Raw genomic sequence first — 53564 nt, forward strand, 5'->3', positions numbered from 1 at the left:
ACCGGGCGCGGCGGCATGGCTGACGACCTGGAAGGCCTCATTCAGGACCACGACGCTGCCATTGAGGAGCTGGGCGATCGTTTCGGATAGCGTATCGAGCGAAGCGCCTTTCGCCAGCGACGAGGTCAATTGCTCATGCGCTTCGGCGGCATTCTGGATCTCACGCACATGGTGCTCGAGCTCGGCGCGTGCCTGGTCCGCGCGCTGGAACGCCTCGTTGGCCTGCTTGAATGCCCGCGCATTATTGATTGCCACCGCCGCATGCGTGGCGAGCGTGCTGAGGATGGCAATGTTCTGGGCCGTGTAGGTGCGGTTGTAGCGGTCCGCGATAAACAGCAGGCCGAGGACTTTTTCATCAAACAGGAGCGGCACGCCGGCCAGCCCCGCAATCCCTTCGTCGCGAAAGGTGTCGTCGATCACAGGATCGTGCGGGAAGCGTTTGTCGAGCAAATAGTTGGGCGTATAAAAAGGCAGACGTGTCGTCATCACCACGCTGGCTATGCCCAGCCGCCGGCTGACCTTCATTGTCGTCGTATTGAACGAGATCGCGCCGTCCGACGCCAATACCTGAAACTCGTCCTTGTCGGCGTCATACACCGTCAGCCAGGCGACATGCGAACCGAGCAGGTTCCTTGCGCGAATAACGATGGCGCCGAGCAGGCTGCCCACGTCGAGGCGGCTGTTCAGGTCCTTGGCCGATTCGAACATCGCCAGCATGCCTTGTTCGCTCAACTGATGCAGGTCGAGCCGGTTCTTGACCGCCACCGCCATCCTGGCAACTTCAATCGATCCGGCATGCCCTTTGTCTTCCTTGCCCAGGGCTTCCACGCGCGCGAGGTGTGCCGAGAATTCCTCGATCGGCGCATTGCGGTGCAGCAACGTGATCAGTTCGGTCGCGAGGTCCGGGGACATTTTCATATGCAAGAGAAACCTTATGGAAGCGTAATCCGAATGGTGCACTCCAACCGCCGGCACCGACGTCGCGTGGACTTTAGTTTATACCACTGCAGCCAGCCATGTCATTACCGCATATTTCCAACCCGTTGAATATGTCCAGTTGTACATAGTTTTTCAAAGGTTATTTGGGGACACTAGTATCCAACAAGAACGCGGCAACAGTTGACGTCATTAAACATGACAGCGCCGAACGATGAATGACAGCGCAGCACTGGTCATCACGCGGCAGCAGTAAAGGAGACATCATGGAAAACCAGCGGAAACCCAAATGGTCCCGGGATCACATGGCCAGGGCAATTCGCCGCAATGAATTCATCCCCTTCTTCCAGCCAAAGATTGACCTTGCTACCGGCACTACGTCCTGCGTGGAGATCCTGGCGCGATGGATCCATCCTGACCTGGGCATTCTGCCACCCAGACAATTCATCAGCCTGATTGAACAGGTCGGTTTAATCGACGAATTTACCGATAGCGTCTTTCGGCAATCGCTGCTCAGTGCCCGCAACAACAAGCTCATGGATGGGGTGGGAATGGCCATGAACTTTTCGTCGGCAACCCTGCAAAATCCCCGTTTCGCGAGTCGCATTTGTTCAGTAGTTAACGAACACGGAATACCGTTTGATCAAATCACCATTGAAGTTACCGAGACCACCTTTCCAGAACGTTTTTCTTCAGTTATGGCGTCTCTCAGCATCTTGCGCGATAGGGGCTTTCGCATTTCGATCGACGATTTCGGCACTGGCTACTCCTCGCTGAAATTGCTAAGCAAGCTGCCTTTTACCGAGTTGAAGATCGATCGCATCTTCATCGCAGGGATTTCCGAAGACAGAAAACTCACTGGAATTCTGGAGCCCATTGTGCAGTTAGCCAGAAAAATGCACTTGAACACTGTCGCTGAAGGGATTGAAAAGAAGGCGCAACTGGATTTTGTTCAGAGCCTCGGTTGTAACGTCGGCCAGGGATTTTATTTTAGCGCCGCAATGAGAAATATCGATGCTGCCATGAGAAACGTCGAGCGCAGGAAGGTTCGCAACGAGGCACTGCTTGCCGCAGCCTGAAGATCTTTTTGCTGCCACCCTTTAATCCCATTCACACGCTTTTTATTTTACCAGGCACCTCAAGTGCCTGATTGCACTCTCATTTTCTTTCGGAGGCTTGCGCGTTCAATAGTCGTGGAAATCGCGAATCCACAAAGCCAGGATGCAGATAATTAGACAAACATATAATCTTTGGAGACAATAATGAAAAAGCAATTCATGGGGATGGCCTTGTTCGGTTTGTGCGTCGCGCCCGCATTTGCGGAACCGTCGACCACGTTTTTCGGCGCAGTCGATGTCGCGATTCGACACATTCAATATTCCGGGAGCGGCTCGGCCACTTCGCTGGGTACGTTCGGCAATTCTCCATCACTGTTCGGCGTCCGCGGCACGGAAGACCTGGGCGGCGGCATGAACGCAATCTTCCTCCTCGAAGGCGCATTTGCGCCGGACACCGGGCAATCCGCGACCGGCGCATTTGGTGTGCCATTCTTTAACCGTAGTGCCTGGGTCGGACTGAATGGCAGCTTCGGCGAAGTGCATCTCGGTCGCGACTGGTCGCCGAACTACGTGAACATGTACTCGTTCGATCCGACTTACAACCTTGGCGTGGGCAATGTTTCGCACTATTCCAATCTGCTCAACCAAGGGCTGGTGCCGAACTACTACTGGACTACAAATGCGATCACCTATTCGACGCCGGGTGGACTTGGAGGCATGTATGGATCCTTCCAAGTGTCCGCAGGCGAAGGTGGAAATGGCTGCAATGGCAATACAGTGTGCGGCACCACGATCGGCCGCTCCGTGAGCAGCCGGCTGGGGTATGCAGGAGGTCCGTTCGAGATCGCCGGCGCGCTCGCGCAAACCGATATCACTTCGAACACCCGCGCTACATCGTCAACGGGAAAGTGGACCCAGGCTAATGCAGGTATGAGCTACGACTTCAAGGTGGCGAAGATCATGTTGTGGGCCAATACGGACAAATTTGTCAATCTGCGCGAATCGCGGGCAAGTATTGCCGCGGTAATTCCGGTCCAGAACGACCATGCCTGGATTTCCACTGTAGCATCGCGTTCCGACGATGCCGCAAAGTCTGCAGGCGTGTACGGAGCACATGGTTTTGCGGCAGGCTATGTACACAACCTTTCCAAACGCACGGCGCTTTACGCGGCAGTCGCACGGTTGAGCAACCACGGACAAGGGCGATTGAATATCGAAGATATCGGATCTTTTTCGTCAAATACCGTCGCGGGCGGAAGAAGCACTGGCGGGGAAGTCGGCATCCGTCATAACTTTTAATTGAGATTGGCTGCCCATTCAAAATGCTGGGCCGAGGCGAGGATATCGCCTCCAATCAGTGTACCCGGGCGCTTCCAGGGTATTCCGGTCGAACGTGACCAGTGATTCCTGCGACGTACAGCACAGCAATGGCGTTACGCATTTTGCAACCGAACGGGTACGCTTCCCGATTTTTACTGGAGACCGCGTGCCCGCACCAAGGATCAATATGCGTAAGATTAAGGACGTATTACGGCTCAGGCTCGATGTCAAACTGTCGCACCAGCAGATCGCCGACGCGCTGGGGCTGTCGAAGGGTGTCGTGACCAAGTACGCGGGCCTGGCCGCCGCCGCAGCGCTGGACTGGGGTGCTGTGCAAGGCATGGACGGGGGGGCGCTGGAGCGACGCCTGATGACCGGCTCCCAGAAGGCGCGCGATTATGTCCAACCCGACTACGGGCGCTTGCACCAGGAACTACGCCGCAAAGGCATGACGCTGATGCCGCTGTGGGAGGAGCACCGCGCCAACTACGCGGACTGCCAGACCTATTCCTACTCGCAGTTCTGCGACAACTACCACCGCTTCGCCAAACAACTCAAGCTCGGTGGTGCAGATCGTCGAGCGCTGGATCATGACACGCCTGCGCCACCAGCAGTTCGGCTGCGTGCACGAGGTGAACGCAGCGATGGCGCCGCTGCTGACCAGATTGAACGACAAGCCGTTGCAGAAGCTGCCGGGCAGCCGCGCCAGCACCTTCGCCGAGATTGATGCGCCGGCCCTGCAGGCACTGCCGTTGCAGCGTTATGAGATGGCCCGCTTCAGGACGGTCAAGGTGCACATCGATTACCACGTCGAGGTCGAGCGCCACCGCTACAGCGTGCCACAAACCCTGGTTGGTCAGGTGCTCGAGGCGCGCATCACGACTGCGGCGGTGGAACGGCTGCATCGCGGCCAGCGCGTCGCCAGCCACGTCCGCAGAAGCCGCGTCGGCGGCTTCCACATCCAGATTTTGTTCTCGACTATATTTTTTCATTTTCGACTATAAGTAATTGTTTGCGACTTTTTTTGGACGGAACAGCTGTGAGCGCGGCGGCACGGCTGGCCGAAAAATCCGATAAAAATCGCTTGCTATTCAATAGCGCACGATTTATAGTGTGTTCATGGGCGATGCGATACGGCTGCCACAGGCAAGCATTCCCCGGCCAGCCAGGTACTTTGGCTTGCTTGGGACCATGCGCAGCGCTTTGTTTTTGGAAGTAAGTAGTTCACGATTTAATAGCAAACACTTTAACTCTCACTCAAAGGAAACATCATGTCGATCAAACAAGTTCTGTACCGTGCCAACGCCAAAGCCACCGGTGGCCGTGAAGGCCGCGCCGTCTCCTCCGACGGCGTGCTGGACGTCAAGCTGACCACGCCCAAGGAACTGGGCGGCGCCGGCGCCGTGGGCACCAATCCGGAGCAGCTGTTCGCGGCCGGCTATTCGGCCTGCTTCATCGGCGCCCTGAAATTCGTCGGCGGGCGCGACAAGATCGCCGTGCCGGCCGACGTGTCGGTGGAAGGCACGGTCGGCATCGGCGCGATCGAGACGGGCTTCGGCATCGAAGTGGAACTGAAGATTTCGCTGCCTGGCCTGGAGCGCGCGGAAGCGGAAAAACTGGTGGCCGCCGCCCATATCGTCTGCCCGTATTCGAACGCCACCCGCGGCAACATCGACGTGACGCTGACCCTGGTATAAGCCACGCCGCAGCACCGTATCACTCCGCATCATCCCGCACGGCCATGCCGGCCGTGCGGCTCCCCATCCTGCCTGAATCGCGGCCCTGCCGTACAATCGTCGTCTATCCCCATCAACGAGGCACACATGATCGACTGGCAATGGCTTGCATTCAACGATATCCCCGGCGCTGACCTGTATGCGGTGCTGTACCAGCGCCAGCAAGTGTTCGTGCTGGAGCAGCAATGCCTGTATCCCGATATCGACGGCTACGACCTCGAAGCCCACCACCTGCTGGGCTGGCGCACGGTGGACGGCAAGCGCGAGCTGGCGGCCTATCTGCGCTGCCTGGCGCCCGGTGCCAAGTATCAGGAAATGTCGCTGGGCCGCGTGCTCACGACGGAAGCGGCGCGCGGCCTGGGCATCGGCCGCCTGCTGGTGGAACGGGGGATACAGTTGGCGGAACAGCTGCACCCGGGCCATCGCTTCCGCATCGGCGCCCAGGCCCGGCTGGAAAAATTTTACGCCAGCCTGGGGTTTGAAACCGTCACCGCGCCGTATGACGAGGATGGCATCATGCATATCGACATGGTGCGCTGAGCGTTAGCGCATCACCGCCTCGCGCGGCCGGCCATGGCGGAAAACAAAAGGGGCGGCCCGCAGGCCGCCCCTTTTGCCGTTACCGCGCCGCGCGCGGCATCAGTCTTACTGCACGGCCACCAGTTCGATATCGAAAATCAGCGTCGAGTTGGCAGGAATAGCGGCCGTGGCGGTCGCGCCATACGCCAGGCCAGGCGGAATGGTCAGCGTGCGCTTGCCGCCCACTTTCATGCCGGGTACGCCCTGGTTCCAGCCGGTGATCACATTGCCGCCCAGCACGAAATTGAACGATGTGCTGCTGTCAAATACCACGCCGCGAAAATCGCCGATGCGGGTGCCGTCATACAGGTAACCGGTGTACTTGACCGTCAGGGTCTTGCCCGTGACGGCTTCGGCGCCCGTGCCCACCACCGTATCCACGCTCACCAGCGTCGTCGGCGGCGCTACCGGTTGGGGAGTGGTCGCCTTGGTCACGCTCACCAGCTCCACGTCATATACCAGCGCGGCATTGGCTGGAATGGCGGTGTACGTGATGCTGCCCACGGCCGGCGCAGCGTCCCTGGCGGTGGCGCCGTATGCCAGCGAAGCGGGCAGTATCAGGGTACGTTTGCCGCCCGCCTTCATGCCCACGATGCCCAGGTCCCAGCCCGCCAGTACCTTGCCGGTGGCCAGCGCGAACGCGAGCGGGGCATTGCGGTCGACCGAGCTGTCGACCTTGGCGCCCTTGAAATCGGACTTGGAGGCGTCGTACAGCCAACCCGTGTAATTGATCACCACCAGGTCGGTATTGGCCGCTACCAAGCCGGTGCCGGCCACGAGTTCGATCGTCTTGAAGTCAGGCTGCACCACCGCCGGCGTGGTGGCGGCCGTCGTGCCGGAACCGCCGCCGCATGCCGTCAGCGTCAGCGCGCAGGCAACGGCAGCAATAATTTGGAACATCGATTTCATGATTACCTTTGTCTTGTGGGGTCGAATGGTTGCGCGCTGCCGCGCGCCGATCGGAGCAGAAGTTTAGCAGACTGCGTACCTTCCGCCCCGGGCCCTACATTCAGTTACATTTTTATTTACTCAGATCTCGACCTGGGTGCCCAGCTCGATCACCCGGTTGCTTGGAATCTGGTAGTAGTCGGCCGCGCCGCGGGCATTGCGCGACATGGCCACGAACAGGTGCTCGCGCCATGGCGCCATGCCGGCGCCGGGGGTGGAGATCACGGTCTGGCGGGCGATGAAGAACGAGGTCTCCATCATCTCGAACGGCAGGCCGTGGCTGGCGCACAGCGACAGCACGCGCGGGATGTCCGGCTCGTCCTTGAAGCCGTAGTGCACATTGAGCTGGAAGCAGTTGTGGCCCAGGTCGATGATCTTGATCTGCTCCGCTTCCGGCACATACGGTTCTTCGATGATGTGGATGGTGAAGAACACCACGCGCTCGTGCAGCACCTTGTTGTGCGACAGGTTGTGCAGCATGGCGTGCGGCACGCCGTCGCTTTCGCCGCGCAGGAAGATGGCGGTGCCCGGCACGCGCGTGGGCGGCGCCACGAACAGCGAGGACAGGAAGTCTTCCAGCGGAATGGCGTGCTTCTGCAGGTTCTGGAACACGAGGCCGCGGCCGGCGCGCCAGGTCAGCATCACGACGAACAGCACGGAGCCCAGCAGCAGCGGGAACCAGCCGCCGTGGAACAGCTTGAGCGCGTTGGCCGAGAAGAACAGCACGTCGATCAGCAGGAAGAAGCCGGTGGCGGCCCAGCACAGCATCAGGTTGATCTGCCAGCGGTAGCGGATTACGAAGAAGGTCAGCACCGTGGTGGCCAGCATGGTGGCCGTGACGGCGATACCGTAGGCGGCGGCCAGGTTGTCGGACGAGCCGAAACCGATCACAGCCAGCAGCACCACCACCAGTTGCAGCCAGTTCACCATCGGCATGTAGATCTGGCCGATTTCGCTGGCCGAGGTGTGCAGGATGCGCATGCGCGGCAAGAAGCCCAGCGCGATGGCCTGCTTGGTCATCGAGAAGGTGCCGGAAATGGTGGCCTGCGACGCGATCACGGTGGCCAGGGTCGACATGGCGACCAGCGGGTAGACGCTCCAGGCGCCCAGCTGCTGATAAAACGGATTGGAAATGGCTTCCGGATGGGCCAGCAGCAGGCCGCCCTGGCCCAGGTAGTTCAGCGCCAGCGACGGGAACACGATCAGGAACCAGGCCATGCGGATCGGCTTCTTGCCGAAGTGGCCCATGTCGGCATACAGCGCCTCGGCGCCCGTGAACGCCAGCACCACCGCGCCCAGCGCCACGAAGGCGATGAAGCGGTTGGCCAGCACGAACTTGAGGGCGTACCAGGGATTGAGCGCGGACAGGATCTGCGGCGCGGCCACGATGTTGACCAGGCCCATGATGGCCAGGGCGGCGAACCAGATGATCATCACAGGGCCGAACCAGCGTCCGATGCCGGCCGTGCCGTGCTGCTGCAGCGCGTACAGCGCCACCAGCACGGCGATGGTGAGCGGCACCACGTAGGGCTTCAGGGCCGGCGTGGCCACTTCCAGACCTTCGATCGCCGACAGCACGGAAATGGCGGGCGTAATCACGCTGTCGCCGTAGAACAGGGCGGCGCCGAACACGCCGCACAGCATCAGCCTGTAATGCAGCTTGGGCGACTTGCTGACCGAATTGAGGGCCAGCGCCATCAGCGCCATGATGCCGCCCTCGCCGCGGTTATCGGCCCGCAGTACCAAGGTGACGTATTTGAGCGAGACGATGATGGTCAGGCCCCAGAAGATCAGCGAGATAACGCCGAGCAGGTTGTCCGGGGTCAGTCTCAGGCCGTGTTCGGGGGAAAAGATGGTCTTGAGCGTGTACAGCGGGCTGGTACCGATATCGCCATAGACGATGCCGATGGCGGCCAGGGTCAGGGCGACGAGATTGCTTTTCTTGTGTTGCGCGGTCAAGATTGCACCTGTTGTTGTTTTGGTGCATTGCACAATAGGATAGGTATTAGCAAAAGGCAAGAAAATTTTGACATGCTGTGGCGTCCGGAGGCGGTGCGAATCCAGCAGTGTACGCTGGCAATGACAAAGTGAAAACTGCCGGAGGCGAATGTGTCGCCAGCGGGCAAGGTCCGATTCGGAGATAATGGCAGACCGTGCCTATGCGCCCTCCTCCTCACACCATGAATACCGGAATTGTCTACGCTGCCCTGGCCTTTCTTTGCTGGGGCCTGTTTCCCCTCTATTTCCACGCGATCGGCGAAGTGACGCCGCTGGAAATCCTGGCCCACCGCATGTTGTGGTCGCTGCTGTTCCTGGCCATCGTGCTGGCCGTGCGCCGCCAGTGGGGCTGGCTGCCCCAGCTGTTGAAGCGGCCCCGCGTGCTGGCCAGCTTCATGGCCAGCGCCATTTTCCTCAGCAGCAACTGGTTCATTTATATCTGGGCCGTCAACAATGGCCACGTGATCGACGCCAGCCTGGGCTACTTCATCAATCCGCTGGTCAACGTGGTGCTGGGCTTGCTGGTGTTGAAAGAGAAGCTGCGGCGCGGCCAGTGGCTGGCCATAGTCCTGGCCGGTTGCGGCGTGGCCTGGCTCACGTGGCAGGGCGGGCAGCTGCCGTGGATCGCGCTGCTGCTGGCCGGCACCTTCGGCGTGTACGGGCTGCTGCGCAAGACGGCCGCGCTGGCCGCGCTGGAAGGCCTGTCGCTGGAAACCATGCTGCTGTTCCCGCTGGCCGTGGCCTACCTGGGCTGGCTCAGCTGGCATGGCCAGAACACCTTCCTCACCACCGAGCATGACGGCACGCGCTGGCTGCTGGTGGCGGCCGGGCCCATCACGGCCATCCCCTTGCTGCTGTTCGCGGCCGGCGCGCGCCGCATTCCGCTGTCCGTGCTGGGCCTGTTGCAATACATCGGCCCCACGATCCAGATGCTGCTGGGCGTATGGTTCTTCCATGAAGCGTTCACCGCGGCCCGGCTGGCCGGCTTTGCCGTCATCTGGGGCGCGCTGGTGCTGTACGTGGCCGAAGGCCTGTGGCTGCTGCGCCGCCCCGCCCCGCAACCGGCCTGACCGAAAAAATGGGGACGTACCCCATTATTGAAAAAATGGGGACGTAACACAATTTCCGCCTTGCGGCGCCGGGAAACGCGGGAAATGGGGTACGTCCCCATTTATTTTGTCCCCGTTTTTTGGGTGGCGGCGCTGGGCGGGGCCGGTTTTTGGCGCTGGGCGGCCGTTTTTGTGTATGCTGTCACCCTTCCGCGCTTTTCTATCCGTTTTACTCTTTTTTCACCGAGATTCTCAATGGCAAATTACGTCTATACCATGAACCGCGTGGGCAAAATCGTCCCGCCCAAGCGCCAGATTCTGAAAGATATTTCGCTGTCCTTCTTCCCAGGCGCAAAGATCGGCGTGCTGGGTCTGAACGGCTCCGGTAAGTCGACCTTGCTCAAGATTATGGCCGGCATCGATACCGATATCCAGGGCGAAGCGCGCCCCATGCCGGGCCTGAACATCGGCTACCTGCCGCAGGAACCGCAGCTGGATCCGGAACAGACCGTGCGCCAGGCCGTCGAAGGCGGCCTGGGCGAAGCGTTCGAGGCGCAAGCCAAGCTCGACGCCGTGTACGCGGCCTACGCCGAGGAAGACGCGGACTTCGACGCGCTGGCCGCCGAGCAGGCGCGCCTGGAAGCGATCATTTCTTCGTCCGATGGCGGCAACCTGAACCTGCAACTGGAAATGGCGGCCGACGCCCTGCGCCTGCCGCCATGGGATGCCAAGATCGGCGTGCTGTCGGGCGGTGAAAAGCGCCGCGTGGCCCTGTGCCGCCTGCTGCTGTCCAAGCCCGACATGCTGCTGCTCGATGAGCCGACCAACCACCTGGATGCGGAATCGGTCGAGTGGCTCGAGCAATTCCTGCTGCGCTTCCCCGGCACCGTGGTGGGCATCACCCACGACCGCTACTTCCTCGACAACGCCGCCGAGTGGATCCTGGAACTGGACCGCGGCAGCGGCATTCCATGGAAGGGCAACTACAGCTCGTGGCTGGACCAGAAGCAAGCCCGCCTGAAGCAGGAAGAGGCGACGGAATCGGCCCGCCAGAAGGCGCTGCAGAAGGAATTGGAATGGTCGCGCCAGAATCCCAAGGCGCGCCAGGCCAAGTCCAAGGCCCGCCTGGCCCGCTTCAACGAGCTGAGCGAGCACGAATACCAGAAGCGCAACGAGACCCAGGAGATCTTCATTCCCGTGGCCGAGCGCCTGGGCAATGAAGTGATCGAGTTCAAGAACGTGTCGAAATCGTTCGGCGACCGCATGCTGATCGACAACCTGTCGTTCACCATCCCGGCCGGCGCCATCGTCGGCATCATCGGCCCCAACGGCGCCGGTAAGTCGACCCTGTTCAAGATGATCACCGGCAAGGAAACGCCGGACAGCGGTGAAGTGGTGATCGGCAAGACGGCCAAGGTGTCCATCGTCGACCAGCACCGCGATGCCCTGTCCGACGGCAAGACCGTGTTCGAGGACGTGACGGGCGGCGCCGATATGCTGAGCGTGGGCCGCTTCGAAATGCCGTCGCGCGCCTACCTGGGCCGCTTCAACTTCAAGGGCGGCGACCAGCAGAAGATGGTCGGCAACCTGTCCGGCGGTGAGCGCGGCCGTCTGCACCTGGCCAAGACGCTGCTGATGGGTGGCAACGTGCTGCTGCTGGACGAACCGTCCAACGACCTGGACGTGGAAACCCTGCGCGCGCTGGAAGATGCGCTGCTGGAATTTGCCGGCAGCGTGATGGTGATTTCGCACGATCGCTGGTTCCTGGACCGCATCGCCACCCACATCCTGGCCTTCGAAGGCAACTCGCAAGTGAGTTTTTTCGACGGTAACTACCAGGAATACGAAGCGGACAAGAAGAAGCGTCTGGGCGAGGAAGGCGCCAAGCCCAAGCGTATCCGCTACAAGCCGCTGACGGTGTAAGTCCCCCTGGTCAGGGCAAAGAAAAAGGCACGGTGCGCAAACACCGTGCCTTTTTTTGTTACCCGGAAGCCAGGCCGGCGCTCCCGTTTCCAAGTTGCAGCTGCGTGAGGCGCGGTGCGTGGCTTAGAAGTTGTAGCGCAGACCGCCCGTGATGGCGCCCGTCTTGCGGCCCAGATCGTTGTCGTTCTTGCCGTAGTGTTCATATTCGAGCGACAGCGACACGTTCTTGTTCAGCGCATATTCGCCGCCCACGGACGCATACAGGGCGTTCTTGTTGCCGCTGCTGCCGTAAGGTGCTGCCACGCCCGTCGCTTCCACGCTGTTGTGGTTGCGCGAAACGCCCAGCTTGCCGAACACGTTGAACTGCTCGTTGACAGGCATTGTGGCCTTGCCGGCCACGTAGAACGAATGGGAATCGCTTTCCAGATGGCCGTTGGCGCCGTTCAGCGTGTAGTTGTAGCTCTGGCTGCCGAAGTCGGTGTAGCCACCCTCCACTGCGAAGGTCTTGTCGATGTTGTAGCCGGCGAAGATCTTGCCGCTGGCCTTGTTGCCGCTGTGGTCATCCGTGGCGGACGTCACCGGCACGTCGAAGTTGTAGCGGCTGCCGACGATGCCGGCGCCTACATAGCCCGTGCCGGCATCGGCAGCGTGGGCGGTCACACCGGTCAGGGCGGTGGCGGATGCAATCAATGCGAACAGAATCTTATTCATATGTTGGATCTTTCAGCAAAAAGTTGAGGGACTTGCTTGGGATCGCAGTTCTCTGAATTGCGATGTGATCAAGATAGCAGGTGGACAGCTTGACGGGCGTGCCGATTTCGTAAGAAATGTGTCCAGTTGTAAGCCCGGCGGCAGCCGTCGCCGCGGGCCTGCCATGATGGCAGATACATGCAATAGCATGCAATTAGGCTCAGTTTGATGAAGATTAAAGTATGCTGCGGAAAGTCAGGTTAATCCGCGGCCCGCACGGCGCACGTTCCTTGTTGATGCCGTGGCGCCAATGGCGCTGCAGGGTGCCGGCCATCAGCAGCAGGCTGCCGTTGCCCAGCGCCAGCTTGACGGTGCGCGGCAGGCGCTTGTGCTTGAGGATGAAGGTACGGGGTGCGCCGAAGCTGACGGAGGCGATGGCCGGTTCCGGCCCCAGCTCCGGCTCGTCGTCGCTGTGAAAGCCCATGCTGTCGCGCTCATCGCGATAGTAGTTGAGCAGCACACTGTTGAAGTGCCGTCCCGTGGCCTGCTCGACGGCCGCCTTAATCTCCAGCTGCAAGGCCGTGAACGGCTGCGGCTCCAGCGTCATGCCGGAATAGCGGTAGCGCGCTGCGCCGTGCCAGGCCGTCAGGCGCGGCTGGGGATGGGTCTTGCCCCACAACGTGATCGCTTCGGCGCGCCAGTCCGTTTCCGCCATCAGCCGCGCCAGCACCTGCTCCGGCGACAGGGGCAAGGCCAGCAGCTGCTGGAAGGCCAGTTCGCCATCCTCGATGGGGATGGGCGTCAGGCCGGTGGTGGCGTCAAACAGGTCCATGCGCGCTATGATAGCGGCACATCCATCAACCGAGGACGCCACCGATGAAAAAACGCCAGTTCCTGACCGCCGCCGGCAGCGCCGCGCTGGCCCTGCCTGCCCTGCGCGCCAGCGCCGCCGCGCCTGCATTGCGGGGACCGGCCCTGCTGACGGTGACGGGCGCCATCGGCCAGCCCAACCGCGGCCCGTTCGATCCCGTGACGGACCAGATGATGCACAAGCAAAAGCTCAGTTTCGACAAGGCCCACGCCTTCGACTTCAACGCCTTGCTGGCCCTGCCCGCGTTCACCATCCATCCCACGCTCGAATACGATGGCAAACCACACCTGCTGCGGGGACCAGCCCTGGTCGACGTGCTGAAAGCGGCCGGCGCCAGCCGGACCGACAGCGGCAAGCTGGTGCTGCGGGCCGTGGACGGCTATGCGGCCACGCTGACGCTGGCGCAGGCACGGGCGCAGCGCTACATCGTGGCCACCCATCTGGATGGCGCACCCATGGCGTTGGGAGGATTGGGCCCGCTGTGGGCCATGTATGATGCGGACCAGGTGCCGGAGATGGCGGCCAAACCGCTGCCGGAGCGGTTTGGCGCCTGCCCGTGGGCCCTGTACCACATTGAAGTCCAGGCCTGAGGCCGGGACGGTATCAGGCGTAGGCTTCGGCCAGCGACATCACGCGCGGCGCGATCTGGATGCCGATGCCGTTGAACAGGCTGGTGATGGCGGCCAGGTTGGCCTCGCATTCCTCGGCCTTCCAGCCCTTGAACAGGTCGGTGCCATCCTTCTGGAAATGCAGGTCCAGCACCTTGCCGCGGTCCTTGTGGGTGTAGCCGCCGCTGTAGGTGTTGTGGAAACCCATGGCGGCCAGCGCCGTCAGCAGTTCCGTCGGCTGGTTGTCGGGATCGGTGGCCAGGAAGACGCCATAGGTCTTGCCCGGCGGCTTGGCGGCGATGTCCACTTCGTAGATGCCGGGCGCCTTGGTCACCGTTGTACTCTTCAGAAATAACATGTTCTTACCCCTATCCTATAAACGCAGGCCTGGCCTGCGCGCGTGCTGACTTGTTTTTCTGATTGCTTGCTACGTCAAGAAAAGATTCCAGAGGACAAGCTTATTGCTAATTGCGGGGTTTGTCGACTAATCCCGCCAACAATTTGTAATTTCGTATCTCTGCTGCGGCAGTGGCGCACGGCGCTGCGGCTGCCCCTTGTTTAAAATATAGTTGTGAACTAGTAATTTGCAAGGACGTGGCACGGCGGCCACCAACGCCGGTGCACCGAGCCGCCTACTGTCCCTTGCGCCGGGCCACGTCGGCCGTGGGCGCCACCAGCGCCTCGTACAGCGCGCCGCTGGCCGCATCCCACGCAGTCACGGCGCGCTGCTGGCGCGCCACCGTGGCATAGTCGCCGCGCGCCACCGGGCCGCTGAGGGCGGCGGGAGCGCCCAGCCGGAACACATTGGCCAGCGATTCCGTCGCCAGCGGCCGGGCCAGTTCGCGCGCCACCGCTTCCGGGATGCCGGCTGCCTGGTAGGCCCGCAAGGCCGCGTCCAGCACCGTCACCAGGTAGTTGCTGGCGAACACGGCCGCCGCGTGGTACACGGTCTTGGCCGACGCGTCGATGGCCACCGGCTGCGCCCCTATCGCTTGCAGCGCCGGGTTGAGGATGGCCAGCGCGCCCGCGTCGCCTTCCACGCCGCACCAGGTGCCGGCAAAAGCGGCCGCCACGGCGTCCACGTCGGCAAAGCTGCGGATGGGGTGGACGCTGGCCACCAGCGCCCCGGCCGCGCGCGCGGCCTGCAGCTGGTCCGACGCCAGCGCACCGCTGCAATGGAACACGACGGCGCCGGCCAGCGGCACGGCGGCCGCCAGCGCCGCGCAGGCCGGCACGATCTGGTCGTCGCCCACGGCCAGCAGGTAGACGTCGGCCGGGCGCAAGTCAGCCCAACCATCCAGCGCGCGGCCGGCGCCGATGAACTGCACGGCCGCCCGGGCCGAAGCGGGCGAGCGGGTCAGCACGTCCGCGATGTCGAAGCAGCCGGCCCGGGCCAGCAGGCGGCCGAAGACGCGGCCCACATGGCCGGCGCCGATCAGGGTCAGGGTCGGGCGCGCCATCAGAAGCCCGATCCCGGCTGCCGCAGGAACGCCAGCTCCTCCGGCGTCGATGGCCGGTCCAGGATGGCGTTACGGTGCGGGAAGCGGCCGAAGCGCTGGATCACGTCGCGGTGGCGCAGGGCGTAATCGAGCATGCTCTCGAAGCCGGTGCCGGCCGCCGCCAGCCGCGTGAACAGGGCCACCGACTGGCGCTGCATGTCCATGTCCTCCGCGTGCTCGAACGGCAGATAGACAAAGGCGCGCTGCAGCGGCGGCAGGGCCAGGTCTTCGTCGTCGTCCACCATGTCCTGCGCCGCCTGCAGCGCCAGCTTGTCGCCGGCGAAGGCGCGCGGCGTGCCGCGGTAGACGTTGCGGGTGAACTGGTCCAGCAGCAGGATGCGTGCCAGCGCCGGCTGCGGGCCGCCCGCGTCCCAATGGCGCAGGCCGCCGGCCAGCGCCTGCTCGATCAGCGCGCCGAATTCCTGCTCGATGCGGCGGTCGAAGGCGTCGTCCTTGCGGAACCATTCCGGGCGCGCGCTGCCGGCGCCGGGACTGCCGGCCGGCAGGAACCAGAAATCGAAGATCGCCTTTGCCTGTGCGTTCATCATGTCTGCCCCCATGGGTATCACTGCCTCAGTTGCGGGCATGGGACAGCTGGAAGCTGTCGATGCCGTCGAACACCGCCAGCTCGGCCGCCACCTGGGGCAGGGTCGAGCCGCTGCGCTTGCTCAGCGCGATGGCGACGAAGCGCCATTCCTGGGCGCCGCCGTCGCTGCCTATCATCAGCGTGCCGCTGGCGATCTCATAGCCGCGCGCCAGCGCCATCTGGCGCAGCGCCGGTTCCTGCGGCATGTAGCCGGGCCGGAAGCGCATGGTGATGGCCACCGCGTGGCGCGACGGCAGCCACGCCTCCAGCTTGGACAGGAAGATCATGGACATGGCGCTCAGGATGGCCAGGCCCATGGCCGACATGTAGAAGCCCACGCCCACCATTACGCCGATCACGGACGAAGCCCAGATCGAGGCCGCCGTCGTCAGGCCGCTGATGTTGAAGCCTTCGCGCATGATCACGCCCGCGCCCAAAAAGCCGATGCCCGTCACGATGCCCTGGATGATGCGGGTGGGATCGGTGCCCATGGCCGACGGCACCACGTGGCCGCCGAACCAGAAATGGGGATAGCCGGCGATGACGGTCAGCGCGGCCGAGGCCATGCACACAAGGCCGTAGGTGCGCATGCCGGCCGCCCGGCCGTGGTAGGAACGCTCGTAGCCCACCAGCAGGCCCAGCAGCAAGGCGCCGAGCAGGTTGAGCAGGATGACGCCGTTGGTGGCGAGTTCGCCCGTGGACCAGTAGGAGATCAGGAAATCGAAGGTGGGCATGGCTGGCCTCTTGTCTGTTTTTTCTGTGTTCGTGTCATGGCGCGCGCCGGCGGGCGCGCGCCGGCGTTCAAGGCGCCTTCTTGTTCAGCTGTTTTTCGAACGCCACATCGAGCTTGCTGACGCGCCTGGGCGTCTGCGGCCCCAGGCCGTTGACGAAGGCGACAAACTCGTCCAGTTCCAGCGGCGCGCACAACGGCGGCAGGCCCGGTCCCTCGGTCAGGAAGAACAGGCCGCCGCCGGTGCGCGACATCGTGTATTTCGTGTTGCCGCTGCGGACCTTGAGACGGTCGATGGCCGACGTGGCACGGGTCGAACGGGCGCTCACATGGCCTCCGTGCGGTGGTCCAGCCAGGCCAGCGCGGCCCCGGCCAGATAGGGGCGCAGACGCCGGCGCACCGTGGCGTGGTAGTCGTTGAGCCAGGTGCGTTCGTCCTCGCGCAGCAGCGATGGTTCGATGCAGCGGGTGTCGATCGGGCACAGGGTCAGCGTTTCGAAGCGCAGGAAGCTGCCGAATTCCGTGCTGCCCGCGTCGCAGTTGAGCACCAGGTTCTCGATCCGTATGCCCCATTGGCCGGGCCGGTACAGGCCCGGTTCAACCGAGGTGATCATGCCCGGCTCCATGGCCGTCTGCGGCTCCGGCATGGCCGTGGGCGAAATCGACTGCGGCCCTTCGTGCACGTTGAGGAAGTAGCCCACGCCGTGGCCGGTGCCGTGGCCGAAGTCCATGCCGGCCGCCCACAGCGGGGCACGGGCCAGCGCGTCGAGCATGGGCGAGCGCGTACCGCGCGGGAATTGGGCCGACGACAGCGCGATCACACCCTTCAGCACCAGCGTGAAGTCGCGCCGCTGGGCGGCCGTGGGCTGGCCCACCGGCACCACGCGCGTGATGTCGGTGGTGCCGCCCAGGTACTGGCCGCCCGAATCGATCAGCAGCAGGCCGTCGCCCTCGATCACCGCGTGGGCCGCCGCCGTGGCGCGGTAATGCATGATGGCGCCGTTGGCGCGGAAGCCGGCGATGGTGCCGAAACTGGGGCTGACGAAGCCGGGACGGCGGGCGCGGGCGGCCGTCAGTTCACGGTCGATGTCCAGTTCCGTCAGCGCCGTGCGGCGCGGGTCGGCCAGGGTCTGCTCCAGCCAGGCGAAAAATTCACACAGGGCGGCGCCGTCCTGCTCCATGGTGTGGCGCACGTGGGCCGCCTCGGCTTCCGTCTTTTTCGACTTGGCGAAGGTGGTGGGGTTGATCGCCTCCACCACGGTCACGTTGGCCGGCACGGCCTGGCGCGTGCCGTAGGTGACGCGGCGCGGGTCCAGCAGCAGCACGGCGCCGGCCGGCAGCGCGGCCAGCGCGGCGGCGGCATCGGCGTACGGCGCCAGCGTCACGCCGTCGTGCGCCAGGGCCGCGCGCAGCGGCGCGTCAACTTTGCCATCGGCCACGAACAGGGTGGCGCCGGCGGCGTCGATCAGGGCGTGCGACAGGAACACAGGGTTGAAGTTGACGTCGGCCCCGCGCAGGTTGAACAGGTAGGCGATATCGTCCAGCGTGGACAGCACGTGGTGGCTGGCGCCCTGCTCGCCCATGGCCTGCCGCAGCGCGGCCAGCTTGGCGGCGCGGCTGGCGTCGGCGTGCGGCGGCAGGTGCTCGAACACGGGCGCGGACGGCAGCGCCGGACGGTCTTGCCACACCTGCTCCAGCAGGTCGATATCGGTGCGCAGCAGCGCGCCTTTGGCCTGCAGCGCCTGGGCCAGCAGGCGGGCCGTGGCCAGGCCCAGCACGGCGCCGTCGACGGCCAGGGTCTGGCCTGCCTGCAGGCGCTCGGCCAGCCAGTCGATGTAGAGCACGCTGGCGCCGGATGGGATCTTCATCAGCTGCACGCCGCTGCCGGCCAGTTCCGTCTCGGCCTGGGTCCAGTAGCGGGCGTCGGTCCACACGCCGGCAAAGTCGGCCGTGAGGATGAAGGTGCCGACCGAACCGGTGAAGCCGCTCAGCCACTCGCGGCCCTGCCAGCGGGCCGGCAGGTATTCGGACAGGTGGGGATCGGACGACGGCACCAGCAGGGCGTCGATCCGGTGTTCGCGCATCGCCTGGCGCAGCAGCGCGAGGCGGCCGGCGATGTCCTTGTGTTCTGGTGTGTGCATGAATTTCGTCGAGTCGGTGTGCGGCCATGCCACGTGCGGCATAGCTTGTTCCTATGATACCGCGATTGCCTGTGGTGCAGCAGGGTCAATTGGGCAGGGCGTCATCCGGGGCTTGAGCAAGTTCAGTAGCAGCCGGTTCCGATCCAGGTATGGTCAAGCTTTGATCCAGCCAACAGCTTGGGCCTGTACGTCGCGCAATGAACGCAGGCCGTTTCAAATACGGTGTGCTAGGCTATGAATAGAGTCCGGTTTGAGTGGGATAGCATGAAGGACAGCGCGAATCAGCTGAAACATGGTGTGTCATTTTCGCTCGCACAACAAGCGTTCATGGATACGCGACGGGTCATAGCAGAAGATATTGCCCACAGTAAGTCAGAAGTCCGGTATTTCTGTTATGGCATGGTGCATGGTGCGATACTTTCCGTGCGCTTTACTTACCGGGGAGACGTCATACGCATCTATGGCGCTGGCTACTGGCGCAAGGGGAAGGAAATCTATGAGCGCGAGAACAAAATACAGTGACGAACCGATGGAGGCCAAGGTTGTTCCGGATTTCCTGCCGCCTCCCGATCAGCTGAAGCTGCAGGAAGAAACCGTTGAAGTCACTCTTACGCTCAGCAAGCAGAGCGTCGAGTTCTTCAAGTCCGAAGCGGCACACAAGCATACGCAATACCAGCGCCTGATGCGCCAGTTGATCGAGCAGTCGGTCGCTGCCGGCATGCATGCCCGGACGGATACCAAGGGTGACTAAACCTCAAACCGCCGCAAGCCCTCCAGGTCCAGGATGCGGATGCCGCCATAGTCCAGCCGCAGCAAGCCTTCCTTCTCCAGCAACTGCAAGGCCTGGTTGGCGCGCTGACGCGAGGCGCCCGACAGGAAGCCCAGCTCTTCCTGCGAAATCTGCACCAGCGGCTCCAGCCCCGGATACAGGTGGGAATTGAACATCGACGCCAGGCAACGCGCCACCCGCGTGTCGACGTTGAGCAGGCGGTCGTTCTCCACCATGCCGATGAACTGCCCCAACCGCTCGTTCAGCTGGATCAGCAGGAAGCGCGTGAACGGCAGGCTCGTCTCGAGCAGCCAGTGGAAGGTGGCCGACGGCATGCGCGCGATGCGGCTGTCGCGCAGCGCCATGGCGTCGTACTTGAGGTGTTCCTGCTTGAGCAGCGAACCTTCGCCGAACCAGCCGCCCGGCGGCACGCCCGTAAACGTCACGCTCTTGCCCGAGGCCGAGAAATTGTTCATCTTGACCATGCCGCCAATGATGCCCAGCCAGTGCTCCACCATGTCGCCCTTGCGGCACACATAGCCGCCCTTGGGCACAAAAGTCTCGAAGGTGTCGGCCTCCACGCGCGCCATCTGCTCCGGCGTCAGGCACTGGGCCCAGGTGGCCGAGCGCAGCGCCTCCTTCAGGCTAGGTTGTTCTGTTTGCATTGTTGCGTTGCACCATAAAAAAGTCGGGCAATTGTCGTCGAAAAGACAACCTCGCCCCTTCCATCAGGCTACTATCATCACACAAAAAGGATGACGGGCCGTAATCAGGATGGCAATCCGCGAGCGAGCACGGCACCATAACAACGAACCGCAACAGGAGACACTGGTGCAAACAGAATTGGATACGTTCCCGCGCCGGCTATTACAGCACGGCAAGGACCGGCCCCAGCGGCCGGCCTTCCGCGAAAAATATCTGGGCATCTGGCAAAGCTGGGACTGGGCGCAGGTGAACGCGGAAGTGCGGGCGCTGGCCTGCGGCCTGGCGGCGCTGGGCTTCGAGCGCGGCGATCACCTGGCCATCATCGGCGACAACCGCCCCCGCCTGTACTGGGCCATGCTGGCCGCCCAGGCCCTGGGCGGCGTGCCCGTGCCGCTGTACCAGGATGCGCCGGCGGCCGACATGGCCTACGTGCTGGAGAACGCGGAAATCCATTTCGCCGTGGTGGAAGACCAGGAACAGGTCGACAAGCTGCTCGAACTGCGGGCCGCCTATCCCGGCATCACCCACATCGTCTACGAGGACGAACGCGGCATGCGCCACTACCGCCAGCCCGAGCTGTCCGCCTACGCCGCCGTGCAGGAACTGGGCCGGGCCTGGGACCGCGACCATCCGGGCGCCTATGAAGCGGCCATCGCGGCCGGCCAGGGCAGCGACCACGCCATCATGCTCTACACCTCAGGCACCACCGGCAAGCCCAAGGGTGTGTGCCAGACCCACGCCTCGCTGCTGGCCGCCGGCAGCGGCGGCGTCGGCTTCGACCAGCTGAGCGAGCGCGAAGATATCCTGTCCTACCTGCCCATGGCCTGGGTGGGCGACTGCCTGTTCTCGCTGGCGCAAGCCATGGTGGCCGGCTTTACCGTCAACTGCCCGGAATCGAGCGACACGGTACTGACCGACATGCGCGAGATCGGCCCCACCTATTACTTCGCCCCGCCGCGCGTGTTCGAGAACATGCTGACCACGGTGATGATACGGATGGAGGATGCAAGCCCCATCAAACGCCGCATGTTCCACCACTTCATGGAGGTGGCGCGCCGCTGCGGCGCCGACATCCTGGACGGCAAGCCGGTGCCGCTGGCCGAGCGCGCCGCCTATGCGCTGGGCCAATTGCTGGTGTACGGTCCACTGAAGAACGTGCTGGGCCTGTCTCGGGTGCGGGTGGCCTACACGGCCGGCGCCGCCATCGGGCCGGACCTGTTCCGCTTCTACCGCTCGATCGGCGTCAACCTCAAGCAGCTGTACGGTTCCACGGAGACCTGCGCCTACGTCTGCCTGCAACCGGACGGCCACATCAAGTTCGACAGCGTGGGCCTGCCCGCGCCGGGCGTGGAAGTGCGCCTGGCCGACAACGGCGAAGTGCTGGTACGCTCGCCCGCCACCATGGCCGGCTACTACAAGCGGCCCGACGCGACGGCCGAAGTGATCGACGCCGACGGCTACTTCCACACCGGCGACGCCGGCCTGTTCGACAGCGAAGGCCACCTCAAGATCATCGACCGCGCGGCCGACGTGGGACGCATGAACGAGGGCGCCATCTTTGCGCCCAACTACATCGAGAACAAGCTCAAGTTCTTCCCCTTCATCAAGGAGGCGGTGGCGTTCGGCCATGCGCGCGACCAGGTGTGCGCCTTCATCAACATCGACATGGAGGCGGTGGGCAACTGGGCCGAGCGGCGCGGCATCGCCTATGCCGGCTACACCGACCTGGCGGCCCATCCGCAGACCTATGAACTGGTGCGCGACTGCGTGGAAAAGGTCAACGCCGGCCTGGCCGCCGAAGCCCTGATGGCCGGCACCCAGATCCACCGCTTCCTGGTGCTGCACAAGGAGCTGGACCCGGACGACGACGAGCTGACCCGCACCCGCAAGGTACGCCGCAAGTTCATCGCCGAGAAGTACGCGGTGCTGATCGAGGCCCTGTACGGCGGCAAGAGCTCACAGTACATCACCACCCAGGTCAAGTTCGAGGACGGCCGCACGGGCGCCGTATCGGCCGACCTCAAGATATGCGACTGCAAGACCTACCCCGCAGTCCAGGCAGCGGCATGACGGAGGACGCCACCATGCAAATGAACGAACCCGAAGCACATTTCGGCGCCGGCACCGGCCGTCGTACCGGCCCCGTGATCCTGGACCTGAAGAACATCTCCCTGTCGTTCGGCGGCGTGCGCGCGCTGACCGACATTTCCTTCGACGTCAGGCAGCACGAGATCCGCGCCATCATCGGCCCCAACGGCGCCGGCAAGAGCTCCATGCTCAACGTGATCAACGGCGTGTATCGTCCGCAGCAGGGCGAGATCATCTACCGCGGCCAGCACCGCAAGGGCATGGACTGCTACGCGGCCGCCAAGTCCGGCATCGCGCGCACCTTCCAGAACATCGCGCTGTTCAAGGGCATGACGGTGCTCGACAACATCATGACCGGCCGTAACCTGAAGATGAAATCGAACTTCCTGCTGCAGGCCCTGTACTGGGGCCCGGCGCGGCGCGAGGAAATCGCGCACCGCATCAAGGCCGAGGAGATCATCGACTTCCTGGAAATCCAGGCCATCCGCAAGACGCCCGTGGGCCGCCTGCCGTACGGCCTGCAAAAGCGCGTGGAGCTGGGCCGGGCCCTGGCCGCCGAACCGGAAATCCTGCTGCTGGACGAACCGATGGCCGGCATGAACGTGGAAGAGAAGCAGGACATGTGCCGCTTTATCCTGGACGTGAACGACCAGTTCGGCACCACCATCGTGCTGATCGAGCATGACATGGGCGTGGTGATGGACATCTCGGACCGGGTGGTGGTGCTCGACTACGGCAAGAAGATCGGCGACGGCACGCCCGACGAGGTGCGCACCAACCAGGACGTGATCAACGCATATTTGGGAGTGGCCCACTAGATGAACGTGAATTTCTTCTTCGAGGTGCTGATCGGCGGCCTGCTGTCGGGCGTGATGTACGCGCTGGTGGCAATCGGCTTCGTGCTGATCTACAAGGCCTCCGGCGTGTTCAACTTCGCGCAGGGTGCGATGGTGTTCTTCGCCGCCCTCACCTGCGTGGGCATGATCGACAAGTTCGGCCTGTCCGTCTGGCTCGCCATCCCGCTCACGATCGTCGTGATGGTCGTGCTGGGCCTGGCCATCGAACGGGTGGTGCTGCGGCCCCTCGTCAACCAGCCCGAGATCACGCTGTTCATGGCCACCATCGGCCTGGCCTTCTTCATCGAGGGCCTGGCGCAGCTGATGTGGGGCTCGCAGGTGCACAAGCTGGAACTGCCGATCGAGGACGTACCGCTGCAATTCCTGCTCGATAAGTTCAACATCATCGTCTCCCAGTTCGACGTGGCAGCGGCCGGCATCTGCGCCCTGCTGGTGACGGCGCTGGCCCTGCTGTTCTCGCGCACCAAGGTGGGCCGCGCGCTGCGCGCCGTGGCCGACGACCACCAGGCCGCGCTGGCCGTGGGCATCCCGCTGCAGCGCATCTGGGCCGTGCTGTGGGCGGTGGCCGGCATGGTGGCGCTGGTGGCGGGCCTGCTGTGGGGCGCCCGCAACGGCGTGCAGTTCGCCCTGACCTTCATCGCGCTCAAGGCGCTGCCGGTGCTGATCCTGGGCGGCTTCACGTCCATGCCGGGCGCCATCGTGGGTGGCCTGATCATCGGCGCCTCGGAAAAACTGGCCGAGGTCTACATCGGCCCCATGGTCGGCGGCGGCATCGAGGGCTGGTTCCCTTACGTGCTGGCCCTGCTGTTCCTGCTGGTGCGGCCCGAAGGGCTGTTCGGCGAAAAAATCATCCGCAGAATCTGAGAGGAACGTCCATGTTCTACCGCGAAGCCGGACAATTCAAGACCAGCTACCAGGCTGACAACCAGATCTTCCCGATCCGCCAGGACCGCGTCGCGCTGGCGGCCCTGCTGGCGGTGGCGCTGCTGCTGGCGCCGTGGCTGGCCTCACCCTACGCGCTGTCGGCCATCCTGATCCCGTTCCTGATCTTCTCGCTGGCAGCGCTGGGGCTCAACATCCTCACCGGCTACGCCGGCCAGCTGTCGCTGGGCACGGCCGCCTTCATGGCCGTGGGCGCGTTCGGCGCCTACAACTTCGTGCTGCGCGTGCCGGGCATGCCGATCCTGCTGGCCTTCGTGCTGGGCGGGCTGTCGGCGGCCGTGGTGGGCATCGCCTTCGGCCTGCCGTCGCTGCGCATCCGCGGCTTCTACCTAGCCGCCTCCACGCTGGCCACCCAGTTCTTCGTGCTGTGGTGCCTGACCAAGATCCCCTACCTGACCAACAACAGCAGCTCGGGCGTGATCACGGCGCAGAAGATCAGCATCCTGGGCTACGACTTCGACTCCCCGGCCAGCAAATACCTGCTGGTGCTGGCGGTGGTGGCCTTCATGGCGCTGCTGGCCAAGAACATGATCCGCTCCAACGTGGGCCGCTCGTGGATGGCGGTGCGCGACATGGACGTGGCGGCCGAGGTGATCGGCTTTCGCCTGATGCGCACCAAGCTGCTGGCTTTTGCCGTCAGCTCCTTCTACTGCGGCGTGGCCGGCGCGCTGTACGCCTTTGCCTACCTGGGCACGGTGGAGCCGGAAGCGTACAACCTGGACCTGTCGTTCCGCATCCTGTTCATGATCATCATCGGCGGCGTCGGTTCCGTGCTCGGTTCCTTCCTGGGCGCCGCCTTCATCGTGCTGCTGCCCGTGTTCCTCAACGTGCTGGCGCACGGCCTGGCCCTTCCGACCAGCGTGGCGTCCAACCTGGAGCTGATGACATTCGGCGCCCTGATCATCTTTTTCCTGATCGTCGAGCCGCATGGCCTGGCGCGTCTGTGGCAAATCGGTAAAGAGAAGCTGCGTCTGTGGCCGTTCCCGCACTGAACGCGGTCCCTGGCATCACCACACCAGTACCACCTGAGGTCTGTAACTTCGAGGAGACGAGTATGAAATGCATCAAAGCCTTCGTGCTGGGCGCCGCACTGACGGCCAGCGCCATTGTTCCGGCCTGGGCCGACCAGTTCATCGCCCTGCCGTCGTATCGCGTGGGGCCGTATGCGGCCGGCGGTTCCGGCTTCTACGGCGGCGTGATCGACTACTTCAACCTGGTCAACATGAACGGCGGCGTGAACGGCGTCAAGATCAGCTGGGAAGAATGCGAGACCGAATACAACCCCTCGCGCGGCGTGGAATGCTACGAGCGCCTGAAGACCAAGAATGGCGGCGCCACCATGGTCGAGCCGCTGTCGACCGGCATCGCCTACGGCATCCTGGACCGGCTGGCGCAGGACAAGATCCCCATGACGATGCTGGGCTACGGCCGCTCCGACGCGGCCAACGGCAAGGTCTTCCCCTACGTCTTCCCGCTCATCACCAGCTACTGGAACCAGGCCGCCGGCATGATCAAGTACCTGGGCGACAAGAGCGGCGGCATGGACAAGCTCAAGGGCAAGAAGATCGTGCACCTGTACCACGACTCGGCCTTCGGCAAGGAACCGTTGCCGGTGCTGGAAGCGCTGTCCAAGCAGTACGGCTTTGAGCTGATCAAGATCGCCGTGCCGCCGCCGGGCAGCGAGCAGCAATCGCAGTGGCTGCAGATCCGCCAGGCCAATCCCGACTACGTGATCCTGTGGGGCTGGGGCGTGATGAACTCGGTCGCCATCAAGACCGCGCAGCGCAACGGCTTCCCGCGCGAGAAGATGCTGGGCGTATGGTGGGCCGGCTCCGAAGAGGACACCGTACCGGCCGGCGACGCCGCCAAGGGCTACAGCGCGATGACCTTCAACACCCCCGGCAACTACCCGGTGATGGAAGAGATCCACAAGAAGCTGTACGACGCCGGCAAGGGCAACCTGGCCGACCGCAACCGCGTCGGCTCGGTCTACCACATGCGCGGCGTGACGGCCGCCATCCTGTGGGTGGAAGCGATACGCGCCGCGCAGGACAAGTTCGGCAAGGGCAAGGCCGTGACCGGCGAACAGCTGCGCTGGGGCCTGGAGCACCTGAACGTGGACGAGGCGCGCCAGAAGGCCATCGGCGCCTACGGCATGCTGCCGGTGGTGAAGACCAGCTGCGACGACCATGAAGGCTCGGGCGCCGTCAAGGTCCAGCAGTGGGACGGCAAGAAATGGAACGCCATCACGCCGAACTGGGTGGTGGGCGACAAGGCGCTGACCCGCAAGCTGCTGGAGGATTCGTCCAACGCCTACGCCACCGAGAAAAAAATAACGCCAGCCTGCGCGAAGTAGCCATTGCCATAGCGATCACGCGCCCTGGTGCGGGGAGTCCCCTCCTCCTCCCCGCACCTTTTTTTAACCTGTGAAGAACGATCATGCACACAGCCGCCGCAGCCGCACCCGTACCTGTAACGAGCCAGCCCTACCTGTCGGTCAACAACATCGAGGTCATCTACGACCACGTGATCCTGGTGCTCAAGGGCGTATCGCTGCAAGTCCCGCAAGGGAAGATCGTGGCCCTGCTGGGCGCCAACGGCGCCGGCAAGTCGACCACACTGAAAACCATTTCCACGCTGCTGCGCGGTGAGCGCGGCGACGTCACCAAGGGCGAAGTCCAGTTCAAGGGCGAGCGGGTGGACCAGCTCACACCCAATGAACTGGTCAAGCGCGGCCTGTCGCAGGTGATGGAGGGCCGCCACTGCTTCGGCCACCTGACCATCGAGGAGAACCTGCTGACGGGCGCCTACACCCGCCGCATTTCGCGCGCCCAGCTCAAGGAAGCGCTGGAGAAGGTCTACCACTACTTCCCGCGCCTGAAGGAGCGGCGCACCAGCCAGGCCGGCTACACCTCCGGCGGCGAGCAGCAGATGTGCGCCATCGGCCGCGCGCTGATGGCCAAGCCGTCCATGATCCTGCTGGACGAACCGTCGATGGGCATCGCGCCGCAGATCGTCGACGAGATCTTCGGCATCGTCAAGGACCTGAACCAGAAGGAGAACGTGTCCTTCCTGCTGGCCGAGCAGAACACCAGCGTGGCGCTGCGCTACGCCGATTTCGGCTACATCCTGGAAAACGGCCGGGTGGTGATGGAAGGCGCGGCCGCCGACCTGGCCAGCAACGAGGACGTCAAGGAGTTCTACCTGGGCGTATCCGGCACCGGGCGCAAGAGCTTCCGCGACATGAAATTCTACCGCCGCCGCAAGCGCTGGCTGGCCTGACGCCCTTCCCGTCCAACCGATACAACACAAGGATCACACCATGGCCGATACGCTCGACAGCCTGGAAACGCGCGACCCCGCCCTGCGCGAACGCGACCTGATGCAGCGCCTGCCACGCCTGGTGGCGCGGGCCCAGGGCACGCCCGGCTGGGCGCGCATCCTGCACGGAGTGCAGGCCGGCGACGTCGCCAGCCGCGCCGCGCTGGCCCAGCTGCCCGTCACGCGCAAGTCCGGCCTGAAGGAACTGCAGCGCCAGATCGCGCCGTTCGGCGGCCTCAATGCCACCCCGGCCGGCCAGCTGGCGCGCGTCTACATGTCGCCCGGCCCCATCTTCGACCCCGAAGGCCGGGGCCAGGACTGGTGGCGCTTCTCGCGCCCCATGTACGCGGCCGGCGTGCGGCCGGGCGGGCTGATACAGAACTGCTTCTCCTACCATTTCACGCCGGCCGCCTTCATGGTCGAAGGCGGCGCGGCCCGCATCGGCTGCGCCGTGATCCCGGCCGGCGCCGGGCAGACGGAAATGCAGGTGCAGGCGATGGCCGAACTGCGGCCCGACACCTACATCGGCACCCCGTCGTTCCTGAAGATCATCATCGAAAAGGCACGCGAAATGGGGGCCGACATCTCCAGCGTGCACCAGGCCATGATGGGCGCCGAAGCGCTGCCCGAATCGCTGCGCAGCTGGTTCGCCCAGAATGGCGTGCCGCACGTGTTCCAGACCTACGCTTCGGCCGACATCGGCAGCATCGCGTATGAAACGGCCAGCGCCGGCGTGCTCGATCCGGGCATGGTGCTGGACGAGGAAGTGATACTGGAGATCGTCCGTCCCGGCAGCGGCGAGCCGGTGGCGCCGGGCGAGATCGGCGAAGTGCTGGTCACCCTGTTCAACCACGACTATCCGCTGATCCGCTTCGCCACGGGCGACCTGTCGGCCGAACTGGCGTACGCGCCGGCCGTGGGCGCGCGCACCAACACCCGCATCCGCGGCTGGCTGGGGCGGGCCGACCAGGCCACCAAGGTGCGCGCCATGTTCGTCCATCCCTCGCAGGTGCACGACATTGCGCGCCGCCATCCGCAGATCCTCAAGGCGCGGCTGGTGGTGTCGGGCCACATGGCGCAGGACGTGATGACGCTGCACTGCGAAGTGGACGATCCGCAGGGCGCCAGCGCCAGCCTGGGCGCCGCCGTCGTCGACTCGATCCGCGACCTGACCAAGCTGCGGGGCGAAGTGTGTTTTGCCGCGCGCGGCAGCCTGCCCAGCGACGGCAAGGTGATCGACGACATACGCGATTACCGATAGGGCCAATTGCTGTGGTGTAAATCCAACTGCCCCCGGGGCGGCGGGATATGGCGGATAATAGCGGGATTGTTCACCCGTTTTTAGAAAAACCAGAAGATCATGCAAGACTTCCACCACAACCGCGCGCGCGCCCTGCTGGAAACGGCAGAAGAACTGTTCAACAAAGAGACCGTCGATGCCGCCGTCACGCGCATGGCCGACACCCTCAACGCGCGTTTCAACGCGCCCGGCTGCGAGGAATTCCCGCTGGTGCTGGGCGTGATGGGCGGCGCCGTCGTCTTCACCGGCAACCTGCTGCCGCAGCTGACGTTCCCGCTCGAATTCGACTACATCCACGTCAGCCGCTATGGCGACGAGGACCAGGGCGGCCAGGTGGTGTGGAAAGTGGTGCCGCGCTCGAACGTGACGGGCCGCACCGTCATCGTACTGGACGACATTCTCGACGAAGGTGAAACGCTGGCCCACGTCAAGCAGCGCCTGCTGGACATGGGCGCGGCCGAAGTGATCCTGGCCGTCTTCGCCGACAAGGCAATCGGCAAGGCCAAGCCATGCAAGGCCGACATCGTCGGCATCACCATCCCGAACCGTTTCGTGGTGGGTTTCGGCATGGACGCCTACGGCTACTGGCGCAACCTGCCCGGCCTGTGGGCCATCAAGACCGACAGCGAAGCCTGAGGCCACCCCGCCAGACAACGCAGCTACGCCCCTGGAAAAAGGGGACGGAAAAAATGGGGACGTACCCCTTTTTAAAAATGGGGACGTACCCCTTTATTGTTACAGCCCCTTTCCGAATCTAATATTGGGGTACGTCCCCATTTTTTGCGTCCCCATTTTTCGGACGGCCTCAGCTCCTCAGATGAACAACGAGGCGGCGATGGCCCACATCACCACCGCGATCACGCCGTCCAGCACTTGCCAGGCGCGCGGCCGGGCGAACATGGGGGCCAGGTAGCGCGCGCCGAATCCCAATCCACTGAACCAGGCCAGCGAGGCCGCCATTGCGCCAGCCGCGAAATACAGCCGGCCATTGCCCGCCTGCTGGCCACCGATGGAGCCGAGCAGTATCACCGTGTCGAGGTAGACGTGGGGATTGAGCAGGCTGAAGGCCAGCATGGCCGCCACCACCGCGCCATGGCTGGACACTGTGGCCGCGTCGCCCGCCACCAGCGCGGCCGGCCGCAGCGCGGAGCGGGCCGCACGCCAGCCATAGGCCAGCAGGAAGGCGGCGCCACCTATCTTCAGCCATAGCAGCAGGGCCGGCGTGCCGCTGATCAACTGCCCCATGCCCGCTACCCCGGCCGCGATCAGCACCATGTCGCACAGGACGCAAATCGCGATGCAGCTGAGCACGAACTCGCGCTTGAGGGCCTGCCGCAACAAATAGGCGTTCTGCGATCCAATCGCCACGATCAGGCCGCCGCCCAGTCCCAATCCCTTCAAAAATGCCGCCGCTTCCATGCTGGTTCCTTATTCATTGCTTGAACAGGCTGCCAGCTTACGGCCGGGCTCCAGATAAGTATAATTAATAATATTGGATAAACATTAGAGAAACTAATGAGCGCAGTGGACTATCGCGGCCTGGCCGCCCTCGATGCCGTGATCGAGCATGGCAGTTTCGACAAGGCGGCCGTGGCTCTGTCGATCACCCAGTCGGCCGTGTCGCAGCGCCTGCGCTTGCTGGAGAACGATGCGGGCGAACTGCTGGTGGTGCGCACCCAGCCCCCGCAAGCGACGGAGGCCGGCCAGCGCCTGATCGCCCACTACCGCCAGGTGCGGCTGCTGGAAGCGGCCCTCAAGCAGCGCCCCGGCCAGCCGGACGAGCGGCCCGAGATCGCCATCGCCGTCAACGCCGACAGCGCCGCCACCTGGCTGCAGGAGGCGGTGGCGCCGCTGCTGCTGTCCGATGCCTGCCTGCTGCGCATCCGCATCGACGACCAGGACCACACGCTGAGCCAGTTGCGGGAAGGCCGCGTGTTCGCCTGCGTCACCAGCGAGGCCACGCGGGTGGCCGGCACCACAGTCACACCGCTGGGCGCGATGCGCTACCTGTGCGTGGCCGCGCCCGCGTTCGCGCAGCGCTGGTTCCCCGATGGTTTTACGCTGGAAGCGGTGCGCCAGGCGCCGGCGCTGGTGTTCGACCGCAAGGATACGCTGCTGGACCAGTTCTTTGGCCGCCAGTTCGGCCAGCCGGTACGCTACCCGCACCATGCGCTATCGAGTTCGGAAGGATTCGTGCGCTTCCTGGAGGCCGGCTACGCCTACGGCATGCTGCCCACGCTGCAATGCGAGGCCGCCCTGCGGGCGGGCACGCTGGTCGAACTGGCGCCCGGCGCCAGCCTGGACGTGCCGCTGCTGTGGCACGCCTGGGATATCCAGACCCCGCTCACGCGCCGCCTGTCCGAACAGGTCATCGCCACGGCGCGCAAGTGGCTGGAGCAGCCGTGAGCGGAAATCCTGTTTGCCAAATAGTCCATCTTGCCATATCGTCTGCACCAGATCGATTTCTGAACGACGTGCCATTCCAACCAGCCGATTCCTGGACCTTACCGATGCGGATTTCCTCCACCCTCCTGTTTTTCACACTGCTGGCAACCGGAGGCGTGCGCGCTGCCGAAGCACCGCGCCCCCCCGACAACCGCCCCGCCCTGCTGCAAGCCCTGGACGGCAACTGGGTCATGACGGGCGACGTCATGGGCAAGCCCGTGCAGTACAACATGGCCGCCACGCCGACCCTGAACGGCACGTTCACGGAAATGCACATGAAGGATGTGCAGCTGCCGGCCAGATACGAGGCGCGCGTCTTCATCGGTTACGACCAGAAGAGCCAGTCCGTCATCGCGCACTGGATGGACATTTTCGGCGCCCGAGCTTCGGTCCCTCACGCAACGGGCAGCATCAAGGACAACACCATCGAGTTCACCTTCCCGTACGCCAGCGCCCCGTTCCACGACACGCTGAGCTACCACGCGGACACGGCATCCTGGACTCTCGTGATCGAAGCGGCCAAGCCGGACGGCACGTGGCAGCACTTTGCGCGCTACGATATCCGTCATCCGCAGTAAAGCCCGGATCAACCTTATCGACGGAAGCTGACCATGGTATCGCCTGACTTTCTCGCCTATCTGGCCGACGTGCTGGCGCCGCTGGGCACGGTGCGCAGCAAGCGCATGTTCGGTGGCGTGGGGATTTACATCGACGAGCTGTTTTGCGCCATCATCGACGACGACTGCCTGTACTTCAAGGGCGACGACGAGAACGAAGCCCAGTTCCACGCCGCGCACTGCCCGCCGTTCACCTACCAGAAGCAGGGCGAAGCCTGTGCGCTGCGCTACTACCGGGTGCCCGATGAGGCCATGGACGATGCCGGCGCCATGCTGCGCTGGGCCAGGCTGGGCATGGCGGCCGCCCTGCGCAAGCAGGCGCAACCCAAGGCCAGGCCGAAAAAAGCAGCAGCAGCCAGCGGCAAGGCGCGGCCAACGCGCCTGGGCAGCTGACGGGCGGAAGAACACGGCCGCCGGCCGCTCACGTCCCCGCCGGTCGCGCTACCGGGGCCGCGCACTGTGCGGCAAGCGCCGCCCCGACGACACCAATCAGAGACTCAGGCGCGCCCGCGCCGCGTCATATTCGCGCTTCAGGCGCGCCACCATCTCGGCCGTGGTGGGCACGTCGTGCATCAGCCCCACGCCCTGGCCGGCGCCCCAGATATCGCGCCACGCCTTGGCACTGCCGGAACCGAAGTTCATCGCGCTCTTGTCGGCCTGCGGCAGCGCTTCCGGGTCCAGCCCGGCGGCGACGATGGATTTCTTCAGGTAGTTGCCGTGTACACCCGTGAACAGATTGGTATAAACGATATCCGCGGCCGACGACTCCACGATGGCGTCGCGGTAGCCGTCGCCCACATTGGACTCCTTGGTGGCCAGCCAGCGCGAGCCGATGTAGGCGAAATCGGCGCCCATGGCCTGCGCGGCCAGGATGGCGTCGCCGGTGGCGATGGAGCCCGACAGCGCGATGGGCCCGGAGAAGAACTTGCGCACCTCGCCCACCAGCGCGAACGGCGACAGCGTGCCGGCATGGCCGCCGGCCCCGCTGGCCACCAGGATCAGGCCATCGACGCCCGCCTCCAGCGCCTTTTGCGCGTGGCGGATCGAGATCACGTCATGCAGCACGATGCCGCCGTAGCTGTGGATGGCATCCAGCATTTCCTTGGGCGGCGCCCGCAGCGACGAAATGATGATGGGGATCTGGTGCTTGACGCACACCTCCACGTCATGCGCCAGCCGGTCGTTGGACTGGTGCACGATCTGGTTGACGGCGATCGGGCCCACCCGCTGCTCCGGGTGGGCGCGCTGGAATTCGGCCAGCTCGGCCTGCAGCTCCGTCAGCCAGGTGTCGAGCAGCTCGGCCGGACGGGCGTTGAGGGCGGGGAAGGAGCCGACGATGCCGGCCTTGCACTGGGCCGCCACCAGGGCCGGGCCGCTGGCGATGAACATGGGGGAGGCAATGACGGGGAGGGTGAGGTTCTGCAACACTGCTGGCAAGGCCATATCGAGCTCGCTGACGGAAGTGGATGGGAACTGCTATCGGACGATTATAGACCGCAAAACGAACGACCGTGCGAAGAATGGACGGGATGCGCCAACGCTCCCGGCGCCTATTCGTTGAGCAAGTACTCACTCTCGATGTGCGCCGCACCAGCCTTGACCAGCTGGCCCACGGCCCATTGCGCCAGCGCTTCCGGCGTCTGGCCCAGGTAGCGCGAGTTGGCGGTGGCGAAGACGGGCATGGCCAGCAGCATGCGGGGCACGTCGGCCAGGGCGATGCGCTGCCGCTCCAGCAACAGGAACTTGAGCAGCACCTTGATCGCGTTCTGCGCGTTGCGCACCGGATCGGCCTCCAGGTAATCGAGCCGCGACCTGGCCCGCGCCAGCGCGCCTTGCACGTCCGTGAACGGCGCGCCGTGGCCGGGGATGACCAGCCGCACGTCCAGCCCCGCGATCAGGTCCAGCGTGGCGCGCTCCTCGGCGAAACCGGATGCGCCCTCCAGCTCCGGGAAGATGACGCCGAAGCCGTTCTCCCACAGCGCATCGGCCGACGCCAGCACGCGGTGCTCGGGGCAGTAGAAGATCAGCGAGTGGGGATCGTGGCCGGGCGCGCCCAGGGCCTGCCACTCCATGTCGGCCAGCGTGAGCACGTCGCCGCAGGCCACGGTGCTGTCGAAACTGAAGCGTTCGCACTGCTGGCCCGTGGCCTTGAAGCTGAGCGCCTCCACGTCCCAGTGCCGCACCTTGTCCGCTTCCGCCGCCGGGATGGCCGTGCTGCAGCCGTAATGGGCCTGCAGGATGGCGTTGCCGCCGCAATGGTCGGAATGCAGGTGGGTGTTGATCAGCTTGTCGAGCCGCCGCCCGTGCAGGGCATGGCGCACCAGCGCCAGCGTCTGCGGCGCATGGATCAGGTACCCGCTGTCAATCAGGGCCGTGTCATGGCGCCCCAGCAGCAGGATGTTGTTGGACGAGAGCCAACCGCGCTCGAACACCTGTATTGAATCGGGCAATCCATGCATGCCTGCCGCCTTCCCTTAAAAGTCGATCAGCGCTTCGCGGCGCCGGATTTCCGCCCACACGCCGCGCTTGTACGTGTCGTCCGACTTGGACCAGGCGATGATTTCTTCGATGGTGCGCATGCAGCCGAGGCAATAGCCGGTCTCGGGGCTCATCTTGCACAGGCTGACGCAGGGCGAAGGCACCGGCGTGGCCAGTTCGGGCAAGAGTTGGTCGGCGGATGGCGTTGCTGGATTCATGGTGCAATATCGGAGTCGAAGAATGCGCCCATTATGCCGTGAAACCGGCGCGCCCTCAGCGCAGCCGCTCGATCAGTTCGATGCGGTTGCCGAACGGGTCGGCGATGGTGGAGCGGCGGGCGTCCTCCAGCGGCTCGTCGTAATCGGCCGCCAGTCCCCGTGCCTGCAGCTGGGCCAGATAGGCCGCCAGGTCATCCACCAGCAGCGCCGGATGGGCCTTGCGCGCGGGTTGGAAGCCGGCTTCCGCGCCCAGGTGCAGCTGCAGCGCGCCGCAGGCGAACCACACGCCGCCGCGCACGGCCAGCTTGGCCGGCTTGGGTAGCTCGTCCAGTCCCAGCACGGCGCCGTAGAAGGCGCGCGCCTGGTCCTCGGCCCCGGCCGGCATGGCCAGCTGCACGTGGTCGATCCCGATAATCTTGCCCATGACGTTGATCCTCGCATTGTGTGAACGGCATTAACCATAGCGCAAAGCAGCAAATCGCGCTTGACCTGCCACGTCATGAGCCTATACTACCATCCATGTAGATGGTATTTGGATGGCTACCAGATGCCACCAAGATACTGAATGTGCCTGACGGAGACTTATGGCCAAGCAAGAACTCAAGCTGAAAACCAGCGAATCGGAAAAAATCACCATCAATCTGGGACCGATAGACCTGGGACAAATCGATTTGCTGGTGCAGGAAGGGTTCTACTCGAACCGCACGGACCTGATACGCACGGCGATCCGCAACCAGCTCAATGCGCACGCGGACGTGGTCAAGCAGACGGTGGCGCGCAAAAGCCTGGTACTGGGCATGCAGCATTATTCGCGCGCCGACCTGGAAGCGATCCAGGCCGCCGGCCAGCGCCTGCAGATCCAGGTACTGGGGCTGGCCAGCATCGCCAGCGACGTGTCGGTGGAGCTGGCGCTGGCGACGATCGAATCGATTTTTGTGCTCGGTGCGCTGCACGCGAGCACCATGGTCAAGACCGCCCTTGCCGGGCGAATTCACTAACGCGCCAGTCGGGCAAGCTGTCCGGCACGGCGCAGCTTCGTTGAAGGACGGCTTATGAAATTCGATTCCTCACTGCTGGCGCACATGCGCGCGGCAACCCATAAACTGGTGACCAAGGGTCCGGCCGCCGCCACAGCGATAATCCAGCAGGCGCTGGGCAGCCTGCGCGGCGCACCGCGCCCCGCCCCGCTGCACGACATCAACCCGCCGCCCGCGAAAACGGCGGACGCTCCCGCCGCGCACCGTCAACATGTGGAGGTGGAAGACGCTGTCTGCGTCGATACCCATGACGCGCAGGAAGCCGCCGCCAGGGCGGCCCCGCAACAGCCGCAAGACCGGCCCACCCGCCCCGCCGGCGCCGGGCCCGATCCGGCCACCCAGCCTATCGAATACGCGCAGGACCTGCTCAACCGCATGGGCATCGCGGTCGAGATCCAGGCCGGCATGGACGGCGTCCTGCCGGCAGGGCTGAAGAACTTCGAGATGCCGAAGTTCGACCTCGCCAACCTCAACCTGCCCCATCTGGACCTGTCTGCCCTCGACCTGCCCGGCTACGACGCGCCCCGCGCGGAGCCGGCCGAACTGCCGGCAGGCGCCCAGTTCATCACGGGCAGCTACGCCAACCACGCGGGCGAGCGCAAATACAAGCTGTACATCCCGTCCAGCTACTGCGGCCAGCCCATGCCGCTGCTGGTGATGCTGCACGGCTGCACCCAGAACCCCGACGATTTCGCGGCCGGCACCCGCATGAACCAGGTGGCCGAGGAACGCCACTGCCTGGTGGTCTATCCAGAACAGACCAAGCAGGCCAACAACGCCAAGTGCTGGAACTGGTTCAATGCCATCGACCAGCAGCGCGGCCAGGGCGAACCGTCGCTGATCGCCGGCATCGCCGAGCAAATCAAGCGCGACTATCGCGTGCCGGAAAAGGAAGTGTATGTGGCCGGCCTGTCGGCCGGCGGCGCCATGGCCATCATCGTCGGCACGTTGTACCCGGACGTATTCGCGGCGGTCGGCGTGCATTCCGGCCTGCCCTATGCGTCGGCGCAAGACCTGCCGTCGGCGCTGAGCGCCATGAAGCGCGGCGCCGGCGCGCACAAGGCGCCCGCCGGCGGCAGCCTGCCCATCATCGTCTTCCACGGCGACCGCGACACCACCGTCCATCCGCGCAACGGCGAGGCGGTGACGGCGCAGCGCCTGAACGGCCACGCATCGGCCAGCGTGCCATCCGTGCAGTCGGGCAGCGTGCCGAACGGCCACCGCTACACGCAGACCACGCACCACGGCCAGGACGGCAAACCCGTGGTCGAGCATTGGGTGGTGCACGGTGCAGGCCACGCCTGGTCGGGCGGCAGCGCGCAAGGCAGCTACACGGACGGCAAGGGACCGGACGCGAGCCGGGAAATGATGCGATTCTTTAAGACGGTGAGCTGACGGCACGCGCGGGCGCGTGCGGGTGCGCGGATGCGGGTGCGGGTGCGGCAACCATGGCGCCACGTGGTCAACGCGGCGGCGCCAGAGGTTGGTGCTCAGGCGCTCCCGCCCTGCGGAGTGGAACGCTCGAAATACCACTTCATGGCCAGTACGCTGAGCGCCAGCGTCAAGGTCACGGCATTGGCAATAATCACGGGCAGCGCATCCGTGGCCACGCCATAGAACAGCCACAGCAGCACGCCCAGGCTGAAGATCAGGTACATGCCGGTGGAAACGCCGGTGGCGGCGCGCTCGCGCCACACCAGCATGACCTGTGGGACGAAGGAAAAGGTGGTGCAGCTGGCCGCCGCAAAACCCAGCGTGTCTGCATCAAGTTGCATCTGCGGCTTTCGTAAACAATTCCAATTTTTCGCGCTTGTGCGCCATGTCCTGGTCGCTGTCGGCATAGCGCCTGGCGATGGCGATGAATTCGTCCTGCAGCGCCAGGAAGGCATCCACCATGTCCGGGTCGAAGTGCTGGCCGCGGCCGGCCGTGATAATGGCGACGGCCTGCTCGTGGCTCATGCCTTCCTTGTAGACGCGGCGGCTGATCAGCGCATCATACACGTCGGCCACCGCCATCAGCCGCGCCGAGATGGGGATGGCGTCGCCGGCCAGCCCCTGCGGATAGCCGCTGCCGTCCCATTTTTCCTGGTGGCCGTAGGCGATCTCCTTGGCGTACTTGAGGAACCCGACCTCCACGCCCAGCTCGCGCTCGGCCGCCATGATGGCGTCGCGCCCCAGCGTGGTGTGGGTCTTCATGATCTCCATCTCGTACGGCTCGAAACGGCCCGGCTTGAGCAGGATGCGGTCGGGGATGCCGACCTTGCCGATATCATGCAGCGGCGCCGACTTGAACAGCATTTCTATCGTTTCGTCGGTCAGGAAGGCGGCAAAGCGGGGATGGGTACGCAGCTTTTCGGCCAGTGTCTTGACGTAGTGCGCCGTGCGGCGGATATGGTTGCCCGTCTCGCTGTCGCGCGTTTCGGCCAGCGACGCCATGGTGTGGATGGTCACGTCCTGCAGCGCCACGATCTCGCGCGTGCGCAGCTCCACTTCCGTTATCAGGAACTGGTTCTGGTCGCGCAGGAAGTCTTGGACCCGCTTCATCGACAGCTGGGTCTTGATGCGGGCCAGCACGATGGGGGCCGAGACGGGCTTGGTGATGTAGTCCACCGCGCCCAGGCTCAGGCCCAGCTGCTCGTCGGCCACCTCGCTCATGGCGGTGACGAAGATGACGGGAATGTCGCGCGTGGCCGGATCGGCCTTGAGTTCCTTGCAGACGTCGTAGCCGCTCATGCCCGGCATCATGATGTCGAGCAGGATCAGGTCCGGCTTGGCCTCGCCCCGGGCGATCTTGAGCGCGCGCTCGCCGTTGACGGCGATCTTGGTGCGGTAATCGTGTTCCAGCACGGCGCACAGCAGGTCGATGTTGTCCGGGGTGTCGTCCACCACCAGGATGGTCGGCTTGGCTTGCAATGGGGTCATCATCTTCCTCGGCGAATACCGTATTTTATAGCGTTATGTGCAATGCCGTCGCCGCCTCGCGCAACTCGTCCAGCGCCCCCTCGAAATCGTACTGCGCCAGCAGGCGGCGTAGCTGGCGCGCCGGCTCGCCCTGCCCGGCCGCCGCCAGCATGGGGCAAATCTGGTCGAGCAGCTTGACGGCAGCCGCATCGTCCTGCGCCAGCAGGCGCGCCATGTCGCGCACCCCGCCGGCCAGCGCGGCCGGATCGGCCGGCGCCGCGGAGGATGGCGCCGCCGGCTGCGACGGGGCCGCCGTGCTGCGCAACGCCATCGACACCCGTGCCACCAGCTCGCCCAGTTCCTGCCCCATGGCGGCTATGGCTTCGTCACGCCCTTGCGCCGCGCCCTGGGCCAGTATCTGCTCCACCCGGGCCGCCGCATCGGCCAGCGCCACGGCGCCGATGTTGCCGGCCAGGCCCTTGACGGTGTGCGCTTCGCGCGTGGCCGCCGCGAGGTCGTTGTTGTCCATCGCCTCAGCGATGCGCTGCATGGCGTCGATCTGGGTTTCGACGAAACGGCTCAACAGCTTGCGCATCAGGGCCGCGTTGCCGCCCACACGCTGCAGCGCCGCTTCCATTTTCAGGCCGGCGATGGCGGGCAATGGCCGCTCCTGCCCGGCCTCCTGGCCCGCCTCCTGCGCGACCTGCTGCGGCGGTTGCGGCGCGGCCGGCGCCGGGTGGCGCGGCTTGACCCAGCGCGCCAGCGTCGTGAACAGCTGGGCCACATCGATCGGCTTGGCGATGAAATCGTTCATCCCGGCGGCCAGGCATTTTTCCTTGTCGCCCACCATGGCGTTGGCCGTCATGGCGATCACAGGCAGCGCCGCGTGGCGCGCGTCCTCGCGCAGCTTGCGGGTGGCGTCGTAGCCGTCCATCACCGGCATCTGGCAGTCCATCAGCACGCCGTCGTAATCGTTGACGGCGACCTTGGCCAGCGCCATGGCGCCGTTGGCGGCGATATCGACCCGCACGCCGGCATCGCTGAGGATCTGCTGCGCCACTTCCTGGTTCACCTCATTGTCCTCGACCAGCAGCAGCCAGGCCCCGCGCACGGCCTGCTCGGCCTGGCGGTAGCTCTCGTCGCGGCGCGCCTTGCGACAGCGCCGCAGGTCCTGGCCGAACACGGTGGAAATCGAATCGAGCAGGGTCGAGGCGCTGACCGGCTTGCTCAGCGTTGCCTCCACCGTCAGATCGCGCAGCTCGTCGAGCAGCGCGTCGCGGCTGTAGGCGCTGACCATCACCATGGCCGGCGGCGCCGCGCCGGCCGCCTCGGCCTCGGCGCGGATCGCCTTGACGGCGGCGATGCCGTTCATGCCCGGCATCTGCCAGTCCATCAGCACCACGCGGAACGGGCGGCCCTGCTCGCGCGCCTGCGCCACCGCCTGCACCGCGCGCGCGCCGCTGTCGGCGGCCGCGGCGTCGAACTTCATGGAGCCCAGCATGCCGAGGAAGATTTCGCGCGCGCTGGCGTTGTCGTCCACCACCAGCACCCGCAGGCCGCTGATGTCGGGCAGCGGCGCCTGTTCGGCCTCGACACCCACGCCAAAACGGGCCGTGAAGTGGAAATTGCTGCCCACGCCGGGCTGGCTTTCGAGCCCGATCTGGCCGTCCATCATTTCCACCAGCCGCTTGCTGATGGTCAGGCCCAGCCCCGTGCCGCCATGGTGGCGCGTGGTGGAGGTATCGGCCTGGGTGAAGGCCTGGAACAGGCGCGCCTGCTGGTCCGGCGTCAGACCAGGTCCCGTGTCGCGCACGTCCACCCGCAGCATGACCTGTTCATCGCTGCGCTCCTGCACGCGGATCGTCACCACGATCTCGCCCTGCTCGGTGAACTTGATGGCGTTGTTGGTCAGGTTGATCAGCACCTGGCCGAAGCGCAGCGGGTCGCCCACCAGCGCGTGCGGCACGTCCGGCGCCACGTCGAACAGCAGCTCCAGGCCCTTTTCCTGCGCCCGCATCATGGACAGGTCGGCAATGTTGCCCATCACGTCTTCCAGGAAGAAGTCGACCCGCTCGAAGGCCAGCTTGCCCGCTTCGATCTTGGAAAAATCGAGGATGTCGTTGATGATGCCCAGCAGGTTCCTGGACGCCGACTCCACCTTTTCCAGGTAGTTGCGCTGCTTGGGCGTGAGGTCGGTCTGCAGCGCCAGGTGAGTCATGCCGATGATGCCGTTCATCGGCGTGCGGATCTCGTGCGACATGTTGGCCAGGAAGTCGGACTTCATCTTGGTCGCATCCTCGGCCGCCGTCACGGCGCGCCGCAGCTCCTGCTCGGCGGCCAGGCTGGCCGTCATGTGCTTGAGCGCCTGCAGCAGTTCGCCCGTCTCGTCGCGCGAGGTGATTTCGATCACGGAACTGAGGTCGCCTTGCCCGACCCGGGTGGCGATGGCGATCGCCTCGTCCAGCGGGCGGGTGATGGAACGGGCCGAAATGGCGAAGCCTATCCCCACCAGCACGGCCGCCACGCCCATCAGCGACATGATGGTGAGCGAGCGGTTGATGTCGGCCCGCGCGCGGTCGGCGCTGGCCATCACCTGGCCTTGCTGCAACCGGTCCAGCACCTTGATCTCGTCCAGCAGTGCATTCAGGGCCGGCAGCGCCATGCTGTTCATCTTGTCTTCGGCCGCATCGTGCCGACCGCCCTCCACCAGGTCGGCCACGGCAATGAAGGATTGATAATAGGCGGCGCGCGCCTGTTTGACGCGCTCGATCTGGCGCCGCTCCTCCGCGGTGGCGTCGAGCACGGCCAGCCGCTCCAGCTGGCCGTCGATCTCGCGCTTGATCTGGTCGATGCGGGCATAGCTGTCGACGCGCTGTAGCCTGTTGGTCTGGATGATCAGGGTGACAACGCGGGTGGCGGCCTCGCGCGACTGGGAGTCGATAATGCCGATAGCCGAGGCGGCGGCCCAGTCCTGGCTGAGGATATGGTCGCTCTCGGCGCGGATGGCGTAGATGCGGCTCACGCCGACCAGGATCACGCCTATCATCAGCAGGATCAGGATCGCGTAACCGATGCTGACCCGCGCCCGGATACGGATATCGCTGAAACGCATGCTGCTTCCCTTCGCTGCGGTGGTGGTACGGTGGATTATTCGGGTAGTGTGGCGCCGGCGATGTGGCGCCGCAGGCAATCGGGGCACCAGCAGGACACGTCCGCGGCGGGCGCCGGCGCAATGCCGGCCGCCGTAGTGGCCGTAGTGGCCATAGTGGCCGTCGCCGCTGCCGCCGCTACCGCCGACGCCCCGTCCTGCGCCGCCCGCCCCGGCACGGGCACCACGGGCGGCAGGCTGGCGCACCAGCAAGGCTGGCTGCCGTCGCCGTCGGCCATGGCGCAGGTAAAGGTGGCGCCGCAGCGCGCGCACACGCTCATGGCTGGCCGTCCGTATCGGTAGGCGCCGACGGGCCGGGCGGCGCATCGGCATCGAGCGGGAAGCTGCGCATGGCCTTGCGCAGCAGCGACATCTGGCCGTTGAAGCGGGTGCAGGCGTCGCACACCATCAGGTGCAGCCGCATGCGGGTGCGCTCGACCAGCGACAGGTCGCGGTCCAACCCTTCCGACACCAGGCGGTGCACTTCGCGGCAGGTAGGCTTGAGGCGTTTTTTGTGTGATTCCATCGTCGCGGTCAGTCCAGGGCGCGGTCAGCCGGTCTGGCGGTTGCCAAACCAGTTCAAATCCAGGCATTCACGCAGGCGCATGCGGGCCCGATACAGGAGTACCCATGCATTAGACGTGGTGATCGCCAGTTCCTTACAAATTTCGTCCGTTTCCAGCTCCAGCCACTCGCGCATCATGAAAATGCGGGCCGTCTTGGCGGGCAGCTTCTCCAGGCACACCTCCAGCACCTTGAAGAAATCCTTCTGCTCGAGCGTGCGGTCCGGGTCGCCCCAGGCCAGCGGCTGCTCGCGGGTGTGGCCGTCGGCCAGGAACAGGGCGTCGATGGCGTCGTCCTCGGACTGGTCGTCGCAGCTGTCGATCTGGCGCTCGCGCGTGCTGGCGCGCAGGTTGTCGATGATCTTGAACTTGAGGATGCCCGTCACATAGGTGCGCAGCGACGATTGGCCGGCAAAACGCTCGGGTTTTTCCAGCACGGCGATCAGCGCATCCTGCACGGCATCCTCGGCCAGCGCCTCGTTACGCAGCTGCAGATGGGCGAAACGGACCAGCAAAGGGCGCATCGCTTCCAGTTCACGGTGTAGAGTGGGAGAGGGGGTCATAAGGGCCCAGCCTAGCGGATGATCTCGGAAAATACAACACGTTGGCCCTATAATGCGTACTTGACTGCAGCTGCAGGCTGTAAAATCGCAAAAATCTTAATCCCGGACCCGCCATGACACACCTGACCAACCTGAACCTAGGCATGAATGACGACCTGACTGCGGTGGCGCCGCAGATCAAGGCGCAGATTCTGGCCGAGGCGCTGCCGTACATCCGCAATTTCCACGGCAAGACCATCGTCATCAAATACGGCGGCAACGCGATGACCGACGAGCGCCTGAAGCACGGCTTCGCGCGCGACGTCATCCTGCTCAAGCTGGTGGGCATGAATCCGGTGGTGGTGCACGGCGGCGGGCCGCAGATCGACAACGCCCTGAAGAAGATCGGCAAACAGGGCACGTTCGTGCAGGGCATGCGCATCACCGACGAGGAAACCATGGAAGTGGTGGAGTGGGTGCTGGGCGGCGAAGTGCAGCAGGACATCGTGATGTTGATTAATCACTACGGCGGCCAGGCCGTGGGCCTGACCGGCAAGGACGGCGGCTTGATCCGCGCCCGCAAGATGGCCATGCCGGACAAGGAAAATCCGGGCCAGTTCCTCGACATCGGCTTCGTGGGCGAGATCGACGCCATCAACCCGGCCGTGGTCAAGGCCCTGCAGGACGACGCCTTCATCCCCATCATTTCGCCGATCGGCTTCGGCCAGGATGGCCAGGCTTACAACATTAACGCGGACGTGGTGGCCGGCAAGATCGCCGAGATCCTGAAGGCCGAGAAGCTGATCATGATGACCAACATCGCCGGCGTCCAGGATAAGCAGGGCAACCTGGTGACCGACCTGTCGGCCCGCGAGATCGACGAGATGTTCGAAGACGGGACGATTTCGGGCGGCATGCTGCCTAAAATCTCATCGGCGCTGGACGCGGCCAAGTCCGGCGTGAACACGGTGCACATCATCGACGGCCGGATTGAGCACTCTTTATTGCTCGAAGTATTGACCGAACAGGCTTTTGGCACTATGATCCGTTCGCACTGAAAAAACGGCGACGCACCGCGCACCGTCTTGGCAGCGCGTCGCCACAGTAAGATGCCCTTGTAGCTCAGTGGTAGAGCACTCCCTTGGTAAGGGAGAGGCCACGTGTTCAATCCACGTCAAGGGCACCATCCGCACTATCCTCTGCAGTAAATCCCCCGCACTCAGTAAATCCGTTCCACCGCCAGGCCGCGCTTGCGCAGCAGTTCCGGCACGCTGTTCGTTCCCACCAGATGCAACACGCCGATCGCCGCCAGGCTGTCCGTTTCGCGCGCCAGCAGCGCCGCGATGCCGTCGGCCAAGTGCGGATTGCGCCCGTCCAGCAACTGGCGCTGCACGAAGCGGCCGGAGAAAGTGTCGTCCTCGGCCGCCTTGCGCGCCAGCGCGTCGAGCGCGGCCGCGTCGGCGCCGCGCCAGGCCTGGGCGATCTCGCGCGCCTGGGTGGCCTGCTGGCGATCCTCGATGGCGTCTATGCCCTCCTGCAGGAAGCGCGACTGCTCCTCGGCCGACATCTGGTCGAACAGCGCCATCTGGCTCTCGGGCGACTCCAGCTCCAGCACCGGCAACTTGCGCTGGTGCGCCTGGCGCGCCAGCCAGGCGTCGACCGCCTGCGCCGTGTCGTAGCCCTGAGCCGAGAACTCGCTCACCGTCAGCACGCTGGCCAGCAGCCAGGGCTTCATGCCGGCCACCGTGTCGGCGTCCAGCGCGTAATGGCGCAGCAGGCGCTCCAGGCGCGGCCGGTACGGGGCCGGCAGCGCCGCCTGCGCATTGCCCGCGCCGCGCGGATACATGCCGTACTGCCGCACCGCCTGCAGCATGCGGGCCGGGTCGCCCAGCGGATCGATCTCCAGCGCCAGCACGGAAGCGCGCGCCAGTGCGCCCTGCACCTGCTCTTCCAGCGGATAGAAGTCGGGCGCGCCGACGTGGATGGTGCCGAACAAGTACAGGGTGTGGCCGTTTTGCGCCACCTTGAACAGGGCGCCCCGGTTGGGCGCGGCCTGCCGCGGCTCCTGGGCCACCGGCTGCGGCGCGCCGTCCTGCGCCCAGGGCAGGCCGGGGGCAAACCAGAACAAACTGCAGAACAACACTATAATCTGGCGTCGCATGCTTTCCTTTGCTGCTATTGATCGAGACGTCCGTGAATATTAACCGCAACCCGCCGGTCTGGCTGTTCGACCTGGACAACACGCTGCACAACGCCTCGCATGCCATCTTCCCGGCGATCATGGCCAACATGAACGACTACATCGCCCGCGTGCTGGGCGACGGCACCACGCCGGCCAGCCAGGACGCCGTCAACGCGGCGCGCACCCTGTACTGGCGGCGCTACGGCGCCACCATGCTGGGCCTGGTCAAGCACCACGGCGTGCGGGCCGAGCATTTCCTGGCCGAGACCCACCGCATGCCGGAGCTGCCGGCCATGATACGGGCCGAAAAGGGCTTGCGCCACCTGCTGCGCCGCCTGCCCGGCCGCAAGATCCTGCTGACCAACGCGCCGCACGGCTATTCGTCGCAGGTGCTGCGCCACCTGGGCCTGCACCGCCATTTCGAACATCACGTAGCGGTGGAGGCGATGCGGGTGCATGGCCAGCTGCGGCCCAAGCCGTCCAAGCTGCTGCTGCGTAAGCTGATGCGGCGCCACGGCCTGACGCCGCAGCGCTGCGTGCTGGTGGAAGACACGCTGGCCAACCTGCGCAGTGCCCGCGCGCTGGGCATGCGCACGGCGTGGATCACGCAATACCTGCGGGTGGGCGACGCGGTGGGCCTGGCCCATCCCGCCAAAACGCTAAATCGCCCCGGCTATGTCGATGTCAAAGTAAAATCTGTCAGGCATTTGCCCGCGCGCCTGCACCGCCTGCGCTGAAGCGGGCGCCCGATTACATGACGTTTTTTCATCCTTCCTATCGAGATCACATGGCAAGCACACCGCCGGGCCAGCGCCGGATGCAAATTCTCCAGGCCCTGGCCGAGATGCTGGAACAACCCAAGGGCGACAAGATCACCACCGCCGCGCTGGCGCGCAAGCTGGAGTTTTCCGAGGCGGCCCTGTACCGCCACTTCGCCAGCAAGGCCCAGATGTTCGAGGGACTGATCGAATTCATCGAGAGCACCGTGTTCGGCCTGATCAACCAGATCGCGGAACGCCAGGACGACGGCCTGGCGCAGGCGCGCGACATCGTCGGCATGCTGCTGCAGTTTGCCAGCAACAATCCCGGCATGACGCGGGTGCTGATCGGCGACGCCCTGGTCAACGAGGATGAGCGCCTGCAGCAGCGCATGAACCAGTTCTACGACCGCGTGGAGCTGGCCCTGAAACAGGCGCTGCGCGTGGCCGCCGCCGAAGGCCACGGACCCGAGGCCGAGGTGACGGCCCGCGCCGGCATGCTGGCCAGCTTTGTACTGGGCCGCTGGCACCGCTACGCCAAGAGCGGCTTCAAACAGAATCCGGCACAGGACGCGGCGCTGCAGATCGCCCTGCTGCTGGCGTAACACGAGTCGTAGAACCCCTGATGATGAATCCCGAAGTATTTGCCCTGCTGGACGACGCCAGCCCCGATGGTTCGGCCCCCGCCCAGGCCCGCTCGCGCCTGTACACGGGCCACAGCGCCACCCTGCGCTGCCGCGACATGGCCCAGTGGCCCGTGCTGCTGGAACAGATGCAGCAGGCGCTGGCGCGCGGCCAGCATGCGGTGGCCCTGTGCAGCTACGAGCTGGGCGAACATCTGCAGGGACTGGCCGTGGCCGATGACCAACCGGCGCCGCAGCCGCCGCTGGCGCAGATGCTGCTGTTCGACCAGTGCCAGCTGCTGTCGCCCGCCGAAGTGGGCGAATGGCTGGCGGCCCGCTCCTTCCCCATCGAGCGCCCGGCCGGCATCGCCGCCGTGCGCCCCAATATCGACGAAGCGGCCTTCACCGCCGCGCTGGCCCGCATCCACGCCTACATCGAAGCGGGCGACACCTACCAGGTCAACTACACCTTCCGCCTGCGCTTCGACGCCTTCGGCAGCCTGCCTGCCCTGTACGCGCGGCTGCGCGCGCGCCAGCCCGTGCCCTACGGCGCGCTGGTGGCGCTGGACGACGGCACGGCCGTGCTGTCGCTGTCGCCGGAACTGTTCGTGCGCCACGCGGACGGCCTGCTGACGGCGCGCCCCATGAAAGGCACGGCGCCCGCCGCCCCGGCAGCCCAGCAGGAAGAAAACGCGCGCCGCGCCGCCGGGCTGGCCGCCGATCCCAAGAACCGGGCCGAGAACCTGATGATCGTCGACCTGCTGCGCAACGACATCGGCCGCGTCGCCCAGACGGGCACGGTGCAAGTGCCGGCCCTGTTCGAGGTGCGCCGCTACAGCAGCGTGCTGCAGATGACCTCCACCGTGCAGGCCCGCCTGCGCGCGGACGCCACGCTGGCCGACATCTTCGACGCGCTCTATCCCTGCGGTTCGATCACGGGCGCGCCCAAGCGGCGCACGATGGAAATCATCCGCGAACTGGAGCCGGACCGGCGCGGCCTGTACACGGGCGCCATCGGCTGGTTCGAACCGACCCAGGGGCGGCAGGTGGGCGACTTCTGCCTGTCGGTGCCGATCCGCACCCTGGCCCTGCAGGCGGAAGCCGATGGCGTGCGGCGCGGCGAAATGGGCGTGGGCGCCGGCATCGTCTACGACAGCGACGCTGGCGAAGAATTTGCCGAATGCGCGCTCAAGGCCCGCTTCCTGACAGGGCTGGAGAACGACTTCGAACTGTTCGAAACCATGTACGCCACGCGCGAGGACGGCATGCGCCACCGCGCGCGCCACCTGGCCCGGCTGGCCGGCTCGGCCGCCTACTTTGGCTACCCGTGGGATGCGGCCGCCGCCAACGCCTACCTGGACGCGGCGCGCGCCATGCTGCCCGCCGGCCAGCCATGCCGGCTGCGGCTGGCGCTGGCGCCGTCGGGCGCCTTCTCCGTCCAGCATGCGCCGCTGGCGCCTCTGGCCGAGCCGGTGCGGGTACTGCTGGCGCCGGATGCCACCAGCGCCAGCGACCTGTTCCTGCGTCACAAGAGCAGCGTGCGCACCCGCTACGACGCGGCCTGGCGCGAGGCGGAGGCGCAAGGCGCGTTCGACACCCTGTTCTTCAACGAGCGGGGCGAGTTGACGGAGGGGGGACGCAGCAGCGTATTCGTCAAGCTCGATGGCAAGTGGTACACGCCGCCGCTGGCCAGCGGTGTGCTGCCGGGCGTGATGCGCAGCGTGATGCTGGAAGATCCGGCCTGGCAGGCGCAGGAACGCGTGATCACCCGCGCCATGTTCGAGCAGGCGCAGGAGATCGTACTGTGCAACGCCTTGCGCGGGCCGATCCGCGCGATCCGCTAGAACGTCGGTGACATTGCACGTCGGCCGTTCCACTCCGGGCGGATGCCGGCGTTAACGACCGCTACGCGGCGCCCGCCATACCGGCGCCGGACAGGCGCCGCTTTCAGTCGGCGTAACCGGGATTGCTGCGATCCAGCCGCCGCAACAGGCCGGGCCAGACCAGCTGGCCGGGACGCACGCCGCGCGTGGCCATCTTGATCTGCTCGCGCACGGTGTCCAGCACCGCCGGCGGAATATGCACCAGCGGGCCGCCGCCCGCTTGCGCCCGCAGCTGTATCATGCAGGCGCTTTCGAAGAAATACATGGCGACGAACGCATCGGCCGGCGTGGCGCCCACCGTCAGCAGGCCATGGTTGCGCAGCATTAGGTAGGTGTTATTGCCCAGGTCACGCACCAGCCGCGGCTTCTCATCCGGATTGAGGGCGATGCCCTCGTAGTCGTGATAGCCGAGCGACGACAGCACGCCCATGGACTGCTGCGAAATGGGCAGCAGCCCGCCCTGCTGGGCCGACACGGCCACCCCGTTCACGGAATGCGTGTGCATTACGCAGTGCGCGTTGTCGCGCGCCGCGTGGACGGCGCTGTGGATGACGAAGCCGGCCGGGTTGATGTCGTACGGCGACTCGCTCACCTTGTTACCCTCGCCGTCGATCTTGACCAGCGAGGACGCCGTGATCTCCTCGAACATCATGCCGTAGGGGTTGATCAGGAAATGGTGCTCGGGCCCAGGCACGCGCGCCGAGATGTGGGTGAAAACCAGCTCGTCCCAGCCGAACAACGCCGTCAGGCGGTAAGCCGCCGCCAGGTCGACCCGGATTTGCCATTCTTCCGCTGTAACGGTATCCCGCAAGGTGCTGCCGCCAGTGCCCATATCGTCCTCCGCAAGGTTGATGGAATAACTGATTCGCCAGCATACTCGCATCGCCCGGCGTTTTACAGGTCCGGCCGAGCCAAACGGCGCAATGCCGCCAGCGTTACAGGTCCACCATCATCTGGAAGCCGCCGAAGAACATACGCTTGCCGTCGAACGGCATATTCTTGGGGTCCATGTAGGCCTTGATACGCTCGTCATTCATGACTTTCTCATTGATTGCATCGCGCCGCGCGCGCGACTCGTAGACGATCCACGAGAACACCACCACTTCCCCTTCCTCCAGCTGCACGCTTTGCGGGAACGAAGTCAGCTTGCCGGGTTTGACATCGTCGGCCACGCACTCGCGATACTCGAGCGCGCCATACTCCTTCCAGACGGCACCGCAGGCGCGCGCCATTTTTTCATACGCATCCAGGTTATTCCTGGGCACCGGCACCACAAATCCATCGACGTAAGCCATGATCGCCTCCTTCGCAGTGAATGAAACCAGCGTAGTCAAGGATGATCGAAAGGACAAGTGCGAGCACTCTATCGTGCGGGCCCCGATGCCCCCGGGGTCTGAACTGATCGACCAATTGCGCGCCCATTGGGACCAGCGATTGCGGCCGTTGCTACCCTGGCGATGATAAGGTCTCGATGAGCAAGCGCATACGCGCTGGCAAGAGCCGGTTGCCGGGCCAGACCAGGCTGATCGGCTGGGCTGGCGGGGCATAGGCGGCAAGCACTTCCACCAGGCTGCCGTCGGCGATCGCATCGTCTGCCATGAATCGCGGCACCTGGGTGAGTCCGGCGTCGTTGCGTGCCGCTTCGACCATGCCTTCGCCGTCGTTGACCAGTGCGCGTGCAACGGGATGAAATGCGCGCAGCCGGCCATCTGCCTGCAACTGTACCGGCCGCTCACGACCTGAAGTCGGATTGCGAAAGAGCACAAAAATGTGCTGCTCCAGATGGTCCGGGTGCGTCGGTTGGCGATGTTGCCGCAGGTAGGCAGGGCTGGCGCAGAGTACCAGGTGCTGCCAGTCTATGCGTTTTGCGGCGAGCCGCGAATCGTCGAGCTCGCCGACCCGAACGGCGGCGTCCATGCCATCCTTGATGAGATCGCAGAACGAATCGGTGAGGCGCATATCCAGCTGCAGTCCAGTATGCTGCGCCAGGAGCCGCGCGAGCCGCGGCATGATGATGCGCTTGCCATAGGTGATAGGCATGCTGATACGCAGCTGGCCGCGCGCCTCGTCGCTGGTTCCCGCGGCAAGGGATTCGATGTCATCAATGTCGGCCAGCACCTTCGCGCAACGGGCGAACAATACTTCACCGTCGGAGGTCAGCGTGACCTGCCGCGTCGTACGGTGAAACAGCTTGACGCCGAGCCGCTGCTCCAGGCGCAGGATGCGCTTGGCGACCGTGGACGCGGTGAGCCCCAGCTCTCGTCCCGCACGCGCGAAACTGGCGTGGCGCGCCGCGACGGAAAATGCCATGAATTCACTGAACCCGCTCATCCGCCCCCCATGATTGAAGAATCTTTTTCCTTAATGTTTTGAAATTAAAGCATATTCACTGTTGAATGCAACGCCCGCATACTGGTTTTACTTTTTCAAGGAGACCATCATGCAAATCCTCACCAACCATACGCCCGCACCGACACCGATCCCGGGCATTGCACACGTCACGCTGGCAGGCAGCCATATGGGGCTGCGCAATCTCTCTGTGTGGAAGCAATCGATGTCTGCCGGCAAAGCGACGCCGCCTCACCGGCACGCATGCGAGGAAGTAGTGCTGTGCATCGCCGGTGTCGGTGAGCTGCATGCCGACGGACAGGTGGAGCGATTCACCGCCGGCCAGACCATCGTCATCCCGGCCGGCGTCGACCACCAGCTGCTTAGCATCGGGCCGGAGCCGCTGGAAACCATTGCCGCCTTCGCCATGACGCCAGTCTTGACCACTTCGCCGCAAGGCGAAGTACTGGATTTACCCTGGATCAGCTGATACGCGTCGGCGGGCGCCGGCCCCACGCCGTCGCCCGACGGACATACAGCTCAGTTCGTGTAGAAATGTTGGCACTCAAATGGTGTTGGCGAACTGGCGGCGATAGGCGCCCGGCGTAGTGGCGGCCAGCCGCCGGAAATGGTGGCGCAACGATTCCTCTGAACCGAAACCGGCCCGCTCGGCCACTTGCGCCAGCGGAATGTCGGCTACTTCCAGCAAGTCCTTGACGATCGCCACCCGCTCGCGGATCAGCCATTCGACCGGTCCGAGCCCTGTCGCCTGCTGGAACTGGCGCTGCAGCGTGCGCGGACTCATGGCCGCCCGCTCGGCCATGCTCTTGATCGTATGTTGCTGTTCGGGATGGCTGCGCAGCCAGTCCATCAGCCGCGTCAGGCGGCCCTGCTCGTCATGTGCCATCGGTCGCGGCAGGAACTGCGCCTGTCCGCCTTCGCGATGGGGCGCCACCACCAGCCGCTGCGCCACCATATTGCCCACCCGCGCGCCATAATCGCGCCGCACCACGTGCAGCAGCATATCCAGGCCGGCGGCGGAACCGGCCGCCGTGATGACCTGGCCATTGTCCACATACAGCTGGTCCGGCTCGACGGCGATGCGTGGATAGCGCTGGGCCAGCTTGTCGGCATAGCGCCAGTGGGTGGTGGCACGCTGGCCATCGAGCACGCCGGCGGCGGCCAGCACGAATACCCCGGAACAGATAGAGCACAGCCGCGCGCCGCGCTGGTGGGCGGCCCGTATCATCGCCAGCAGGGTTGCCGGCGGGGTCTCGTCGGCATCGCGCCAGCCGGGGATGACGATGGTGTCGGCCCGCTCCAGCAGCTCGGGCGCGTACGGCGCCTGCACGGTGATGCCGCCGGCGGCCCGGATCGGTCCCTGCTCCACGGCACACACGGCGAACGCATACCAGTCCACCTCCAGCTCCGGGCGCTCGAGGGCGAACAATTCGACCGTGCAGCCGAACTCGAAGGTGCAGAGCCGGTCATAGGCCAGGGCGACGACGAGATGTTTTTCCATGGCGTGATCTTACCGTATCTTGGCATTTACGCCACTGCCAGCCCTGCCGGGCGGCACCGATAATGGCATCACCGTCCACCAAACAAGGAGTCCCGCATGTCCTACGTGAGCGAAATCGCCGCCGCCCCTGCCGCCGCCGCCCTGGCCCATTTCGAGGCACAATTCAGCTTCGAGACCGATTGCTGGGACGTGCACCACGCCCTCGGCAGCGGCCAGCAAGACTTTGTGCTGCTCGACGTGCGCGGCACGGAAAAGTACGCGGCCGGCCACGTGCCCGGCGCGCTGGACCTGGCGCACGGCAAGATCATCGGCTCGAAACTGGCGCAGTATCCGGCCGACACGCTGTTCGTCGTCTATTGCGCCGGTCCCCACTGCAACGGCGCCGCGCGCGCGGCCGTGCGCCTGGCGCGGCTGGGCCGGCCCGTCAAGCTGATGACGGGCGGCATCACGGGCTGGCTCGATGAAGGCTTTGCCCTGCAACGGCCGGCATCGGCCGCCGCCTGAACGCGCTTACAGCCAGTCCAGCAGCAGCTGCGCCACTTCGGGCGAATTGAGCAGGTCCATGTGGTTGTTGCGGTAGACAATGGCTTGCCGTTCCGGCGCAAAGTCGAGCTGGCGCTTCTTGTGGGAATGCTGGCCCAGCGCGCTGGCCACGGGCACCAGGCCATCGCCAGCCAGGCGCCCGCCCTCTTCGGCGGACGGCTTGCTGATGGTGGCCGCCACCGCGTAGCACGCCACCTTGGCCGGCAAGGGCACCGTCTGCGGCAGGGCGCTGCCGTGTTCGAAGCGGTCCTTGCCGTTCCAGTCCTCGTCCAGCAGGCTGCCGTGGCGCAAGTCCGTGATGCCGGCGCTGCGGATCTTGCCCAGCCGCGAGAACGGCGCCGTGTAGCTGCTCATGCCCGTGATCACGTGGAACCAGTTGCCGCCCCGCTCCAGCGGCGCGCCATGGTGGGGCGAACCGAGGCAGACCAGCTTGCTCAGCCGCTTGATCCATTTCTGTCCGTCCGCGGCGCCGTAGTGATAGGCGCTGCGCGCCACCAGCCCGCCCATGCTGTGGCCGACAATGACCAGTTCCTTGACAGCCACAGGCCACTGGGCCAGCAAGCTTTCCAGCTGGGCGGCGAATGCCTGCCCGTTTTCGGAAATATGGCGGCCGCTGTTGTAGCGCAGGTAGACGGGCGTATAGCCGCGCTCGCGCTGCAAGGCTTCGCCATGGTCGTAGCCGGCGCGGCGCCATTGCAGGTCGTTCATGCACAAGCCATGCACCAGCACCAGCACGCGGCCCGTGACGGCGCCCGCCTGCGCCACGAAGGGCGCGCCGTCGCGCCGGAATTGCATCGGTATCTGCAAGGGATTGTCGGTCTCGGCCAGGTAATCGCCCAGCACACCGTTGACGGCCGCCAGCAGCGGTTCGCGCCCGGCCCAGCCGCTGCCCTCGCCCAGCAGGGGCTGCAGGCGGCTCAGCACGCCATCCATGCCGCCACCCACCAGCCGCGTCACGCCGCGCACGCCGCTGTAGACGAGCGAGGTGGCGCGGGCCAGCGGCCTGGCCACCAGGCCCGGCGCCTGCCCGATCAGCTTCAAATGCACTTCCTCGGCCAGGTCGGCCACGCCGGTGACGGCGCTGACGGTCAGGCGGGACAAGCCGAGCAGATCGGCCGCGTGG

At 65.0% G+C, this 53564-nt stretch carries 57 protein-coding genes, 1 tRNA gene and 1 pseudogene (2 of these 59 running past the window's edge); 30 read left to right on the forward strand and 29 right to left on the reverse strand.

From position 1 onward, the window contains the following. Positions 1-912: the 5' end (the start) of a helix-turn-helix domain-containing protein gene (locus tag AC3WOS_RS03055; RefSeq protein WP_492714357.1), read on the reverse strand. Its footprint begins 1020 nt before the window's first position; 912 of the gene's 1932 nt are visible here — the first part of the coding sequence; its start codon is at positions 910-912; its stop codon lies off the left edge, out of view. A gap of 242 nt (positions 913-1154) precedes the next feature. On the opposite strand from AC3WOS_RS03055, the gene AC3WOS_RS03060 reads away from it, so the two are divergent. From AC3WOS_RS03060 to AC3WOS_RS03080, 5 genes and pseudogenes are all read left to right on the forward strand, one after another. Further along, positions 1155-2015: an EAL domain-containing protein gene (locus AC3WOS_RS03060; RefSeq protein WP_492714358.1), complete on the forward strand. Its 861-nt coding sequence runs from the start codon at positions 1155-1157 to the stop codon at positions 2013-2015. A gap of 183 nt (positions 2016-2198) precedes the next feature. Further along, positions 2199-3293 carry a porin gene (locus AC3WOS_RS03065; protein ID WP_492714359.1) on the forward strand — a complete coding sequence of 365 codons (1095 nt, stop codon included), beginning with the start codon at positions 2199-2201 and terminating at the stop codon, positions 3291-3293. Between the two features lie 187 nt (positions 3294-3480). Then, positions 3481-4270 (forward strand): annotated as a pseudogene (locus AC3WOS_RS03070) (Mu transposase domain-containing protein); the annotation flags it as partial. 315 nt (positions 4271-4585) lie between these two features. Next, on the forward strand, positions 4586-5011 hold the full coding sequence (locus tag AC3WOS_RS03075) for an organic hydroperoxide resistance protein (RefSeq protein WP_492714360.1): 426 nt from the start codon (positions 4586-4588) through the stop codon (positions 5009-5011). A gap of 126 nt (positions 5012-5137) precedes the next feature. Further along, positions 5138-5590, forward strand: coding sequence for a GNAT family N-acetyltransferase (locus AC3WOS_RS03080; RefSeq protein ID WP_492714361.1), 453 nt, complete (start codon positions 5138-5140; stop codon positions 5588-5590). Positions 5591-5695: 105 nt separating this feature from the next. Here the strand turns inward: AC3WOS_RS03080 and AC3WOS_RS03085 are convergent, their stop codons facing one another. Both AC3WOS_RS03085 and AC3WOS_RS03090 read right to left on the reverse strand, forming a co-directional pair. Then, on the reverse strand, positions 5696-6529 hold the full coding sequence (locus tag AC3WOS_RS03085; RefSeq protein WP_492714362.1) for an FKBP-type peptidyl-prolyl cis-trans isomerase: 834 nt from the start codon (positions 6527-6529) through the stop codon (positions 5696-5698). 129 nt (positions 6530-6658) lie between these two features. After that, complete coding sequence (locus AC3WOS_RS03090; RefSeq protein ID WP_492714363.1) at positions 6659-8536, reverse strand: potassium transporter Kup; 1878 nt, start codon at positions 8534-8536, stop codon at positions 6659-6661. A gap of 221 nt (positions 8537-8757) precedes the next feature. On the opposite strand from AC3WOS_RS03090, the gene rarD reads away from it, so the two are divergent. Together rarD and ettA are read left to right on the forward strand one after the other, a co-directional pair. Beyond that, positions 8758-9645 carry an EamA family transporter RarD gene (gene rarD, locus AC3WOS_RS03095; protein WP_492714364.1) on the forward strand — a complete coding sequence of 296 codons (888 nt, stop codon included), beginning with the start codon at positions 8758-8760 and terminating at the stop codon, positions 9643-9645. 234 nt (positions 9646-9879) lie between these two features. Next, a complete protein-coding gene (gene ettA / locus AC3WOS_RS03100) occupies positions 9880-11547 on the forward strand; it encodes an energy-dependent translational throttle protein EttA (RefSeq protein ID WP_492714365.1) in 1668 nt (555 codons plus the stop codon). 123 nt (positions 11548-11670) lie between these two features. On the opposite strand, the gene AC3WOS_RS03105 is transcribed toward ettA, so the two are convergent. Both AC3WOS_RS03105 and AC3WOS_RS03110 read right to left on the reverse strand, forming a co-directional pair. Further along, the gene (locus AC3WOS_RS03105) at positions 11671-12258 is read right to left on the reverse strand and encodes an outer membrane beta-barrel protein (RefSeq protein ID WP_492714366.1); all 588 of its coding nucleotides are present in this window, start codon (positions 12256-12258) and stop codon (positions 11671-11673) included. Between the two features lie 214 nt (positions 12259-12472). Next, a complete protein-coding gene (locus AC3WOS_RS03110) occupies positions 12473-13069 on the reverse strand; it encodes an alpha-ketoglutarate-dependent dioxygenase AlkB family protein (RefSeq protein WP_492714367.1) in 597 nt (198 codons plus the stop codon). A 44-nt stretch (positions 13070-13113) separates the two neighbouring features. Here AC3WOS_RS03110 and AC3WOS_RS03115 point away from each other — a divergent pair, with 44 nt between their 5' ends. After that, the gene (locus AC3WOS_RS03115; protein WP_492714368.1) at positions 13114-13698 is read left to right on the forward strand and encodes a putative pterin-binding protein; all 585 of its coding nucleotides are present in this window, start codon (positions 13114-13116) and stop codon (positions 13696-13698) included. 13 nt (positions 13699-13711) lie between these two features. On the opposite strand, the gene AC3WOS_RS03120 is transcribed toward AC3WOS_RS03115, so the two are convergent. From AC3WOS_RS03120 to AC3WOS_RS03145, 6 genes are all read right to left on the reverse strand, one after another. Beyond that, complete coding sequence (locus tag AC3WOS_RS03120; protein ID WP_492714369.1) at positions 13712-14074, reverse strand: hypothetical protein; 363 nt, start codon at positions 14072-14074, stop codon at positions 13712-13714. A 274-nt stretch (positions 14075-14348) separates the two neighbouring features. Continuing rightward, a complete protein-coding gene (locus AC3WOS_RS03125) occupies positions 14349-15176 on the reverse strand; it encodes a Rossmann-like and DUF2520 domain-containing protein (protein ID WP_492714370.1) in 828 nt (275 codons plus the stop codon). Further along, complete coding sequence (locus AC3WOS_RS03130; protein ID WP_492714371.1) at positions 15176-15760, reverse strand: DUF924 family protein; 585 nt, start codon at positions 15758-15760, stop codon at positions 15176-15178. The genes AC3WOS_RS03125 and AC3WOS_RS03130 overlap by 1 nt, the downstream gene beginning before the upstream one ends. 28 nt (positions 15761-15788) lie before the next feature. After that, the gene (locus AC3WOS_RS03135; protein WP_492714372.1) at positions 15789-16535 is read right to left on the reverse strand and encodes an MgtC/SapB family protein; all 747 of its coding nucleotides are present in this window, start codon (positions 16533-16535) and stop codon (positions 15789-15791) included. Positions 16536-16602: 67 nt separating this feature from the next. Then, complete coding sequence (locus AC3WOS_RS03140; RefSeq protein WP_492714373.1) at positions 16603-16860, reverse strand: hypothetical protein; 258 nt, start codon at positions 16858-16860, stop codon at positions 16603-16605. Continuing rightward, a complete protein-coding gene (locus AC3WOS_RS03145; RefSeq protein ID WP_492714374.1) occupies positions 16857-18671 on the reverse strand; it encodes an aminopeptidase P family protein in 1815 nt (604 codons plus the stop codon). The genes AC3WOS_RS03140 and AC3WOS_RS03145 overlap by 4 nt, the downstream gene beginning before the upstream one ends. 264 nt (positions 18672-18935) lie before the next feature. On the opposite strand from AC3WOS_RS03145, the gene AC3WOS_RS03150 reads away from it, so the two are divergent. After that, positions 18936-19193 carry a BrnT family toxin gene (locus AC3WOS_RS03150; RefSeq protein WP_492714375.1) on the forward strand — a complete coding sequence of 86 codons (258 nt, stop codon included), beginning with the start codon at positions 18936-18938 and terminating at the stop codon, positions 19191-19193. Beyond that, a complete protein-coding gene (locus AC3WOS_RS03155) occupies positions 19168-19422 on the forward strand; it encodes a CopG family transcriptional regulator (RefSeq protein WP_492714376.1) in 255 nt (84 codons plus the stop codon). The genes AC3WOS_RS03150 and AC3WOS_RS03155 overlap by 26 nt, the downstream gene beginning before the upstream one ends. On the opposite strand, the gene AC3WOS_RS03160 is transcribed toward AC3WOS_RS03155, so the two are convergent. Beyond that, positions 19419-20105, reverse strand: coding sequence for a Crp/Fnr family transcriptional regulator (locus AC3WOS_RS03160; RefSeq protein WP_492714377.1), 687 nt, complete (start codon positions 20103-20105; stop codon positions 19419-19421). The two genes, AC3WOS_RS03155 and AC3WOS_RS03160, sit on opposite strands and share 4 nt — an antisense overlap. 163 nt (positions 20106-20268) lie before the next feature. On the opposite strand from AC3WOS_RS03160, the gene AC3WOS_RS03165 reads away from it, so the two are divergent. The 8 genes from AC3WOS_RS03165 (at position 20269) to AC3WOS_RS03200 (ending at position 29289) form a co-directional block, all read left to right on the forward strand. Continuing rightward, positions 20269-22215, forward strand: coding sequence for an AMP-binding protein (locus tag AC3WOS_RS03165; protein ID WP_492714518.1), 1947 nt, complete (start codon positions 20269-20271; stop codon positions 22213-22215). 14 nt (positions 22216-22229) lie between these two features. Continuing rightward, on the forward strand, positions 22230-23051 hold the full coding sequence (locus tag AC3WOS_RS03170; RefSeq protein WP_492714378.1) for an ABC transporter ATP-binding protein: 822 nt from the start codon (positions 22230-22232) through the stop codon (positions 23049-23051). A gap of 6 nt (positions 23052-23057) precedes the next feature. Next, entirely contained in the window at positions 23058-23954 is an 897-nt protein-coding gene (locus tag AC3WOS_RS03175; protein ID WP_492714519.1) for a branched-chain amino acid ABC transporter permease, read from the forward strand. An 11-nt stretch (positions 23955-23965) separates the two neighbouring features. Next, complete coding sequence (locus AC3WOS_RS03180) at positions 23966-25024, forward strand: branched-chain amino acid ABC transporter permease (RefSeq protein ID WP_492714379.1); 1059 nt, start codon at positions 23966-23968, stop codon at positions 25022-25024. Positions 25025-25086: 62 nt separating this feature from the next. After that, positions 25087-26388, forward strand: coding sequence for an ABC transporter substrate-binding protein (locus tag AC3WOS_RS03185; protein WP_492714380.1), 1302 nt, complete (start codon positions 25087-25089; stop codon positions 26386-26388). Between the two features lie 83 nt (positions 26389-26471). Then, entirely contained in the window at positions 26472-27314 is an 843-nt protein-coding gene (locus AC3WOS_RS03190) for an ABC transporter ATP-binding protein (RefSeq protein WP_492714381.1), read from the forward strand. A 40-nt stretch (positions 27315-27354) separates the two neighbouring features. Then, positions 27355-28614: a phenylacetate--CoA ligase family protein gene (locus AC3WOS_RS03195; protein WP_492714382.1), complete on the forward strand. Its 1260-nt coding sequence runs from the start codon at positions 27355-27357 to the stop codon at positions 28612-28614. Positions 28615-28713: 99 nt separating this feature from the next. Continuing rightward, positions 28714-29289, forward strand: a complete 576-nt coding sequence (locus tag AC3WOS_RS03200; protein WP_492714383.1) for a hypoxanthine-guanine phosphoribosyltransferase — start codon at positions 28714-28716, stop codon at positions 29287-29289. A gap of 177 nt (positions 29290-29466) precedes the next feature. Here AC3WOS_RS03200 and AC3WOS_RS03205 read toward each other — a convergent pair whose 3' ends face one another. After that, entirely contained in the window at positions 29467-30072 is a 606-nt protein-coding gene (locus tag AC3WOS_RS03205; RefSeq protein WP_492714384.1) for a LysE/ArgO family amino acid transporter, read from the reverse strand. Between the two features lie 96 nt (positions 30073-30168). Between AC3WOS_RS03205 and AC3WOS_RS03210 the strand changes: the two genes are divergently transcribed. The 3 genes from AC3WOS_RS03210 to AC3WOS_RS03220 all read left to right on the forward strand — a co-directional run bounded on the left by AC3WOS_RS03210 (position 30169) and on the right by AC3WOS_RS03220 (position 32108). Continuing rightward, complete coding sequence (locus tag AC3WOS_RS03210) at positions 30169-31059, forward strand: LysR family transcriptional regulator ArgP (RefSeq protein WP_492714385.1); 891 nt, start codon at positions 30169-30171, stop codon at positions 31057-31059. A 155-nt stretch (positions 31060-31214) separates the two neighbouring features. Beyond that, positions 31215-31676 (forward strand): DUF1579 family protein, encoded by a 462-nt coding sequence (locus AC3WOS_RS03215; protein ID WP_492714386.1) that lies wholly within the window; start codon positions 31215-31217, stop codon positions 31674-31676. Positions 31677-31709: 33 nt separating this feature from the next. Further along, the gene (locus AC3WOS_RS03220) at positions 31710-32108 is read left to right on the forward strand and encodes a TfoX/Sxy family protein (protein ID WP_492714387.1); all 399 of its coding nucleotides are present in this window, start codon (positions 31710-31712) and stop codon (positions 32106-32108) included. A gap of 96 nt (positions 32109-32204) precedes the next feature. Here the strand turns inward: AC3WOS_RS03220 and AC3WOS_RS03225 are convergent, their stop codons facing one another. From AC3WOS_RS03225 to AC3WOS_RS03240, 4 genes are all read right to left on the reverse strand, one after another. Then, positions 32205-33158: an NAD(P)H-dependent flavin oxidoreductase gene (locus tag AC3WOS_RS03225; RefSeq protein WP_492714388.1), complete on the reverse strand. Its 954-nt coding sequence runs from the start codon at positions 33156-33158 to the stop codon at positions 32205-32207. 107 nt (positions 33159-33265) lie between these two features. Further along, complete coding sequence (locus AC3WOS_RS03230) at positions 33266-34174, reverse strand: MBL fold metallo-hydrolase (RefSeq protein ID WP_492714389.1); 909 nt, start codon at positions 34172-34174, stop codon at positions 33266-33268. Between the two features lie 15 nt (positions 34175-34189). Further along, on the reverse strand, positions 34190-34411 hold the full coding sequence (locus AC3WOS_RS03235) for a DUF1289 domain-containing protein (RefSeq protein ID WP_492714390.1): 222 nt from the start codon (positions 34409-34411) through the stop codon (positions 34190-34192). 55 nt (positions 34412-34466) lie between these two features. Beyond that, positions 34467-34835, reverse strand: a complete 369-nt coding sequence (locus tag AC3WOS_RS03240; RefSeq protein ID WP_492714391.1) for a VOC family protein — start codon at positions 34833-34835, stop codon at positions 34467-34469. Between the two features lie 160 nt (positions 34836-34995). Here AC3WOS_RS03240 and AC3WOS_RS03245 point away from each other — a divergent pair, with 160 nt between their 5' ends. Together AC3WOS_RS03245 and AC3WOS_RS03250 are read left to right on the forward strand one after the other, a co-directional pair. Next, positions 34996-35409 carry a CopG family transcriptional regulator gene (locus AC3WOS_RS03245; protein ID WP_492714392.1) on the forward strand — a complete coding sequence of 138 codons (414 nt, stop codon included), beginning with the start codon at positions 34996-34998 and terminating at the stop codon, positions 35407-35409. 54 nt (positions 35410-35463) lie between these two features. Then, positions 35464-36843 carry an extracellular catalytic domain type 1 short-chain-length polyhydroxyalkanoate depolymerase gene (locus tag AC3WOS_RS03250; RefSeq protein WP_492714393.1) on the forward strand — a complete coding sequence of 460 codons (1380 nt, stop codon included), beginning with the start codon at positions 35464-35466 and terminating at the stop codon, positions 36841-36843. A gap of 95 nt (positions 36844-36938) precedes the next feature. On the opposite strand, the gene AC3WOS_RS03255 is transcribed toward AC3WOS_RS03250, so the two are convergent. Genes AC3WOS_RS03255 through AC3WOS_RS03280 form a run of 6 tightly spaced genes read right to left on the reverse strand, consistent with a single transcriptional unit; the run spans position 36939 to position 42623 of the window. Then, a complete protein-coding gene (locus AC3WOS_RS03255; RefSeq protein WP_492714394.1) occupies positions 36939-37223 on the reverse strand; it encodes a SemiSWEET transporter in 285 nt (94 codons plus the stop codon). Further along, complete coding sequence (locus AC3WOS_RS03260) at positions 37213-38370, reverse strand: response regulator (RefSeq protein WP_492714395.1); 1158 nt, start codon at positions 38368-38370, stop codon at positions 37213-37215. Before AC3WOS_RS03260 ends, AC3WOS_RS03255 begins: the two co-directional genes overlap by 11 nt. Before the next feature lie 25 nt (positions 38371-38395). After that, positions 38396-41461 carry a response regulator gene (locus AC3WOS_RS03265; RefSeq protein ID WP_492714396.1) on the reverse strand — a complete coding sequence of 1022 codons (3066 nt, stop codon included), beginning with the start codon at positions 41459-41461 and terminating at the stop codon, positions 38396-38398. A 35-nt stretch (positions 41462-41496) separates the two neighbouring features. After that, positions 41497-41778 (reverse strand): cysteine-rich CWC family protein, encoded by a 282-nt coding sequence (locus AC3WOS_RS03270; protein WP_492714397.1) that lies wholly within the window; start codon positions 41776-41778, stop codon positions 41497-41499. Next, positions 41775-42023, reverse strand: a complete 249-nt coding sequence (locus AC3WOS_RS03275) for a zf-HC2 domain-containing protein (RefSeq protein WP_492714398.1) — start codon at positions 42021-42023, stop codon at positions 41775-41777. Before AC3WOS_RS03275 ends, AC3WOS_RS03270 begins: the two co-directional genes overlap by 4 nt. 24 nt (positions 42024-42047) lie before the next feature. Beyond that, entirely contained in the window at positions 42048-42623 is a 576-nt protein-coding gene (locus AC3WOS_RS03280; protein WP_492714399.1) for a sigma-70 family RNA polymerase sigma factor, read from the reverse strand. 143 nt (positions 42624-42766) lie between these two features. Here AC3WOS_RS03280 and argB point away from each other — a divergent pair, with 143 nt between their 5' ends. Then, positions 42767-43660 (forward strand): acetylglutamate kinase, encoded by an 894-nt coding sequence (gene argB, locus AC3WOS_RS03285; RefSeq protein ID WP_492714520.1) that lies wholly within the window; start codon positions 42767-42769, stop codon positions 43658-43660. A gap of 53 nt (positions 43661-43713) precedes the next feature. Beyond that, positions 43714-43788: transfer RNA gene (locus AC3WOS_RS03290), tRNA-Thr, on the forward strand. A 33-nt stretch (positions 43789-43821) separates the two neighbouring features. On the opposite strand, the gene AC3WOS_RS03295 is transcribed toward AC3WOS_RS03290, so the two are convergent. Beyond that, positions 43822-44763, reverse strand: coding sequence for a TraB/GumN family protein (locus AC3WOS_RS03295; protein ID WP_492714400.1), 942 nt, complete (start codon positions 44761-44763; stop codon positions 43822-43824). A 32-nt stretch (positions 44764-44795) separates the two neighbouring features. On the opposite strand from AC3WOS_RS03295, the gene AC3WOS_RS03300 reads away from it, so the two are divergent. Genes AC3WOS_RS03300 through pabB form a run of 3 tightly spaced genes read left to right on the forward strand, consistent with a single transcriptional unit; the run spans position 44796 to position 48009 of the window. Continuing rightward, positions 44796-45521: a pyrimidine 5'-nucleotidase gene (locus AC3WOS_RS03300; protein WP_492714401.1), complete on the forward strand. Its 726-nt coding sequence runs from the start codon at positions 44796-44798 to the stop codon at positions 45519-45521. Between the two features lie 50 nt (positions 45522-45571). Next, positions 45572-46147, forward strand: coding sequence for a nucleoid occlusion factor SlmA (gene slmA, locus AC3WOS_RS03305; protein WP_492714402.1), 576 nt, complete (start codon positions 45572-45574; stop codon positions 46145-46147). A 23-nt stretch (positions 46148-46170) separates the two neighbouring features. Next, complete coding sequence (gene pabB / locus AC3WOS_RS03310; RefSeq protein WP_492714521.1) at positions 46171-48009, forward strand: aminodeoxychorismate synthase component I; 1839 nt, start codon at positions 46171-46173, stop codon at positions 48007-48009. A 103-nt stretch (positions 48010-48112) separates the two neighbouring features. Here the strand turns inward: pabB and AC3WOS_RS03315 are convergent, their stop codons facing one another. The 3 genes from AC3WOS_RS03315 to AC3WOS_RS03325 form a co-directional block, all read right to left on the reverse strand. Then, positions 48113-48880, reverse strand: coding sequence for a class II aldolase/adducin family protein (locus AC3WOS_RS03315; protein WP_492714403.1), 768 nt, complete (start codon positions 48878-48880; stop codon positions 48113-48115). 103 nt (positions 48881-48983) lie between these two features. Further along, on the reverse strand, positions 48984-49343 hold the full coding sequence (locus AC3WOS_RS03320) for a DUF1428 domain-containing protein (RefSeq protein ID WP_492714404.1): 360 nt from the start codon (positions 49341-49343) through the stop codon (positions 48984-48986). A 151-nt stretch (positions 49344-49494) separates the two neighbouring features. Then, positions 49495-50358 (reverse strand): LysR family transcriptional regulator, encoded by an 864-nt coding sequence (locus AC3WOS_RS03325; RefSeq protein WP_492714405.1) that lies wholly within the window; start codon positions 50356-50358, stop codon positions 49495-49497. 130 nt (positions 50359-50488) lie between these two features. On the opposite strand from AC3WOS_RS03325, the gene AC3WOS_RS03330 reads away from it, so the two are divergent. Then, on the forward strand, positions 50489-50866 hold the full coding sequence (locus tag AC3WOS_RS03330) for a cupin domain-containing protein (RefSeq protein WP_492714406.1): 378 nt from the start codon (positions 50489-50491) through the stop codon (positions 50864-50866). 75 nt (positions 50867-50941) lie between these two features. Here the strand turns inward: AC3WOS_RS03330 and ftrA are convergent, their stop codons facing one another. Then, the gene (ftrA, locus tag AC3WOS_RS03335; RefSeq protein ID WP_492714407.1) at positions 50942-51898 is read right to left on the reverse strand and encodes a transcriptional regulator FtrA; all 957 of its coding nucleotides are present in this window, start codon (positions 51896-51898) and stop codon (positions 50942-50944) included. Positions 51899-51994: 96 nt separating this feature from the next. Here ftrA and AC3WOS_RS03340 point away from each other — a divergent pair, with 96 nt between their 5' ends. Next, complete coding sequence (locus tag AC3WOS_RS03340) at positions 51995-52402, forward strand: rhodanese-like domain-containing protein (RefSeq protein WP_492714408.1); 408 nt, start codon at positions 51995-51997, stop codon at positions 52400-52402. A gap of 6 nt (positions 52403-52408) precedes the next feature. Here the strand turns inward: AC3WOS_RS03340 and AC3WOS_RS03345 are convergent, their stop codons facing one another. After that, positions 52409-53564, reverse strand: the 3' portion of a protein-coding gene (locus tag AC3WOS_RS03345) for an esterase/lipase family protein (RefSeq protein WP_492714409.1). It continues 20 nt past the right edge of the window; the window shows 1156 of its 1176 coding nt (coding positions 21-1176); its start codon lies beyond the right edge, outside the window; it ends in the stop codon at positions 52409-52411.

It is taken from the genome of Rugamonas sp. FW305-51, from assembly GCF_058786935.1.

Excerpts from the sequence above, each read along its gene's own strand:
- AC3WOS_RS03060 (WP_492714358.1), top strand. The coding sequence starts at position 1,155 with ATGACAGCGCAGCACTGGTCATCACGCGGCAGCAGTAAAGGAGACATC.
- AC3WOS_RS03065 (WP_492714359.1), top strand. The coding sequence starts at position 2,199 with ATGAAAAAGCAATTCATGGGGATGGCCTTGTTCGGTTTGTGCGTCGCG.
- AC3WOS_RS03075 (WP_492714360.1), top strand. The coding sequence starts at position 4,586 with ATGTCGATCAAACAAGTTCTGTACCGTGCCAACGCCAAAGCCACCGGT.
- AC3WOS_RS03080 (WP_492714361.1), top strand. The coding sequence starts at position 5,138 with ATGATCGACTGGCAATGGCTTGCATTCAACGATATCCCCGGCGCTGAC.
- AC3WOS_RS03085 (WP_492714362.1), bottom strand. The coding sequence starts at position 6,529 with ATGTTCCAAATTATTGCTGCCGTTGCCTGCGCGCTGACGCTGACGGCA.
- rarD (WP_492714364.1), top strand. The coding sequence starts at position 8,758 with ATGAATACCGGAATTGTCTACGCTGCCCTGGCCTTTCTTTGCTGGGGC.
- ettA (WP_492714365.1), top strand. The coding sequence starts at position 9,880 with ATGGCAAATTACGTCTATACCATGAACCGCGTGGGCAAAATCGTCCCG.
- AC3WOS_RS03105 (WP_492714366.1), bottom strand. The coding sequence starts at position 12,258 with ATGAATAAGATTCTGTTCGCATTGATTGCATCCGCCACCGCCCTGACC.
- AC3WOS_RS03110 (WP_492714367.1), bottom strand. The coding sequence starts at position 13,069 with ATGGACCTGTTTGACGCCACCACCGGCCTGACGCCCATCCCCATCGAG.
- AC3WOS_RS03115 (WP_492714368.1), top strand. The coding sequence starts at position 13,114 with ATGAAAAAACGCCAGTTCCTGACCGCCGCCGGCAGCGCCGCGCTGGCC.
- AC3WOS_RS03120 (WP_492714369.1), bottom strand. The coding sequence starts at position 14,074 with ATGTTATTTCTGAAGAGTACAACGGTGACCAAGGCGCCCGGCATCTAC.
- AC3WOS_RS03125 (WP_492714370.1), bottom strand. The coding sequence starts at position 15,176 with ATGGCGCGCCCGACCCTGACCCTGATCGGCGCCGGCCATGTGGGCCGC.
- AC3WOS_RS03130 (WP_492714371.1), bottom strand. The coding sequence starts at position 15,760 with ATGAACGCACAGGCAAAGGCGATCTTCGATTTCTGGTTCCTGCCGGCC.
- AC3WOS_RS03135 (WP_492714372.1), bottom strand. The coding sequence starts at position 16,535 with ATGCCCACCTTCGATTTCCTGATCTCCTACTGGTCCACGGGCGAACTC.
- AC3WOS_RS03145 (WP_492714374.1), bottom strand. The coding sequence starts at position 18,671 with ATGCACACACCAGAACACAAGGACATCGCCGGCCGCCTCGCGCTGCTG.
- AC3WOS_RS03150 (WP_492714375.1), top strand. The coding sequence starts at position 18,936 with ATGAAGGACAGCGCGAATCAGCTGAAACATGGTGTGTCATTTTCGCTC.
- AC3WOS_RS03155 (WP_492714376.1), top strand. The coding sequence starts at position 19,168 with ATGAGCGCGAGAACAAAATACAGTGACGAACCGATGGAGGCCAAGGTT.
- AC3WOS_RS03160 (WP_492714377.1), bottom strand. The coding sequence starts at position 20,105 with ATGCAAACAGAACAACCTAGCCTGAAGGAGGCGCTGCGCTCGGCCACC.
- AC3WOS_RS03170 (WP_492714378.1), top strand. The coding sequence starts at position 22,230 with ATGCAAATGAACGAACCCGAAGCACATTTCGGCGCCGGCACCGGCCGT.
- AC3WOS_RS03180 (WP_492714379.1), top strand. The coding sequence starts at position 23,966 with ATGTTCTACCGCGAAGCCGGACAATTCAAGACCAGCTACCAGGCTGAC.
- AC3WOS_RS03185 (WP_492714380.1), top strand. The coding sequence starts at position 25,087 with ATGAAATGCATCAAAGCCTTCGTGCTGGGCGCCGCACTGACGGCCAGC.
- AC3WOS_RS03190 (WP_492714381.1), top strand. The coding sequence starts at position 26,472 with ATGCACACAGCCGCCGCAGCCGCACCCGTACCTGTAACGAGCCAGCCC.
- AC3WOS_RS03195 (WP_492714382.1), top strand. The coding sequence starts at position 27,355 with ATGGCCGATACGCTCGACAGCCTGGAAACGCGCGACCCCGCCCTGCGC.
- AC3WOS_RS03200 (WP_492714383.1), top strand. The coding sequence starts at position 28,714 with ATGCAAGACTTCCACCACAACCGCGCGCGCGCCCTGCTGGAAACGGCA.
- AC3WOS_RS03205 (WP_492714384.1), bottom strand. The coding sequence starts at position 30,072 with ATGGAAGCGGCGGCATTTTTGAAGGGATTGGGACTGGGCGGCGGCCTG.
- AC3WOS_RS03210 (WP_492714385.1), top strand. The coding sequence starts at position 30,169 with ATGAGCGCAGTGGACTATCGCGGCCTGGCCGCCCTCGATGCCGTGATC.
- AC3WOS_RS03220 (WP_492714387.1), top strand. The coding sequence starts at position 31,710 with ATGGTATCGCCTGACTTTCTCGCCTATCTGGCCGACGTGCTGGCGCCG.
- AC3WOS_RS03225 (WP_492714388.1), bottom strand. The coding sequence starts at position 33,158 with ATGGCCTTGCCAGCAGTGTTGCAGAACCTCACCCTCCCCGTCATTGCC.
- AC3WOS_RS03230 (WP_492714389.1), bottom strand. The coding sequence starts at position 34,174 with ATGCATGGATTGCCCGATTCAATACAGGTGTTCGAGCGCGGTTGGCTC.
- AC3WOS_RS03235 (WP_492714390.1), bottom strand. The coding sequence starts at position 34,411 with ATGAATCCAGCAACGCCATCCGCCGACCAACTCTTGCCCGAACTGGCC.
- AC3WOS_RS03240 (WP_492714391.1), bottom strand. The coding sequence starts at position 34,835 with ATGGGCAAGATTATCGGGATCGACCACGTGCAGCTGGCCATGCCGGCC.
- AC3WOS_RS03245 (WP_492714392.1), top strand. The coding sequence starts at position 34,996 with ATGGCCAAGCAAGAACTCAAGCTGAAAACCAGCGAATCGGAAAAAATC.
- AC3WOS_RS03250 (WP_492714393.1), top strand. The coding sequence starts at position 35,464 with ATGAAATTCGATTCCTCACTGCTGGCGCACATGCGCGCGGCAACCCAT.
- AC3WOS_RS03255 (WP_492714394.1), bottom strand. The coding sequence starts at position 37,223 with ATGCAACTTGATGCAGACACGCTGGGTTTTGCGGCGGCCAGCTGCACC.
- AC3WOS_RS03260 (WP_492714395.1), bottom strand. The coding sequence starts at position 38,370 with ATGACCCCATTGCAAGCCAAGCCGACCATCCTGGTGGTGGACGACACC.
- AC3WOS_RS03265 (WP_492714396.1), bottom strand. The coding sequence starts at position 41,461 with ATGCGTTTCAGCGATATCCGTATCCGGGCGCGGGTCAGCATCGGTTAC.
- AC3WOS_RS03270 (WP_492714397.1), bottom strand. The coding sequence starts at position 41,778 with ATGAGCGTGTGCGCGCGCTGCGGCGCCACCTTTACCTGCGCCATGGCC.
- AC3WOS_RS03275 (WP_492714398.1), bottom strand. The coding sequence starts at position 42,023 with ATGGAATCACACAAAAAACGCCTCAAGCCTACCTGCCGCGAAGTGCAC.
- AC3WOS_RS03280 (WP_492714399.1), bottom strand. The coding sequence starts at position 42,623 with ATGACCCCCTCTCCCACTCTACACCGTGAACTGGAAGCGATGCGCCCT.
- argB (WP_492714520.1), top strand. The coding sequence starts at position 42,767 with ATGAATGACGACCTGACTGCGGTGGCGCCGCAGATCAAGGCGCAGATT.
- AC3WOS_RS03295 (WP_492714400.1), bottom strand. The coding sequence starts at position 44,763 with ATGCGACGCCAGATTATAGTGTTGTTCTGCAGTTTGTTCTGGTTTGCC.
- slmA (WP_492714402.1), top strand. The coding sequence starts at position 45,572 with ATGGCAAGCACACCGCCGGGCCAGCGCCGGATGCAAATTCTCCAGGCC.
- pabB (WP_492714521.1), top strand. The coding sequence starts at position 46,171 with ATGAATCCCGAAGTATTTGCCCTGCTGGACGACGCCAGCCCCGATGGT.
- AC3WOS_RS03315 (WP_492714403.1), bottom strand. The coding sequence starts at position 48,880 with ATGGGCACTGGCGGCAGCACCTTGCGGGATACCGTTACAGCGGAAGAA.
- AC3WOS_RS03320 (WP_492714404.1), bottom strand. The coding sequence starts at position 49,343 with ATGGCTTACGTCGATGGATTTGTGGTGCCGGTGCCCAGGAATAACCTG.
- AC3WOS_RS03325 (WP_492714405.1), bottom strand. The coding sequence starts at position 50,358 with ATGGCATTTTCCGTCGCGGCGCGCCACGCCAGTTTCGCGCGTGCGGGA.
- AC3WOS_RS03330 (WP_492714406.1), top strand. The coding sequence starts at position 50,489 with ATGCAAATCCTCACCAACCATACGCCCGCACCGACACCGATCCCGGGC.
- ftrA (WP_492714407.1), bottom strand. The coding sequence starts at position 51,898 with ATGGAAAAACATCTCGTCGTCGCCCTGGCCTATGACCGGCTCTGCACC.
- AC3WOS_RS03340 (WP_492714408.1), top strand. The coding sequence starts at position 51,995 with ATGTCCTACGTGAGCGAAATCGCCGCCGCCCCTGCCGCCGCCGCCCTG.